The 57,671-nt window shown below is 64.9% G+C and carries 45 protein-coding genes (1 of these 45 running past the window's edge); 24 read left to right on the top strand and 21 right to left on the bottom strand.

The genetic code is table 11. The features are described from left to right. Nucleotides 1-757, top strand: partial view of a hypothetical protein gene (locus K1X74_19625; GenBank protein MBX7168557.1) — the 3' portion only. The gene continues 1,895 nt to the left of window position 1, outside the view; 757 of the gene's 2,652 nt are visible here — the last part of the coding sequence; its start codon lies beyond the left edge, outside the window; its stop codon occupies nt 755-757. A 140-nt stretch (nt 758-897) separates the two neighbouring features. Then, on the top strand, nt 898-3,225 hold the full coding sequence (locus K1X74_19620) for an MMPL family transporter (protein MBX7168556.1): 2,328 nt from the start codon (nt 898-900) through the stop codon (nt 3,223-3,225). Between the two features lie 29 nt (nt 3,226-3,254). Here K1X74_19620 and K1X74_19615 read toward each other — a convergent pair whose 3' ends face one another. Further along, nucleotides 3,255-3,392, bottom strand: a complete 138-nt coding sequence (locus K1X74_19615) for a hypothetical protein (GenBank protein ID MBX7168555.1) — start codon at nt 3,390-3,392, stop codon at nt 3,255-3,257. Here K1X74_19615 and K1X74_19610 point away from each other — a divergent pair. The 3 genes from K1X74_19610 to K1X74_19600 all read left to right on the top strand — a co-directional run bounded on the left by K1X74_19610 (nt 3,358) and on the right by K1X74_19600 (nt 6,166). Next, nucleotides 3,358-4,704, top strand: a complete 1,347-nt coding sequence (locus K1X74_19610; protein ID MBX7168554.1) for a PQQ-binding-like beta-propeller repeat protein — start codon at nt 3,358-3,360, stop codon at nt 4,702-4,704. The genes K1X74_19615 and K1X74_19610 overlap by 35 nt on opposite strands. 529 nt (nt 4,705-5,233) lie before the next feature. Beyond that, nucleotides 5,234-5,764 carry a HEAT repeat domain-containing protein gene (locus tag K1X74_19605; protein MBX7168553.1) on the top strand — a complete coding sequence of 177 codons (531 nt, stop codon included), beginning with the start codon at nt 5,234-5,236 and terminating at the stop codon, nt 5,762-5,764. 9 nt (nt 5,765-5,773) lie between these two features. Next, nucleotides 5,774-6,166 (top strand): metallopeptidase family protein, encoded by a 393-nt coding sequence (locus K1X74_19600; GenBank protein MBX7168552.1) that lies wholly within the window; start codon nt 5,774-5,776, stop codon nt 6,164-6,166. Nucleotide 6,167: 1 nt separating this feature from the next. Here K1X74_19600 and K1X74_19595 read toward each other — a convergent pair whose 3' ends face one another. Continuing rightward, a complete protein-coding gene (locus tag K1X74_19595; GenBank protein ID MBX7168551.1) occupies nt 6,168-7,172 on the bottom strand; it encodes a YhdH/YhfP family quinone oxidoreductase in 1,005 nt (334 codons plus the stop codon). 342 nt (nt 7,173-7,514) lie between these two features. Here K1X74_19595 and trxA point away from each other — a divergent pair, with 342 nt between their 5' ends. Further along, nucleotides 7,515-7,841, top strand: coding sequence for a thioredoxin (trxA, locus tag K1X74_19590; protein ID MBX7168550.1), 327 nt, complete (start codon nt 7,515-7,517; stop codon nt 7,839-7,841). Between the two features lie 260 nt (nt 7,842-8,101). Next, nucleotides 8,102-9,622 (top strand): hypothetical protein, encoded by a 1,521-nt coding sequence (locus K1X74_19585; GenBank protein MBX7168549.1) that lies wholly within the window; start codon nt 8,102-8,104, stop codon nt 9,620-9,622. Nucleotides 9,623-9,664: 42 nt separating this feature from the next. On the opposite strand, the gene K1X74_19580 is transcribed toward K1X74_19585, so the two are convergent. The 9 genes from K1X74_19580 to K1X74_19540 all read right to left on the bottom strand — a co-directional run bounded on the left by K1X74_19580 (nt 9,665) and on the right by K1X74_19540 (nt 21,969). Continuing rightward, nucleotides 9,665-10,477 carry a hypothetical protein gene (locus K1X74_19580; protein ID MBX7168548.1) on the bottom strand — a complete coding sequence of 271 codons (813 nt, stop codon included), beginning with the start codon at nt 10,475-10,477 and terminating at the stop codon, nt 9,665-9,667. A 137-nt stretch (nt 10,478-10,614) separates the two neighbouring features. Beyond that, nucleotides 10,615-11,031: a carboxymuconolactone decarboxylase family protein gene (locus K1X74_19575; GenBank protein MBX7168547.1), complete on the bottom strand. Its 417-nt coding sequence runs from the start codon at nt 11,029-11,031 to the stop codon at nt 10,615-10,617. 4 nt (nt 11,032-11,035) lie between these two features. After that, the gene (locus tag K1X74_19570; protein ID MBX7168546.1) at nt 11,036-12,364 is read right to left on the bottom strand and encodes a PQQ-like beta-propeller repeat protein; all 1,329 of its coding nucleotides are present in this window, start codon (nt 12,362-12,364) and stop codon (nt 11,036-11,038) included. Beyond that, nucleotides 12,357-14,171: a redoxin domain-containing protein gene (locus K1X74_19565; protein ID MBX7168545.1), complete on the bottom strand. Its 1,815-nt coding sequence runs from the start codon at nt 14,169-14,171 to the stop codon at nt 12,357-12,359. Before K1X74_19565 ends, K1X74_19570 begins: the two co-directional genes overlap by 8 nt. Nucleotides 14,172-14,351: 180 nt before the next feature. Further along, entirely contained in the window at nt 14,352-16,463 is a 2,112-nt protein-coding gene (gene glgX, locus K1X74_19560; protein MBX7168544.1) for a glycogen debranching protein GlgX, read from the bottom strand. A gap of 50 nt (nt 16,464-16,513) precedes the next feature. After that, on the bottom strand, nt 16,514-17,254 hold the full coding sequence (locus K1X74_19555; GenBank protein ID MBX7168543.1) for a hypothetical protein: 741 nt from the start codon (nt 17,252-17,254) through the stop codon (nt 16,514-16,516). A 262-nt stretch (nt 17,255-17,516) separates the two neighbouring features. After that, nucleotides 17,517-19,022: a hypothetical protein gene (locus K1X74_19550; protein MBX7168542.1), complete on the bottom strand. Its 1,506-nt coding sequence runs from the start codon at nt 19,020-19,022 to the stop codon at nt 17,517-17,519. 363 nt (nt 19,023-19,385) lie between these two features. After that, nucleotides 19,386-20,426, bottom strand: coding sequence for a hypothetical protein (locus tag K1X74_19545; protein MBX7168541.1), 1,041 nt, complete (start codon nt 20,424-20,426; stop codon nt 19,386-19,388). A 10-nt stretch (nt 20,427-20,436) separates the two neighbouring features. Then, nucleotides 20,437-21,969, bottom strand: coding sequence for an amidohydrolase (locus K1X74_19540; GenBank protein MBX7168540.1), 1,533 nt, complete (start codon nt 21,967-21,969; stop codon nt 20,437-20,439). Nucleotides 21,970-22,522: 553 nt separating this feature from the next. Between K1X74_19540 and K1X74_19535 the strand changes: the two genes are divergently transcribed. Further along, nucleotides 22,523-22,717, top strand: coding sequence for a (2Fe-2S)-binding protein (locus K1X74_19535; protein ID MBX7168539.1), 195 nt, complete (start codon nt 22,523-22,525; stop codon nt 22,715-22,717). 73 nt (nt 22,718-22,790) lie between these two features. Here the strand turns inward: K1X74_19535 and bfr are convergent, their stop codons facing one another. After that, complete coding sequence (gene bfr, locus K1X74_19530) at nt 22,791-23,273, bottom strand: bacterioferritin (GenBank protein ID MBX7168538.1); 483 nt, start codon at nt 23,271-23,273, stop codon at nt 22,791-22,793. A 164-nt stretch (nt 23,274-23,437) separates the two neighbouring features. Continuing rightward, a complete protein-coding gene (locus K1X74_19525; protein MBX7168537.1) occupies nt 23,438-24,220 on the bottom strand; it encodes a glycerophosphodiester phosphodiesterase family protein in 783 nt (260 codons plus the stop codon). Nucleotides 24,221-24,438: 218 nt separating this feature from the next. On the opposite strand from K1X74_19525, the gene K1X74_19520 reads away from it, so the two are divergent. Both K1X74_19520 and cimA read left to right on the top strand, forming a co-directional pair. Continuing rightward, nucleotides 24,439-25,743 carry a PP2C family protein-serine/threonine phosphatase gene (locus tag K1X74_19520; GenBank protein MBX7168536.1) on the top strand — a complete coding sequence of 435 codons (1,305 nt, stop codon included), beginning with the start codon at nt 24,439-24,441 and terminating at the stop codon, nt 25,741-25,743. 347 nt (nt 25,744-26,090) lie between these two features. Further along, entirely contained in the window at nt 26,091-27,707 is a 1,617-nt protein-coding gene (gene cimA, locus K1X74_19515; GenBank protein ID MBX7168535.1) for a citramalate synthase, read from the top strand. A 94-nt stretch (nt 27,708-27,801) separates the two neighbouring features. On the opposite strand, the gene K1X74_19510 is transcribed toward cimA, so the two are convergent. Beyond that, entirely contained in the window at nt 27,802-28,062 is a 261-nt protein-coding gene (locus K1X74_19510) for a DUF1232 domain-containing protein (protein MBX7168534.1), read from the bottom strand. A gap of 185 nt (nt 28,063-28,247) precedes the next feature. On the opposite strand from K1X74_19510, the gene K1X74_19505 reads away from it, so the two are divergent. From K1X74_19505 to K1X74_19495, 3 genes are all read left to right on the top strand, one after another. Then, on the top strand, nt 28,248-31,328 hold the full coding sequence (locus K1X74_19505; GenBank protein ID MBX7168533.1) for a valine--tRNA ligase: 3,081 nt from the start codon (nt 28,248-28,250) through the stop codon (nt 31,326-31,328). 460 nt (nt 31,329-31,788) lie between these two features. After that, a complete protein-coding gene (locus K1X74_19500) occupies nt 31,789-34,053 on the top strand; it encodes a toll/interleukin-1 receptor domain-containing protein (protein MBX7168532.1) in 2,265 nt (754 codons plus the stop codon). Between the two features lie 185 nt (nt 34,054-34,238). Next, complete coding sequence (locus K1X74_19495; protein MBX7168531.1) at nt 34,239-34,646, top strand: bifunctional nuclease family protein; 408 nt, start codon at nt 34,239-34,241, stop codon at nt 34,644-34,646. A 122-nt stretch (nt 34,647-34,768) separates the two neighbouring features. Here the strand turns inward: K1X74_19495 and K1X74_19490 are convergent, their stop codons facing one another. Genes K1X74_19490 through K1X74_19480 form a run of 3 tightly spaced genes read right to left on the bottom strand, consistent with a single transcriptional unit; the run spans nt 34,769 to nt 39,070 of the window. Beyond that, nucleotides 34,769-36,550: an aspartate kinase gene (locus K1X74_19490; GenBank protein ID MBX7168530.1), complete on the bottom strand. Its 1,782-nt coding sequence runs from the start codon at nt 36,548-36,550 to the stop codon at nt 34,769-34,771. Between the two features lie 6 nt (nt 36,551-36,556). Continuing rightward, entirely contained in the window at nt 36,557-37,765 is a 1,209-nt protein-coding gene (locus K1X74_19485; GenBank protein ID MBX7168529.1) for a cofactor-independent phosphoglycerate mutase, read from the bottom strand. A 9-nt stretch (nt 37,766-37,774) separates the two neighbouring features. Next, nucleotides 37,775-39,070 (bottom strand): homoserine dehydrogenase, encoded by a 1,296-nt coding sequence (locus tag K1X74_19480; GenBank protein MBX7168528.1) that lies wholly within the window; start codon nt 39,068-39,070, stop codon nt 37,775-37,777. A gap of 270 nt (nt 39,071-39,340) precedes the next feature. Between K1X74_19480 and K1X74_19475 the strand changes: the two genes are divergently transcribed. The 9 genes from K1X74_19475 (at nt 39,341) to K1X74_19435 (ending at nt 48,421) form a co-directional block, all read left to right on the top strand. Next, the gene (locus K1X74_19475; protein ID MBX7168527.1) at nt 39,341-40,399 is read left to right on the top strand and encodes a M42 family metallopeptidase; all 1,059 of its coding nucleotides are present in this window, start codon (nt 39,341-39,343) and stop codon (nt 40,397-40,399) included. 356 nt (nt 40,400-40,755) lie between these two features. Next, entirely contained in the window at nt 40,756-42,447 is a 1,692-nt protein-coding gene (groL, locus tag K1X74_19470) for a chaperonin GroEL (GenBank protein ID MBX7168526.1), read from the top strand. A gap of 99 nt (nt 42,448-42,546) precedes the next feature. Continuing rightward, nucleotides 42,547-42,855 (top strand): co-chaperone GroES, encoded by a 309-nt coding sequence (groES, locus tag K1X74_19465; GenBank protein ID MBX7168525.1) that lies wholly within the window; start codon nt 42,547-42,549, stop codon nt 42,853-42,855. Between the two features lie 84 nt (nt 42,856-42,939). Further along, complete coding sequence (gene groL / locus K1X74_19460) at nt 42,940-44,559, top strand: chaperonin GroEL (protein MBX7168524.1); 1,620 nt, start codon at nt 42,940-42,942, stop codon at nt 44,557-44,559. Nucleotides 44,560-44,767: 208 nt separating this feature from the next. After that, nucleotides 44,768-45,904: a molecular chaperone DnaJ gene (gene dnaJ, locus K1X74_19455; GenBank protein ID MBX7168523.1), complete on the top strand. Its 1,137-nt coding sequence runs from the start codon at nt 44,768-44,770 to the stop codon at nt 45,902-45,904. A 3-nt stretch (nt 45,905-45,907) separates the two neighbouring features. Beyond that, a complete protein-coding gene (grpE, locus tag K1X74_19450) occupies nt 45,908-46,447 on the top strand; it encodes a nucleotide exchange factor GrpE (protein MBX7168522.1) in 540 nt (179 codons plus the stop codon). Between the two features lie 97 nt (nt 46,448-46,544). Then, nucleotides 46,545-46,865: a zinc ribbon domain-containing protein gene (locus K1X74_19445; protein MBX7168521.1), complete on the top strand. Its 321-nt coding sequence runs from the start codon at nt 46,545-46,547 to the stop codon at nt 46,863-46,865. Nucleotides 46,866-46,873: 8 nt separating this feature from the next. Then, nucleotides 46,874-47,053: a DNA gyrase inhibitor YacG gene (locus K1X74_19440; GenBank protein ID MBX7168520.1), complete on the top strand. Its 180-nt coding sequence runs from the start codon at nt 46,874-46,876 to the stop codon at nt 47,051-47,053. A gap of 132 nt (nt 47,054-47,185) precedes the next feature. Continuing rightward, entirely contained in the window at nt 47,186-48,421 is a 1,236-nt protein-coding gene (locus K1X74_19435) for a hypothetical protein (protein ID MBX7168519.1), read from the top strand. Nucleotides 48,422-48,507: 86 nt separating this feature from the next. On the opposite strand, the gene K1X74_19430 is transcribed toward K1X74_19435, so the two are convergent. From K1X74_19430 to K1X74_19420, 3 genes are all read right to left on the bottom strand, one after another. After that, a complete protein-coding gene (locus K1X74_19430) occupies nt 48,508-48,873 on the bottom strand; it encodes a hypothetical protein (protein ID MBX7168518.1) in 366 nt (121 codons plus the stop codon). Between the two features lie 18 nt (nt 48,874-48,891). Then, the gene (locus K1X74_19425) at nt 48,892-49,239 is read right to left on the bottom strand and encodes a P-II family nitrogen regulator (GenBank protein MBX7168517.1); all 348 of its coding nucleotides are present in this window, start codon (nt 49,237-49,239) and stop codon (nt 48,892-48,894) included. A gap of 86 nt (nt 49,240-49,325) precedes the next feature. Continuing rightward, nucleotides 49,326-52,043, bottom strand: coding sequence for a zinc-dependent metalloprotease (locus K1X74_19420; GenBank protein ID MBX7168516.1), 2,718 nt, complete (start codon nt 52,041-52,043; stop codon nt 49,326-49,328). Between the two features lie 176 nt (nt 52,044-52,219). On the opposite strand from K1X74_19420, the gene K1X74_19415 reads away from it, so the two are divergent. Both K1X74_19415 and K1X74_19410 read left to right on the top strand, forming a co-directional pair. Then, nucleotides 52,220-53,329 carry a phosphotransferase gene (locus K1X74_19415; GenBank protein MBX7168515.1) on the top strand — a complete coding sequence of 370 codons (1,110 nt, stop codon included), beginning with the start codon at nt 52,220-52,222 and terminating at the stop codon, nt 53,327-53,329. Between the two features lie 95 nt (nt 53,330-53,424). Then, nucleotides 53,425-55,962, top strand: coding sequence for a thioredoxin family protein (locus tag K1X74_19410; GenBank protein MBX7168514.1), 2,538 nt, complete (start codon nt 53,425-53,427; stop codon nt 55,960-55,962). 26 nt (nt 55,963-55,988) lie between these two features. Here K1X74_19410 and K1X74_19405 read toward each other — a convergent pair. Then, nucleotides 55,989-57,671: STAS domain-containing protein (locus tag K1X74_19405; GenBank protein ID MBX7168513.1), on the bottom strand; the 1,683-nt coding region annotated here is incomplete at its 5' end.

Genomic DNA, 57,671 nt, shown 5'->3' with positions numbered 1-57,671 from the left:
ACAGTCGGGCACGGCGACTACCTTTCGCCGCGTCAGCATGGCGCCCGTGAACGGTCGCGGCCTGAGCGGCGATTTCGATCGCGACGGCAAGGACTCGATCGGCATTTACGATCCGGCCACGAGCCTCTTCTATCTCGTGGATGATCTGCCGACGAGCGACGTTCAGCCGCCGGTCGTCACGGCCACGTTTCTGTACGGCATCGTCGCGTCTCCCGCCTGGCTGCCGATCATGGGCGATTGGGACGGCCCCGGGGCTGATCCGCTGCTTGCCGCCGAGACACCGCTGGCTTCGATGCCGGGGACACCGACGCTTTCGACCGCGCAGGCGCAGGCTCTGATCGGCAGCGCGGTTGGTACCTGGCTGGCGGCGGGCCTCGATCCGACCGCGGCCGCTCGCCTGTCGGCCGTGGCCGTGTCGGTGCGCAACCTAGGCGGCGGCCAATTGGGCCTCGTCGAGGATGGGGCAATCGTGCTCGACGACGACGGCGCCGGACACGGATGGTTCCTCGATTCGACGCCCGGCGAGGACGAGGAATTCTCCTGGCTCGACGGGGCCAGAGCGGCACTGTCCGACGCAGCAGCCGCAGATCGCTACGACCTGCTGACCGTGCTCAACCACGAGCTGGGGCATATCTTGGGACTGGACGACGAGCCGGCGCAGGGTCCCACGAGCGACCTGATGGCCGAACTGCTCGGCTTGGGCGTGCGGCGGACGCCGGGGTCGGCCGAGGTCGATCGACTGTTTGGCGCGGGTTAGCAGCCGCCGGCCCGGTCGCGGCAAGCTGTCGCACACACCTTCGGCCGCCGGGCGGCAAGCGTTAGACTCTGGTGTCTTCGTGCGCCTCGCGTGCCGCGTGAATGCCGCGCCGAGGGCCGACCTCAGCCCCAGGTCCCGGCGTGCAGCTTCGCGGTCTGGCCGACATCTATCTGCGGTTTCGCTGGTTGCTCGCCCTGCTGGTCGTGGGCGTCACCGCTTGCGCTGTGGTCGGCGTGTCGCGGCTGTCGTTTGACGATTCGCCGCTCAATATCTTCCGCACCGAAAAGGCCGATTTTGCCCTGCTGCAGGACGTGTTCGACGATTTCGGGTCGGACGACCGGGAGTGCGTCGTCGTGGTCGAGTCGCCACGGCTGTTCACGCCCGAGGGAATTGCCGCACTGCGGCGGCTGATCGCCGAATTCAAAGCGCAGCCGGTCGTCGACGCGGTCCGCAGCATGGACGACGTGGTCCTGGTACGGCCCGGCGAACTGCTGCCCACCTCGCTGCTGCCCCGGCCCGACGCGCCGCAGGCCGATTACGAGCGTGCCCGGGGCGAGGCGCTGGCCCACCCGATGCTGGCCGGACAGGTACTGGCCGACGACGGCCAGACCACGCTATTGCTGGTCAGTCTCAAGGGGCAATCGCTGACCGTCCGCGAAGTGCAGCAGGGCATTGCCGCGGTGCGCGGCGCGATCGAACGGGCGCAGATTCCGGCCGAGCTGGCGCAGGTCCGGCTGACTGGGGTGCCGTCGATTCGCTATGAGATCTTTGCTTCCATTCGTCGCGACAGCAAGTTGTTCGTGGCCATCGGCGTGACGATTTCGTTCGCCATGGCGACGGCGCTGTTCCGCAAGCTCTGGCCGGTGATGATCGTCGCTGCGCCGCCCATCCTGGCGTCGTTCTGGACGATGGGGCTGTTGGGCCTGCTCGGCATCCAGGTGAACGTGATCAACACCGTGCTGCCGACGATGGTGATGATCGTCGGGTTCACCGATTCGATGCACTTGATGGTCGACATTCTGCATTCGGTGCGCGGCGGCAGCTCGAACCGCGATGCCGCGCGGCTGGCGATCGAGCACCTGCTGCCGGCGTGCGCCCTGACCTCGTTCACGACGGCCGTGGGATTTGGTTCGTTGGCGATTGCCGGCGCCGAGGTGATCCGCAACTTCGGGCTCGTGTGCGCGGCGGGTTCGGTGATGGCGTTTGGCGCAGTGCTTTCGCTGGTGCCATTGCTGGCCAGTATCGCTCCTGCCGGAGCGCTGTCGCGCGGGCCCGATTATGAAAAGAGCGACCTGATCACCCACGGTGGCCTGATCGTGATTCGCTGGGTCACCGCGCATGCCAAACCGGTCGCCGCGCTGGGCATCGCCCTGACGGCGCTGCTCGGATTGATTTCGACCTGGCTCGTGCCCAGCAACAAGCTGACCGAGAGCATTCCCAAGTGGAGCGAATCGTACCAGGCGCTGGTCCACTGCGATCGCACGTTGGGCGGGACACTGCGGGCATTCGTGCTTGTCCGCTGGAACGACAAGCTCTCGCTTGCCAGTCCAGAAGTGCTGCGGGCCTTCGACGACGTCGATCGGCTCTTGCGCCAGGACCCAGGCGTGCATTATCCGTTGTCGATCCGCAACGTGCTCGAGGCCTTGCCCGGACCCGAAGGCGATCTGGCGGCGCGGGTACCGCTGCTGAAGAGCGTGCCGCAGGACATCCGGCAGCAGTACCTGCGCGAAGACCTGCACGAAGCCCTGATGACCGTGCATCTGCAAGACCTCGGCAGCAGCCGGCACGAGGCGACTTTCCGCCGGCTCGAAGACAAGCTGGCCAAACTGCAGCGCGCCCATCCAGGAGTCGAGTTGCAACTCACGGGAACCGTCGTTGTGGCCAGCCGCAACATCAACCAGATGATTGCCGACCTGACGAACAGCCCGGGCCTGGCGGCCTTGGTGATCTTCGGGCTGATGACGGCATTGTTCCGCTCGTGGCGCTTGGGGTTGGTCAGCATCCTGCCAAACGTGTTTCCGATGTTCGCCACGGCGACGATGCTGGTCGCGGCCCGGCAGCCGTTGCAATTGACGAGCGTGATTACCTTCACGATCTGCCTGGGTATCGCGGTCGACGACACGATCCATTTCGTCAACCGCTTTCAGCGCGAATTGGCCGTCGACGGCGACGTGCGGGCAGCGATCGAACGGGCCTTCATGGCCGTAGGGACAGCCATCGCCATGACGACCATTGTGCTGTTGACCGGGTTCTTGAGCGTGTGCCTGAGCGACATGCCGACTAGCCGATTGTTCGGTACGCTTGGTTGCCTGGCCATTTCCAGCGCCGTGATCGGCGACCTGATCATTCTGCCGGCGCTGTTGACGTGCTTCGCGCGGCGGCCGCAGCACGTTGCGCCGCCCACCCCGGAGGCGGTCGCCGCAGAACCGCCCCAACGCCCTGCCGTGAGCGCTTCGGGCGTTTCTTGACCGGCACTGGGCGAAATCCTACGATCCGCCTAGGAGATTGCCCCTGTTGTCGGCGGCCATTCGTCCACGCCGCTTGCCGTGATCGTTTCTTGCGAGGCTTTGTCGATGCGCTGCAGCTTTTTTTCGTGCTGGATGTCGAGCATCGGGCTGGCGGCCGCGGTGTTCATGAGCGTGTGCACCGGGGTTGCAGCGGCCGACAATTGGCCTCAATTTCGCGGCCCCGGTGCGGCTGGCGTGGCCGCGACCGATACGGCGGTGCCCGACGAATGGACCTCGACCAAGAATGTCGCCTGGCGCACGGCGCTACCGGGCCGGGGTTGGTCGTCGCCAGTGGTCTGGAACGGCCAGGTCTTCTTGACCAGCGTCGTGAATGCCGGAGAAGACGTGCCCGCGCAGCGCGGGCTGTACTTCGGGGGCGAGCAAAAGGAAGCGGCCGAGACGGAGCATACCTGGAAGGTGTTTTGCGTCGATCTGGAAACAGGCAAGCTGCTGTGGGACAAGACGGCGCATGCCGGCGCGCCGCCGGCGCCGCGTCACAAGAAGAACAGCTACGCTTCGGAAACGGCGGCCACCGACGGCAAGCGGTTGTATATCTACTTTGGCCAGGTCGGTCTGTTTTGCTACTCGCTCGACGGCGAACTGCTGTGGGAGCAGAAGCTCGAACCGCTCAAGACGCGCTTGGGCTGGGGAACCGGCGCCTCGCCGATCGTCTACGAAGACCGCGTCTACGTCTGCAACGACAACGAGCAGGAATCGTTCCTGCAATGTCTCGACGCCGCGACGGGGAAGGAAATCTGGAAGACGACCCGCGACGAGAAGAGCAACTGGGCCACGCCGTTCGTCTGGAAGAACAACCAGCGCACCGAAATCGTGACCGCCGGCAGCAAGGCCGTCCGGTCCTACGATTTGCAGGGCGCCGAACTGTGGCAAATCGGCGGTATGTCGAGCATCACCGTGTGCACCCCGTTTGCCGTGGGCGACTTGCTCTACGTCGGCTCAGGCTACGTCATGGACAAGAACAAACCGCTGTGCGCCGTGCGCCCCGGCGGCAGCGGCGACCTCACGCTCGGCGCCGACGAAACTTCGAGCGAAGCGATCGCCTGGTGCCAGAAGCAAGGCGCGCCGTACAACACAACGCCCTTGGTCTACCAAGGTCATGCTTACTCGTGCCTTGATCGCGGCGTGTTGGCCTGTTTCGATGCCAACACTGGCGAAGAAAGGTATCGTGAGCGGTTGCCCAACGGCCGCGCGTTTACGGCCTCGCCGGTCGGAGCCGGGGGCAAGGTTTACTGCCTGAATGAGTTTGGCACCACGTTCGTCGTCGCCGCCGGGCCCGAATTCAAGGTCCTGCACGAGAACGTGCTCGACGAGGAAGTGTTTCTGGCTACGCCCGCCTTGGCCGGGAATCGCCTGCTGGTGCGCGGCGAGACATCGCTGTACGCGATCGAAGAAGGCCGCGAGCTGACGCCGCAGCCGTGAGCGCGCCTCGTGCGCCGCTATATCGTCCGCGGCTCTGGACAGACCGCGACCAGCACGGCCAGCGTGACCAGGATCGAGGTTCCCAGCGTCATCAGCGTCATCACGTCGGTCATGGCTCTTTCCCCCTTGTTCGGCGTTCGTCGGCTTCGCCTGGCAGAGCGTTCGCATCAGGCGAGCTGTACGGATGGGGTAAAATGCAAGCATGATGCCAGTGCTGGCGCCCGCCCGATCGGCACGGACATGGATTTGTCCCAAGTTGTTTTTTGTGAATGACTTGCGGAGATGTTTTGTGGCGAGCTGGGCGCGGCCACCTCGGGGTCAGGGACGGTTCCATGTCGTCAAACGGGCGACGCTCGGTCCCGATTCGGGAGGCACCGCCTCACACGGGCCTCCGGCGTTTGCGGGGGCTCTCCTCCCCGGCCCGGGGTTACGTCGCGTAGACACACCGGCGCACGATGCGGCATGATGCGCGACGTTGCGTGCAACCGGACTCGGACGAACCCCGTCGGACCATCCTGCCAGGTCTTCCATGCAGTGGATCAAGGTGACCATCGTCGTGCTCGGCGTCGCCCTGTTGGGCGGCTGCGGTAGCCGCGAAGCCACGCCCAATACGGCGGCGACGGCGGCGACCGTGGGCGAGGTCGAAGACGCCGGACCGACCCAGGAGCAGATCGAGGCAGCGCGATCGGAGCTGCCGCCGCCCCCGCAGCGGCCGTTGTTGGTGGGCTTGGGCGCGCCGCCGCCCGAACGCGGCGTGAATGAAGCCGCATCCGATGCGTTGGGGCGCATTGGCGAGGCCGCGATTCCGGCGCTGCTCGAGGCGCTGCGCGACCCCGACCCCCTGGTCCGCGCCGAAGCGGTCAGGGCACTCGCACGGATGGGCCCCGAGGCGGAACCGGCGCTCGATGCGTTGATCGCGGCCCTGCAAGACGGCGACAAAGGTGTGCGCCGTGCGGCGGCCGGCGCGATCGGTCAAATCGGGCCTGCGGCCAAGAAGGCGATTCCCGCGCTGGTCCAGGCGTTGCGCGACTATGAACAGGACGCTGGTTCGACGCACTGAATTGCCGTTATGGACACGCGTCTTCGCCGCCGCTTCGACGAGCTACTCGAACAGGTCTTGGATGACCTGCCGAGCGACGTCATGGACCTGCTCGAGACGGTGCCGCTGGTCGTCGACGACTATCCTCCGCGCAAGCTCCTGCGCGAGCTGAGGATTCGTGACGCCAGCGAGCTGTGCGGGCTCTACACGGGAATTCCGCTTGGCGAACAAAGTAGCGATCGGATCGGTTGGGCGCCCGAAACGATTTCCATTTACCGCTACGGCATCATTTGCCTGGCCGAAGAAGACGACGAGCCGAACGACGATGCCCTGCGCGAACAGATTCGAATTACGATTCTGCACGAAGTCGGCCACCACTTCGGGCTCGACGAAGAGCAGCTTCGCGAACTCGGGTACGACTGAGCTATTCGCCCGAGAGGCGCACCAGCACGCGGCCTTGCTGGCCGCCGCCGAGGATCTTGGCGATTTCCGGGGCCAGGCCCTCGAGCGTGACTTCGCCGGCGACCAGGCGCTCGAGATTCGCCGGGCGCCACGGCCCGGCCATCCGTGCCCACAGCTCGGGGCGGCGTTCGATGGGCCAGGTGGCCGAGTCGATGCCCACCAGGTCGATCCCTCGCAGGATGAAGGGATAGACCGAGGTATTCAAATCGGTACCACCCACCAGTCCGCAGCAGGTGACCACTCCGTGCGTCTTCACGCCGCGCAGCACGCTGGCCAACAGGTTGCCGCCGACGGTGTCGACCGCGCCGGCCCAGCGCGCCGACAGCAATGGACGGTTGCTCGTATCGAGCACTTCGTCGCGCCCGACGATCCGAGCGGCGCCCAGCTCGCGTAGATACCCCTCGGACTGTGGCTTGCCCGTTGCGGCCACGACTTGAAAGCCCAGCCGCGCGAGCATCGCCACGGCCAGCGAGCCGACGCCGCCGGTGGCCCCGGTCACCAGCACCTCGCCCGAGCCCGGCTGCACGCCGCGCATCAGCAGCGCCTCGACCGATTGTGCCGCGGTAAAGCCGGCGGTGCCGAAGATCATGCTTTCTCGCAGCGTGAGGTCCGGCGGCAAGGGCACGATCCACCCCGCCGGCACGCGAATCAGCTCGCTGTACCCACCCCAGGCCGGAGCGCCCAGCTCAAAGCCGGTGATGACGATCCGGTCCCCAGGGCGGAATTTGTCGCTGGTGCTCGACTCGATCGTCCCGGCGGCATCGATGCCCGGCACATGGGGAAATCTACGTACCACTCCCGGGTGGCCGGTTGCCCCGAGGGCGTCCTTGTAGTTGAGCGACGACCAGGCGACCCGAACGACGCAATCGCCTGCCGGCAGATCGTTTTCGGTCAGCGTCGACACGGCGGCGTTGGCCTGCTTGTTCTCGTCCTGGGTGACGACCAGCGCGCGAAAGCTTCGCGACATGCGCAGCTACCTTCCTCGTTTCGGGACCAGCATCGGGGGTGCGCCGGCGTTCGGCCCCCCCCTGCAGACAAGCGATCGGCGTACCTTAGCGCCTGGTCCAGGCGAATGCAAATTGGTGCGAGTGTGGCGGGTCCAGTTTGCGCCGTTGCAAAATGCCGACGACGCAAGTCGTTACCCGATAGCAACCTGCCGCGAAGCTCGCGTTGACACCCCCCGCGCCGAACCTATAATTCCGCACAAATCCGCGGGACCTTTCGAGGGCGACAGGCATCTGGGGATTTCGCCCTCGCGTTGCCAGTTTACTGTTTCACATGGGCCCGACAGGCCCAGGAGAAGAGCCCAATGGCTGCCAATGTTTCCGAATTCACCGACTCGAACTTCGAGAGCGAAGTCTTGTCGTCGGATGTGCCCGTGTTGGTCGATTTCTGGGCCCCTTGGTGCGGGCCTTGCCGTCAGATCGCGCCGATGATCGAAGAGCTCGCCAAGGAGAACTCGGGCGTGAAGATCGGCAAGATCAACATCGACGACAGCCCTCGCTTCGCCGAGAAGTATCAGGTCCAGAGCATTCCTACGCTGATGTTGTTCAAGGGTGGTCAGCCCTTCCGCACGCTGGTCGGCGTGCGTCCGAAGTCGCAACTGCAAAGCTTGCTTGACGAAGCAAAGGGTTGAGCCGACGGGCGCGAGTCGTCGAACTCACGCCCGTTGCCGATTAGCTGAAACTCACCGGCGGCCGGCCGGAGCGATGGCTCCGGCGCGGCCGCCGTGCTTTTGTGCGTGCAGTCGTAGCGACGCTAGCCAGGCCAGCGGCCAGCGCAAGTGCTTTTCCAGTTAATCCGGTGCGGCCAAATGCCGATTTAGTGACCTGGGTAAATTCTGCCGGTCGTAGCGATTGTTTCGCTCGCCACCGGCCCCCCGGGACTTGCAACGGCATGGCGGACAAGACCAGCGAATCGCTTCGCGGCGGCGAACGCCTCGGCAGCGGGGAGACCCGCGTCGATGGCCCGCACTTGCCGCGCGATGGTCGCGTGACGGCCGCCGAGCCGTCGCCCGCTTCGTTTGCCGCCGCGCCCGGCGAGCTGGCGCAGGTGCACCCGGCGGCCGCCGATCTGGAAATGCTCGAGCTGCAGGCCCAGCAATTGGCCGCGCATCTGCAGCGCCGCCAGGCCGAGCTCGACCGGCGCGAAGCGCTGGTCCATGCGCAAACCGCGCAGCTCGACCAGGACACGCGCAACGCGCGGCTCTGGTTCGGCGAACGGCAACATGAAATCGACGATCGTCTGGCCGAACTCGAACGGCGCGAACGCGATCTGGCCGACCGGTTGTCGCAGGTCACGGCGGCCGAAAAACACGTCACCAGCATTCAGACCGATGTTCGCCGGGATACGGCGCTCCGCGACGAAGAACTGGCCCGCCGCGAAGCCCGCGTACAGGCCCGGGCCGAAGAGCTCGCCGCGCGCGAAGCCGCGTTGCGCCGGGCCCGCGGACAACTCGACACGGATCGCGACGAGCTCGCGGCGACGCAGCTTCGCGTCCAGCAACAGCTCGATCGCCGGCGCCTGGAAGGCCTGCGCACGGTGCGTTTGGCATTCGAGCAACTCGACGCCCGACGGCACGAGCTGGAACAGCGCGCCGCGGTGCTCGACCAGCAGGCGGCCTCTCCCGCGCCGGTGGCGACCGTGGCGGATTCGCCCGAACGAATGTCGCGGCTGGCGCGGCGCGAGCAGCTGCTGGCCGAGAGTGAAGCTTCGCTCCAGCAAGAACGCGAACTGCTGGCCGCCGAGCGCGAGCGCCTGGCCGGCGTGTTGCGTAGTCATCAAACGGAACAGCAGCAGGCTCTGGCCCGACTCGATGCAGCCAGTAAACAACACCAGGCGGCGCTTCGTCAGCAGCAGGAAGCCTTGACGCAGCGGCAAAGCGAACTAGACGCACGACAGTCGGCGCTCGACCAATTGCGCGCCAACCTCGAGGTCGTGCACCGCGAAACCCTGGAAATGCGGCTCGTCACCGAAGAGCTCTGGGTGCAAATCACGGCCCGCGTGCCGGGCCCCGTGCTGACTCCTGCCATCGGTCGGCTGCGCAGCCAACTGGGCGACCACTTCCAACTGTTGGGCCAGCAGCTCGACGAGCGTCGCGGTCAGATGGAAGCCGCACGCCGCGAATTGGCCGAGGAACTCGCTCGGCTCAAACAACAGCGCGACGAATTGCACCGCTGGGCCCAGCGGCGGCACGAAGAGCTGCAAGAACTTGCCGGGCGGTTGACCGCGCGGCAGGACGAGCTGGCGCGCCGCGAGACGGCCTTCGAACAACTCCAGGCCTCGACGGCCGACGAGCGGTTGCGGCTGCAAGGCGAACTGGCGGCCCTGCAAGCGGAGCTGCGCCGCCGCCTGGCCGATCCAGACAGCGCGCCGGCTCGCGGCACTGCGGGCTCGAAACGACGCAAAGCCGCCTAGCTGCGCGACGCGGCGCTCTGAGGAATTCCGCGCGGGCGGAATCTACTTGTCCGAATCGCCGCTCAAGCTGCCTGAAGTCTTGCGTTTTTCCGCGGCCGCGGCTTGCTCGAGAGCGCCCCGCGTCGCGGCGATCGCGGCGTGAATCTCGGCCGGCGAGAAATACGGCTCGCTGGTGCCGTCGACATGTTCGATGCGCTTCGCGGCGAGCTCTTCCCAGCTCAGGCCGTTGTTCAAATGCCACGCGGCCGCTTGTGCGGCGCGCTGATCGACCTGGCCGGCACTGAAGGCCTGCAGCAATTCGCGCACGCCGGTGCTCGTCGTGAAGTCGTCGAGCGGACGGATTTCGTAGGGGATGTTTGGGCGCGGAACCGGCTTGCCGTGCTCGAGGCAGACGGTCGCTAACCGGGCTTCGCCAACCTTTTCCGGCGGGATGTTGAACTGGCCACCACCACCGCCGCCGAAGCCACCACCACCACCGCCGCCTACGCCTTGCGAACCACCACCACCACCGGCGCCGCCGGCGCCACCGCCGCCGCCGCCGAATTGATTGAGCACCGGCACTCCCGCAAACGCGTCGGGCAGACGGACATTGATGGGCTTGTCCGTGAGGTTCTTGACCAGCAGCCGGGCCTGCTTGTCATTCCTGGGAATGAACTTGACGTCGACCTGGCCCGCCTTGATCGCGGCGAACAATTCGAGCTGCTCGGCGTCGTCGTTCGTGCGTTCCGCCGCCGTGACCGCCGAGAGGGACCAGCCCGCCAGGCCGAGCAAGCTCAGGCCGCAGGCCAGCATTCCGAACCGAAAGCCGCGCAGGCGGAATCCGCGGGCATCGCAAACCAGGGCAGCGCAGTTCATGGACCAGCACCTCTTCACGACCGAATATGCCAGCCTTCCACAGTAATTGCCCCGCCCGCGAAAACCAAGCAAAAACGGGCCGTCGACCGTCCGGAAACCGGCTACGGGGCCGTCCGCGGCGTGCCCGATTCGGCCGGTTATAGGGGGGGAAACACGTCCGGCTCGACCTGGTAGGCATCGGCCAGGGCGTTGGTGCTGTTGAACAGGGCGACGACGGCCATCAGCTCGCCAAGGGACTCGTCGTCGAGCCCCAGCTTCTTGACCGCCGCAGTATGTGAATTGATGCAATAGCGACAGCCGTTCGTGGCCGACACCGCCACGGCGATCATCTCCTTGGTCAGCGGGTCGAGCCGACCTGGAGCCATCACGACTTTCAGCCGGGTCCAGATTTGCTCCAGCAGCGGCGGATAGTTCGCCAGGGTCTTCCAGAAGTTGGGGACAAAGTCGATCTGTTTCGTGGCTTTGATGTCGTCGAAGATCTCTTTCACACGGCCGGTGGCCGCCGCTTCGTCGACCACCCGTACCGTCGCGATCCGCGGGCTGGCGTCGGGCATCGTGTCATTCTCCTGTGCTGGAATTTGGGTTGCGACGAACGCTCACGGCCTCGACCAGATCGATCGCGACCAGTTGCGTGTCGCCCCGGGCGAACATCTGCGTCTCGTAATAGGCCGGATGCGCCCAAGTCGCTTCGACCACCTTGGTGCGCGACAGCTCGGTATAGCCCTGGGGGTTGGCCCGGGCCAGGACCAGCTCGCCCTCGGCATTGAGCGCGAGCAGCCGATCGTCGTCGCCCGTCCAAACGAGCGTGGCCTGCGGGTTGCGGCCGCGCGGCGTGAGCTGATTGCCATCGTCCCAGAGCTTGTTGCCCGTGGCCAGCTCGAAGCACGTCAGTCCGTATTGCTTGTCGAGCAGGTACACGTGCCCGTCGCGCACCAGCGGTTGCGACATCAATCCGCGCAGATTGCGGTTTTCTTCCCAAGCCAACTCGGCCGTGGCCAGGTCGGCCGACGGGCGAATCGCCTTCGAGCCTTCCCAGTAGCCTGCGACGAACACCAGCCCTTCGGCGTAGACGGGCGTCGCGATCGAGACGCCATACGTCACCGCATAGGGAATTTGCCAGGCGATCCGGCCGGTCGCCGGGTCGATCCCCAGCACGTGCTGGGGGCTCCAAGCGACGAGTTGCTGGCGTTGGGCGGCGGCAATCACGATCGGCGTTGCGTAGCCGGCCGGATCGTCGCCGGTGCGCCACACTTCGCGCCCGCTCGCGCGTTCGTACGCCACGTAGCATCCGCCCGGCAGGCCTGGATGGACGACGACCAGGTCGTGCCAGACGACCGGCGAGGCGGCCAATCCCCACTCGGGCAACTTGGCCTGCTGCGACGCCACCAGATCGTGGGCCCAGATCACGCGACCATCGCGGGCATCGAGGCAATGCACGTGGCCGACGGCCCCCAGCGTATAAATCCGCCCATCGTGAAAGGTGGGCGCTGCGCGGGGACCGTTGCCGTAGTCCAGCTTGCCGTACTCGACCGGGTACCGATGTTGCCACAGCAGATGCCCATCATCGGCCGCATAGCAGAGCACGCGTTCGCACTCTGCTGGCTCGGTTTGCCGATCCATCGTGTAGACGCACCCGGCCGTGGCGATGATGCCGGAGTAGCCGCCGCCGATGGCCATTTGCCAGCGTGTCGTGAGGCCTGCTTCCGGCCAACGATCGGCCAGCGGCGGCGCGTGCCACGAGCCGTCGCCGCGCGGTCCGCGCCAGTGCGGCCAGTCCTCGGCCGAGGCCGGCACGGTCGACGAGCAAACGGCCGCCACGAGGGCCCATGAACAAGTCTGCCTTATCGAGCCGCCGCGGCGCATGCGATCGCTGAACCGGCTATTCACCGGTCGAGTCGCCGTCGTCGGTCGTGACTTCGCCACCGGGATGCGCGGGATCGTACGGCACGGCGATATCGAACCAGCCGATCATCATTTCCTCGAACGTCTGGTCGCCCCAGAGCACGTCCGATTGGGGATCGGGGTTGGCCAGGTTGTCGGCCGAGTTGTCGAAGTGTGCAATGCACCGGATGGCCGACCCGGCCGGCATCTTGCGCGGCTGGCTGAGGATGAAGTGGTTCTGCCAGTTGAAGTCGTAGCGGGGCACATCCAGCACGATCTCGCTCGAGCCGTCGGGCAGCTCGGCGATGTAGCGGAACGATTTGCCGCGCAGATGCATGTGCGGGAAATAAGCGAGAATCAGCGCGTCGTCGAGGAACTTGCGACGCGCGGTGACTTCGTAGTTCGGATCGCCCGCCGGAATCCGGAAGTTGTGGTTGATGGCCCGATCGGTCGCCACGCGATGGGTGACGCCCTTGGCGTCGGTGAATTTCAGGCCAATCGAGCTGCGATCGTCCTGCGGCGTGCCGTTGGGGGTGTAGTGCATCTGGAAGATGAGTTTCGACCCGGCGGGGATCAGCTTGGCCATCCCGTCCGGAAACACGAACGGCCGCGTCCCCGGCGCGAAACCGGCGACGAAGTGAAACCCGCGAGCATCCTTGGCGCGCGATTCGGGCGGCCTGGCGAACACGATGATGTGGTGCACGACGCCGCGGTTGCCCGGCACACATTCGGCCGTCTTGAGCCACTTGTCCTCGGTGAAGCCCGGATCGACGGTGAAGTATTGATAGTCGACCACGCCCTCGGCGGGGACGTGGTACGCCTCGTCGCTCATGTAGACCACCTGGTCCGGCTCGAACGGCATCTGCCAGCCGGTTACATACTCGCGCGGCTCGGGCAATTCGGCCCGATCACCTTCGGGCGCACCGGCGGCGACCCAATCGTGAATCTGCTGCAATTGCTCGGGGGTCAGGCGGGCATCGTTCGAGAAGTGGCCGTAGTGCGGATCGGCATGCCAGGGCGGCATGCGGTTGTCGCGCACCACCTCGTCGATCATCTCCGCCCAGCCGACGACCTCGTCGTAGCTCGTCAGCGAGAACGGCGCGATCTGACCCGGCCGGTGACATTCGGCGCACCGCTCCTGCAAGATGCGGGCAATCTGATTGCTGTAGGTCACCGGGGCATCAGCCTGGGGCGTCTTGATCCGGCCGATGATGCAGCCGGGCACCTCGGTCTCGGTCGTAGTGACGGGCTGGCCCGCCAGCAGCGCGTCGAGCGCTGCGGCCAGATCGCGATGGCGAATTTCCGGTCGGGCGTAGCCGCCGCCGGTGGTGAAGCCGTACTGATCGTCGATCCGGCCGTGGTAGCGGACCACGCGCTCGGCGTCGAGCAGGAACACTTCCGGCGTGCGTTGCGCCCCGAATTGATCGGCGACTACGTTGCCCGCGTCCTTCAACACGGGAAACTCGATGCCGTGCGCGCGGGCATACGCGGCCAGCTCGGTGATGCTGTCTTGCCGGTTCGAGTCGATGCCGATGAACTGCACGCCCTGGGCTTGGTACGCTTCGGCGAGTTCCATTAGCCGCGGGCCGTAGAGCTTGGCCAGCGGGCACTCGACGCCGAGAAACACCACGACCACGGCCTTGGCCTCTGGGAAGTCGCCCAGCGCCACCTGCTTGCCGCGAAAATCTTGCAGGCTGAACGCAGCGATCGATTTTCCCACGGCCGACGTCGCGCTCTCGGCCGCGAGCATCGGCAGACACATCGCGACTGCGACCAACAAGCACACCATCCACGCGATCAGCGTGCGCCGCATGATTTCCTCGCTTGGCAGCTTTGCCGCAAGGCCAGAAATGTTCACCCCCCGCGGCCCGATTGTAGCACCCTCGGCGCGGGCCAGGCCAGCAAGGTTTTGAGGGGGCGCGGTCGAGCAAGCCGTGCGCCGGCCCCCCTGGCGCGGCGCGGGACTGGCGCGATGGGCGACGACCGCCTGCGATCAGCCCTTGGGCTCGAGAGCCAGGATCGGCGGAGAGACGTAGGCCCGGAAGCTGCGCGGCTCGAGCACGAAGATGCCCGAGGCCGGCGGCGCGGGGCCGTCGCACGCCGGGAAGATATCTCGCGGCGAGGGAGCGGCCGTATCGACCAGCAGTCGCCAGGGCACGTCCCGCACTGCCAACGGGACGACAAACGGCAGCGGCTCCAGGCCGCTGTGGAAGCAGAGCATGACGTGCCGGGGGACCTGGTTATTGGGTCCGATTTCCGTGGCCGGAATCGCTCCCAGGATGCACGTCAAGCTGTGGCTGCTCCAATCGACGGTCCCACCCGAGGGGCCATACCAGCTCACGTCGGGTAAGCCGCCGGGGGCAGGGGTCTCGCCGCTCAAGAAGCGCGTGCGGCGGACCGTGGGCTGCGAATTGCGGAAGGCGATCAGCGCCTGCGCGAAGCGCACCAGGTCGACATGTTCGTTGACCAACGACCAGTCGAACCAGGAGATCTCGTTGTCCTGGCAGTAGGCGTTGTTGTTGCCTTGTTGTGTACGGCGGCACTCGTCCCCGGCCAGCACCATCGGCACGCCCAGGCTGAACAGCAGCGTGCTGAGCATGTTCTTGACCTGCCGTGCGCGGATTTTCTCGATCTCGACACGGTTGCTGGGACCTTCGACGCCGTAATTGCAGGAATAGTTGTTGTTGTCGCCGTCGCGATTTCCCTCGCCGTTGGCGTCGTTGTGCTTGTGGGCATACGAGACCAGGTCGTTCAGCGGAAAGCCGTCGTGCGAGGTGATGAAATTGATGCTGTGATAGGGCCGACGGCCGCTGGGCTGGTAAAGATCGCTCGAGCCGGCCAGACGCGTCGCGAGCACGCCGAGCGTGTGCCCGTCGCCGCGCCAATAGCGTCGCACGTCGTCGCGGAAATGGCCGTTCCATTCCGCCCAGCGGACGTTCGCAAAGCTGCCGACTTGATAGGCGCCGGCCGCGTCCCAGGCCTCGGCGATGATTTTCGTGTCGGCCAGGAACGAATCTTCGGCGATCACTTCGATGATCGGCGTGTTGGGCAGCAGATCGCCGTTGCGGCTGCGGCTGAGAATCGACGCCAGGTCGAAGCGGAATCCGTCGACGTGATAGTTCAACACCCAGTGGCGCAGGCAATGGAAGATCAGCTCGCGGACGACCGGATGATTGCCGTTGACCGTGTTACCGCAGCCCGAATAGTTGCGGTAGCCGCTGCCGCCGTTTTCGAGCATGTAGTAGACGCGGTTCTCGAGCCCCTTGAACGACAGCGTCGGACCGCGCTCGTTGCCTTCGGCCGTGTGGTTGAACACCACGTCGAGGATCACCTCGATGCCCGCCTCGTGCAGGGCGCGGACCATCTGCTTGAACTCGTTGACCTGCGCCGCCGGCTCGTGGCTCGCCGCGTAGCCGCGGTGCGGCGCGAAGAACGCCATCGGGTCGTAGCCCCAATAGTTGGTCCGCTGGGTCGGGCCGCCAAAAAATTCGTTGGTCGGGAACTCGTGGACCGGCATCAACTCGACGGCCGTCACTCCGAGCGCCTTGAGATAGGGAATCTTCTCGATGACCCCCAAATAGGTGCCCGGATGCTCGACGTCGCGGGCCGAACGGGTGAAGCCGCGCACGTGCAGCTCGTAGATCACCGTGTCGGACAGGTTGCGCTTGAGGTGCCGGTCGCCGTTCCATTCGAAGTGATCGTCGACCACCACGCACTTGGGCGGCCGCACGATGCCGTCTTCCGATTGCTGGAATTCGCCGGCCAGGGCCTTGGTATACGGGTCGATCAGCCGAGCCCGGCCGTCGAACCGCTGGCCGCGCGCCGGGTCCCAAGGGCCGTCGGCCTGCAGGTGGTAGAGCTGGCCGGGACCGATCCCCGGGACGAACAAGCACCAGTTGCTGCCCCAGCGATCGTGCTGACCGTCAAAGTCGATGATTTCACGCGGCTCGCGATCGCCGACGCGATCGTACAGCAGCAGTCGCATCGCCGTGGCCGAGCGGCTGAAGACGACGAACCGGACCCCGGAATCAACCACCATCGCCCCATAGGGCAGGTGGTAGGCGAAGCGTAAATCTGCGTGTGTCGAAGTGGTCAGGATGGCCATGCAGGGAATTCTTGCCGCCGGGTGCTGCGCAGGCGAATCGAGCGGGCCGATTACTCGGTATCTTCGACTCGGAAGGCGGCGTGGCAGTCTTTGCAGCTCGTCTCGATGCGTTCAATCGCCGCTTTGGCCGCAGCTAGATCGGCCGCGTGGGCAGCGGTATTGAGCGCACCGCAGGCCTCGCGCCATTGGCCACACAACTCATACCACCGGCCCACCTGCTGCGGGTCTTTGACCTCATGGGTATCGGCCACCGAGACCTGAGCAATCGCGGCCATCAGGGCCGAAAGCTGTGCAATTTCGGTGGCTTGCCGGTCGAATCGTTGCACGCCGCGCTTCAAGCGCGAATTGAGCGAGGTCACCTGTTTCATCAACTGGCCCTGCGAGGCCAGCTTTTCCCATTTCAACGCGGGCGCGTCTGCGGGGCCTTTGCCGTCGAGCGCGGCTTTGACGGCCTCGGCTCCAGCGGCGGCCTCGGCCTGGCTCTTCGCCGCGGCGAGTTGGCTCGCGGCCGCCGCGATGGCCGGCGCGTGGGCCTTGAGCGGATGATCTTCGTCGTGCAGACCCAGGCATTGCGCCAGGGCCAGCATACTGTGCGCATCGCGTCGCACCTTGGTCTGGGCGTTCTTGTAACTGTCGGCCGAGGCCGTCGCTTTGGAGCAATCGTCCACGAGCTTTTCCAGCGCGGCCGCCAGGTCAGCGGCCGGGGCAAACTTCGACACCGGCGGGGCGGCCGGCGGATCGCCCGCGGCAGAGGTCCCGACGGTCGCCGCCAAGAAAATCACCGAACGCATGACGATAAGCACGCTGCTGCGACGCATACCTCGATCACTCCCAAGACAAACAAGCAGACGAGTTGACAAGCACGATGGCCGGACACGAAAGCCGGCGACGACTCGCCTCCAGAGCGTACCCTCGAATGGGATGAACCGCTACGCCTCGCGTCACGCCGAGCGATCGGGCACATGCGAGAAGCAAGCGAGCGGCGTTCCGCAAAGGCAGCGGGGTACTTCCTGGCTGCTTTCAGTCCCCCCTGGCGGCTGCAAGTGGCTGGTGTCAGTTACCGTTTCGTCGCCGTGCACGGGCGAGCGCCTGACATGCGAGGACCGCACCACCGCCGAGCGCCAGTATCCAAGACGACGGTTCGGGGATGAGATGGAGTTCGGTGATCTGAATCCCCCATTGATTTGTGCCGGCGGCGAACTCCTGGAACGTCCAAAACCGGAGCGGATCGCTGGGATCGATGACCGTCGCGCTGTAATCGCCCCAGCGGTTTCGCGCGCCGCCACGGTTGTAAGTGGACACGCCTTGCTTGAGCAGCAGCGGCTCGCCGAATGTCGTGATGCCTGACGCGTTTGTCCTGCCAACGACTGCGTACGAGCTGGCGAATTGCGCGCTCCCCGCCCCGCTGAACCCGATCACGACGTCGCCGAATTGGTTGACGGCGATCGAGCCGATGAAATACTCCAACTCGTCGTCTGCGATGTAGCCCTGTTGCACAACGAGTTTCGTGGCTTCATCGACTTCGAACCAATGTTGCGCCGCGCGGCCGTCGACATCGACGGTGTGCACTCCCCACAGCGATCCGTTCAAGCGCACCAACTCGCCCGCGTAGCCCTGCGAGGTCTCGATGGGCATGATTCCCAAAGGTTGCAGGGCACCATTCAAATCGGGAATCGTTTGCTCGAAACCGTCGAGAAATTGCCGCGGGCTGAGCGTCGGCGAAGTTATCGGTCCATTGATGAAGAATTCGCCGGCCCGGCCGTCGATGCCCGTCTGCAACAGCGAGACGAACGCCGGCCGCGCGCCGGCGTTGTCGTAGTCGATGACCGCCAGGCTGTCCGACTGGGCAACATTGAACACGTTTTCGAATTTGGTCGCCTGCGCGACAGTCGGTACCGGCGCAATCAGGTCGGCCTTGGGAATGGCCACGACGTCGAGCGACGAGAAACTGTCGGTGCCGATGTTGAACATGTTGGCCGCGACGTACACGGCCTGTTGGCTGAAGCCGAGCTTCGGAAAATCGACCCAGGTTTGGTCATCGGCGTCGGCGTCGAAGCTGAACCCCGACCAACCGTCCAAGGGGTTAGGCGTGTTGGAGACGGCCACGAGGATCGCGCTGGAGCTGCTGCGCCGGGAAGACAGTTCGGTGGCATAAAAGCGGTCGCTAAAGGGGTCGTACACCACGCGTGGGTCGAACACGTCGGTCAGCAGTCCCCCGGTGATGCCCGCATTGCTCCAAAAGCCCGAGGCGGTATTCGAAGCCAGCCGCGCGCCGGTCAACTTGTCGTAGACGTTGTAGCGGCCGTTGATCAGTTCGACGATGTGCGCCTCGCCGACGGTGCCCATCGTGTCCGGCGGAACCGAGAACGAGTTGCCCACCCCGGACGCATATCTTGCTCCGGTGAAATTCAGGCCGATTTCAACCAGGCCCTCGGCTTGGCTGCCCGCTGGCGCAGCACAGGCGACGAGCAGCCAAACGGCGATCAGTCGCGATGCGGGTCGGCGAACATTCGCGTCGACGAGGGGTCGAGGCGCACGAGTTGCGGTGTGCGTGTTCATTGTTCAACGGATCGCGTGGTTGCCTGGGTGCTGTTGCATACGGACTCAACTGGCAACTCGGACGCGCTGCCCGACGAAAACGGGCGCCAGCAGCCGCAGTGTTTCCCCCGAAACGCCCCTGGCCGGATGCTGTGATCCGCGCCAAGGGCAGACGTGCGGCTTCAAGCCAGGTATCGCTCATCGACGGCCACAAGGCTCGGCCGACGGCTTCCATGGCACGACCAGAGTCGTCAGTTCACGAGCGGCACTCGAGGGAGAGGTTGGCGCGGTCGCCACAGAAAACGTGTTGCGCCGGCGAGAGACACACGACGAATATAGTCGCCGCTTGCTCGCGTTGCACGCGCGACTTCGCTCGGCAGCGTTTCAGTAACCACAGGTCGGGCTGTGGACTTCGTAAATCAGGTGCTTGGTCTTGGGCTGGGCCGGGTCGTGGCAGACGTTGCACGCGGGACCGTCGGGCAGTTGCGCGTGACGCTGGGTCGAGTTGCCATGAACCTGGTGGCAACTCAGACAGGTCGTCTCTTCCCGGCCGAGCAGCACCACGTCGCGAACGTTTTCCCACACGTGCCGGTCGCCCGGGTTGAGTTCCGCACGGTCGGCCTGCTGCCAGTCGACAGCGAAATCGCGAAACAGATTGTCGCCCGGTACGAACTGATTGGCATACGGCAGACCGGTCGAGCGCGATTTGCCTCCGCGCAGATGGCACTGGGCGCAAATCGAGGTGACGACCCGCGGCGGGTCCTTGGCCGCCTTCGACAACGTCATCAAGGCCGGGTCGTTGGCATGCTCCTCGGTGGCCGCGCCGTGGCAGACGAAACAGTCGTGCCCCACGGCGGAAAACGCCTGGTTTTCGGTCGCTACGGCGGTCGCATGGCAGCCAGCGCAACCCTGGTTGAAGGCCGCCGCGTCCCAGGTGGCCTGCTCGTTTTGCGTGAGCCGCCAGCGGCCGCCGCGCGTCGAATTGGCGCGGACGCTGAGCAGATCGCAATGGCCGTAGCGCTCGCCGCGGCGCAAGAAGCACATCTGCTGGCCGGCACCCAAGAGCAGCGTCACCTCGCCGATCACCGCCTTGCCGGCCGGGTCGGCGGCCAGCAGCTTGACGGCGGGGTGTTCGGGCTCCACGTCGCGAATCGTCCGACTGTGACGGTCCGTCTGCCACGAGCGGCCCACTTCGCGGCGGTGGCAGAACAGACATTCGCCGCCTTCCATGTACTCGGGCAGCTCTTCGCTGATGTGATCGGCGCCCCAAGCGGCAGGATCGAGCGCGTCGGGCGGCGCCGCGGCGCGCAGTGCCAGGGGCCGACCTGCGACGAGGCAAGCGATCGCCGCAGCGGCCAGCAGGCCCATCGCCGCCAGCGCCGTGCGGCGCACACACGTCACGACGCTGCCCGAGACAGCTTGCACGCCGTACACCTCAAACTCGGGTGTCGTCGCGGACCCAGCCGTACGCGGCGTTTTCGCGCTGCCCGCCGTCGTGCAGATAGGCCATTTGCAGCTTGGTCAGCTCGTCCTTAGGAATCGTCTTGCGCTGCGCATCGACGTCGACCTTGTAGAGCTTGGCCGCGTTGAGGCCGAAGATCTTGGCCTTGTCTTCCTTGGTCAGCTTCGCATAGCCGAACTTCTCGCACAGTTCGTCGCTGATCTGGAAACGCTTGAAGGCGTCGATGACCCATTGGGGCGAGCCCCACCACAGGCAGTCGGTCCCCCAGACGACGTGATCGGCGCCGTAGAGCTTTACGTTCTTGCCGATCAGGTGCTGACAGGCCAAGGGATTGTCGATCGCCAGCGAGCCGAACGACGAGCCGATTTCCGGGTAGACGTTGGTCATCTGCGGATTGCGCTCTTTGATCTTCATCAGCAGATCGTGCCAGGAGAAATCGCCCGTCTCGGGGTTGAAGTTCTTGTCGAACTCGCCGCCGGGTTCGCCGGGGGCATGCTGCAAGGCCGAGTGGTAGATGATGAACGTCAAGTCCGGGTGATCGAGCGCGGCCTTTTCGACGTCGGCCGGGCTGGCCAGGTGGCCGAGCGTCTTCGACTGCGACGAAAACCCCTTATGCACGCTGATCAGCTTGATGCCCAGCTCTTTCGATTTCTCGTAGGCCGGGTAGGTCATCTTCTCGTCGTCGAGCCGGAACCCGTTGCCCGAACGGCCCGGATCGGTGTGACAGTACCACTTCCACGAATCGATGCCGTACAGCTTGACTTCGCGCTCCATCTGCTCGAACAAAGCGGCGAAATCGGGCTCGTTCTTGTCCTTGTTCCAATAATGGTTCGGCGCACAGTTGCCCTGGCAGAGGGCCCGTTGACTGCCGGCCATGTCGTTGATGTCCTTCTTGCGCATCGACATCAACCAGCTCGGCAGCACGCCACCGCCGCGCTTCGGGCCTTCGAGCACGTTGCCCTTGCTGTCGAGGTGTTTCTCGCGGCCAGGCACGCCGGAGATCACCAGCATCGCCGTCTCGCTGTCGAAAAACATCTCCTTGACGAAGTTCGGGAACGCGTAGGCCTCGGGTGTCTCCTGCAGCTTGAAGCCCATGTTCTTCACGAATTCCTGGTTCTTGAACAGTTGCATGTTCCGGAACCCGATCGCGAAGCCGTTGGTGAAGTGGGCCTGCACGTCGATGATGAAATATTCGCTTTTCGGCCACTTGTCCTCGTAGGCGCCGGCCTCGAGCGTTTCGGCCTCGTCGACTTCCCAGTAGTTGCCCCAGACCTTGTTGTTCGCCAGGAAGCAAGTGGCCAGACCCATCGAGCTGGCCATATAGTCGCGGCGGGTCATGCCCAGCCGTTTGGCGTTGTCCTCCGACATCCGCTGCACGAGGTGCTCGACCTGTTTTTGCCGGGTCGACTGGGGCCGTGGAATGAACTCCTCGTTCGAGACGACCTGGGTTGGCATCGGCGAATCGATGCCCTTCTTCCGGTCACGCGTCCACTTGGGAATCCACATCGAAGTTCACTCCTGGAGGGTTAGCCACACTCAAATCCAACTTCCCGCGGTGATTCTACTGCTGCCCCCGAGGCCGTGCAAAAACACCCATGGGTCGTGGTTGATTGCACTGCCGAGGTGAAAAAAACCGCGCCCCAGCCGCGCTGCGCGAGCGCACCATCGCGGCGCAGCAAGTTGTCGCGTGCCGTGTGCGGGGGGACAGGCCGAAGGCCGATCGCGGTGGTTCCCAGCCGTCGACGGCGCACCGGCAAGCACAGCCAGCGAGCGCCTCTTGCAGCGAGACTGGTTTGCGACTTGTGGCGACTCCTGGTTCCCGTGTCCCTGGATCAAAGGTCGAACACAGCCAAGACCGGGTTCCGGTCTCGGGCCCGCCAGGCTCCAGCTCGAAGGGCTACGCCGAAGGAGGGGGTGCCGCGGCTCGGCGGCGTCAAAAAGCCGCGGTTGTTGCATCGAAACCGTCTTGACGCTGCAGAAGAAGAGCTTATTCTAGAGACCAAGAGATTGAGACTCAGTCTCAGCTTCTTGGGTTGTTCCCGCCTGGATCGGCACCGCTATGAGCCCTGCCTACCAACTCGTCGATCAACTGGTATGTCGCTGTCTGCAGCTGAGCGAGGCCGATCTCGCCGAGGCGGTCGAACGCAATGGCTGCGACTCGGTCGACGACGTGATCCGCTGCACCGGCGCAGGCGACGGCTGCCGCGGCTGTCATCGACGGATGCAGGCTTTCTTGCGCAGCGAGACGCGCTAGCTGCTCGTTGGCAGATTGAGCGAGCGGTAGCGCTGCCGAAATCGCACTCGCCCCGCCGCGGCCGATGCCGGGCCTAGTGTCCGCCTTCTTCGCCCAGTTGCTGCGCGAGATAGTTCTCGATGCCCGTCTGCGAAATGACGTGCAACTGGGTTTCCAGCCAATCGACGTGCTCCTCGCTCTCGACGAGGATCTTCTCCATCAACTCGCGGCTGCCGGCATCGTTGAGGCTGATCGCCAGAGTGATCGCGGCGTTGTAGGTGGTCACGCCCTTGGTTTCCAGCGCCAGGTCCTTCTCGAACTGGTCCTTCACGTCGGCGCCGACGCGGATCACGTCGTAGCGGGCAATCTCGGGCACGCCTTCGAGAAACAAGATGCGATCGATCAATTGTTCGGCATGCTTCATCTCGCCCATCGACTCGTGGTAGTGCTTGGCGGCGAGGCGATTGAAGCCCCAATTCTTGCACATCTTGGACTGGCAGAAATACTGGTTGATGGCCGTCAGCTCGATCGTGAGTGCGGCGTTCAGCGCGTCGATCATCTTCTGGTCGCCCTGCATGGCGGTGGTCCTTTCAAGCGTGTGGATCGTCTACGCGCCGAATCTAGCATAGCGCCCGGCGCCGACAAGAGCGGTCCCGCGGGTGTTTTTCGCGGCGCGTCCGCATGCGCGCCGTACTGAGACGGCCTCTCACCGCCGAGGGTCGGACACGCGGCGACTGTGTCTCAATTGCCCGACGCGCCGGCCAGCTCGCGCTGAACTTCGAGAAACACGTCGCCGTGATCGAGGTTCACCATGTCGGCGCCGCCTTCGATGATGCGGCGAAAACCGGCGCGGTCCTTCTCGGTGAACAACACCATCAACTTCGCCCCGCGCCGATGACAAGCATCGAGCATCTCGGGCGTCAACCGGGCGAGGCCCGTCTCGATGATGCCCGCCTGCAGTTCGGTCACGGCGCGTTCGACCTCCTCGGGCGTGGCCGCGTTGACCTTGAGTGCGAGTTGCTGGTCGAGTTCGCGAAACCGCCGCGCGGCCTTGTTGGCGCCAAACCAGAAGAAGCAGTCGCGTTCCAGCCCCACCGTATACACGAGGTCGATCAGTGCCTGGAGGTCGCAATCCTTGACGTCGAAGTAGACTTTGGCCCGACCCTTGATCCAGCGCAGGTATGGTTCGAGCCTGGGCACGCGCTCGTTGGCGAATTTCGGGTCGAACCAGCTCCCGGCGTCGAGCCGGTCGATTTCGGCGCTCGAGAGCGAGCGCAGCAGGCCGTGCCCGTCGGTGGTCCGGTCGACCGACGGGTCGTGCAGGATGTACATCACGCCGTCCTGGCTGGTGCGGACGTCGATTTCGACATAGTCGACGCCCCAATCGATGCACAGTTGCGCCGCCGCGTAGGTATTTTCCGGCGCGTGCTCGTTGGCGCCGCGGTGACAAACCACCTCGACGGCCGATGCGCTCGCGCACAGGGCCAGGGCCAGCGCGGCGCCGATCAAGAGTGGGTGTTTCATCTTGCGCAGTTTCCCCGCAAAAGAATTTGGCGCGAATGAATATCGAAGCGGCCACTATCGCCCGGCGGCGATTGACTGGCAAGCCGGCGACCTGGCGCCCAGCACGCCTGCTCGATCACGCGATCGGATCAATCGCCGCCATGGCCCGCGCTCGCCTCACGGCCTAGAATCGCCAGTACGTCACTTGGTGCCGAATCATTCCGCCGCAGGTTCACTCGATGGATACGCCGCAGCCGATTACCGATCAGCTCGCGCCCGGCATTCCCTGGGAAACCCGGTTGCAGCACATCGTCGAGACGATGCGCGAAATGAGCCTGCAGACCGATCCCCAGCGGATGGTGCGGGCCTACGGCGAGCGGATGAGCACCCTGATGCCGCTACGGGGGATCGTGGCGATCAGCCGCCGCGGGTTGGACAGCCCCTGGTACCGCGTCACGCGGTTCTCCGGCTGGGAAGAGAACATCAATCCCTGGAAGCAGCAGGACCGGTTGCCGCTGTTGTCGACTGGCTTGCTCGGCGAGCTGCTGTATGCCGAGCAGCCCCAGGTGATCGAAGCGCTCCAAATCGACGAGCACGACGCGTCGTACCCTTACCTGGGCGAGGCCGGGTCGATCATGGCGATCCCGCAGTTCGATCAGGGGCGCGCCCTGAACATGGTTGTGTTCTATCATCCCGACCGGGGCGTCTTTCGTCCTGAAATGTTGCCGGACACGGTCTGGGTCAGCAATTTGTTCGGCCGCGCGACGCACAACCTGGTGCTGACCGAAGAGGTGAAGCAGGCCTACCGGGCCGTCGACCACGAGCTAAAAATGGTGGCCGACATCCAGCGTTCGCTGTTGCCGGCCGAGCTGCCCCGGGTACCCCGGCTCGACCTGGCTGCGCATTATCAAACCTCGCGCCGCGCCGGCGGCGACTACTACGACTTCTTCCCGCTCGACAAGGATCGGTGGGGCATCCTGATCGCCGACGTCAGCGGGCACGGCACCCCGGCCGCGGTGATCATGGCCATTACGCATGCGCTGGCCCATGGCCTGCCCGGCCCACAATTGCCGCCGAGCGAATTGCTCAACCGCATCAATCGCCATCTGGCCCAGCGCTACACGGCCGACAGCGGCACCTTCGTCACGGCGTTTTACGGCGTCTTCGATCCGGCGACGCGCGTGCTCGAGTTTGCCAGCGCCGGCCACCCCGCGCCGCGGCTGAAGCGCTGCGTCGACGGATCGATCTACTCGGTCGACGGTCAGGCCGGGCTGCCCTTGGGCATCGAGGTTGACGTGCAATACTCCACGTCGCGGCATCAACTCGTGCCCGGCGATCAACTGGTCTTCTACACCGACGGCATCACCGAGGCCCGTAATCCGGCCGGCGAGTTTTTCGGCCTCGCCGGCCTCGACCGGGTGCTGGGCCGCTGCCGCGACCAGGCCGGCACGATCATCGACGCCGTGCTCGCCGAGCTGGACCAGTTCACCGCGCGCCAGCCGGCCGACGACGACCGGACGCTGCTCGTCGCGCGGGTCGTTTGATCGAGCGTGCGACGCCGCACCCCGGCCGCTGCCCGGAAATACCGCGGTGGCGCCGGTCGAATCGCCGATTTTCCGGAGAAAACGCGGCCAAATTGACTCCTGCCCGGGCGAGTCGTATGCTTGCGTTGAACTTGGTTTTAGCCCAGACGAGCCCCCTACGATGACCGGCCCCGCGGTTTGCCGCATATCGAGCGAGCGAATTACCGGCGTGCTGCCGATTACCGGCGCGGCGATTGTCGCCGCGTAAAGGCTTTGGGGAGTTCTGGCGCAACCGATCGATAGCCACCCGCACCCCGAGGCCACGAGTTGAGCCTCGGGGTTTTTTTGTTGGCGAAGGACGCAAACCGATGCGACGCGTGCAAATCTACGACACGACCCTCCGCGACGGCAGCCAGGGCGAGGGGATCAACTTCTCGCTGCACGACAAACTGCTGTTCACTCAGCGGCTCGACGATTTGGGCTTCGACTATGTCGAAGGCGGCTACCCGCTGTCGAACGAAAAAGACGAGCAGTATTTCCGCCGCGTCCAAGAGCTGGACTTGAAGCACGTCAAGATCTGCGCCTTCGGCATGACGCGGCGCAAGGGCGTCTCCGCGGCCAACGACCCGGGCATGATCGCCCTGCTCGATTCGGGCGCCAAGGTGATCACGCTCGTCGGCAAGACCTGGGACTTTCACGTGACCGAGGTCTTGCGCGTCTCGCTCGAGGAAAATCTCGAGATGATCGCCGACAGCGTCCGGCTGATGCGGGCCGAGGGGCGCGAAGTGATCTACGACGCCGAGCACTTCTTCGACGGCTGGCGGGCCAACCCCGACTATGCCCGGCAAACCCTGCAGGCTGCGGCCGAGGCCGGCGCCCAACTGCTCGTGCTTTGCGACACCAACGGCGGCAGCATGCCCGAGCAGATCGTCGAACGGCTCTCGGCGGCGCGGGCCGCCACGCCGGTGCCCGTCGGCATTCATTGCCACAACGATTGCGAGCTGGCCGTGGCCAATTCGTTGGCCGCGGTCGATGCCGGCGCCGTGCAGGTGCAGGGCACGATCAACGGCTTCGGCGAGCGGTGCGGCAACGCCGATCTGATCACGGTCGTGGCCAACCTGGCGCTCAAGAAGCAGGGCTACGAGGTGCTCTCCGGCGGCGGTGTCGAGCACCTGACCGGGTTGTCGCGGTTTGTGTACGAGCTGGTGAACATGAACTATCGCGGCAACCAGCCGTTCGTGGGCGCCAGCGCCTTTGCCCACAAGGGTGGCATGCACGTGCATGCCGTCAATCGCGTGGCCAGCACCTACGAGCACATCCCGCCCGAACGCGTGGGCAACGAGCGGCGCGTGCTGGTGAGCGAGCTGTCGGGCCGGTCGAACATCATCGCCCTGACCACGAAATACAACATCCAGAGCGACCCGAAGCTGATGGAGGAGATCCTCCGCCAGGTCGTGGCCCTGGAAAACGCCGGTTACCAGTTCGAGGCGGCCGACGGATCGTTCGACTTGCTGGTGCGGCGCTGCGTGGGCACCTACCAGCGCTGGTTCGAGCGACTCAACTACCATGTCTCGGTCGAGACCGACAGCACGGGCCAGGTGACGACCGAGGCCACGGTCAAACTACGCGTCGGCGAAGAAGTGCGCCACGAGGTGGCCGAAGGCGACGGGCCGGTGAACGCGCTGGACAATGCCCTGCGCAAGGCCCTCGCGGCCACGTTCCCGCAATTGGCCGATATGCACCTGGTCGACTACCGGGTACGGGTGATCAACAGCGAGGCGGCCACAGCCGCGGGCGTCCGGGTGCAGATCGAAAGCCGCGACGCCCACGACGTCTGGGGCACCGTCGGCGTGAGCGAAAACATCATCGAAGCGAGCTGGATGGCGCTGGTCGACAGCATCGAGTACAAGCTGTTCAAAGACGAGTCGAAGCCGGCTTCCAGCAAGACCGCGGATGTTCCTGCTGCAGACCTGGTCTCGCGATGAACGTCGATCCAGAACATCGTTCGCCGTTTCAACGAACGCTCAAGCGCCATGTGGCCGCGGGACCGATTGGGTCAACCGACCGCTCGGTGAGACATTACGTTACATCTGCGCCAAACAGCGCCTCGGCCTTCGCCGCGGCTTGTTCCCGGATCGCTGGGCTGATGTAGGCGTTCAGCGCCAGGATAGTCGCCAGCAGGGCGGCCACGTCGTCGGTGTAGCCCACGCCTGCCAGGACGTCGGGCAGCAGGTCCAAAGGCAGGATCAAGTAGGCGAGCGCCGCCCCGGCCTGCAGCTTCGCCGAAAGCGGAGTTTCCGGGCTCCGGGCGGTATAGTAAAGTTCCAACGCGGGCCGCACGGCCGATGTTCCGGCCCTCCGAAAGGCCCGGTTGAGCGCCGGCCAAAAGTCGCGTTCGACGAACTCAGCCACGGGTTGTGGTCTCTCTAAGCGATAGGTCTGCGTCCCCCCCACTCGATCTATTGTTCGCAGCCCACCCTTACAGTCCAGCCGCATCGCCAGCAGCCAGTAGCAAAAAGACGCCCATGTCCTCCCCCACCCAAGAGCTACCGAAGCAGTACGACCCAGGGCCCGTCCAGCGACGCTGGATTCGGGTCTGGGAGGACCGCGGCTACGGCCACGCCGAGCCCGATCTGGCCGGCGATCCGCAGCGCAGCCGGGCATTTTGCGTGGTGATCCCCCCGCCGAACGTGACCGGGGCCCTGCACCTGGGTCATGCGCTGAACAACACGCTGCAAGACATCCTGGTCCGCCGGCGGCGGATGCAGGGCTACCACGCCCTGTGGATGCCAGGCACCGACCATGCCGGCATCGCCACGCAGGCGGTCGTCGAACGGCGGCTGCTGACCGAGGAGAACAAGACCCGGCACGACCTGGGGCGCGAGGCCCTCGTCGCGCGGATCTGGAAATGGAAACACGACTACGAGGCCCGGATTCTCGAGCAGCTCAAGCAGATGGGCTGTAGCTGCGACTGGGAACGCACGCGGTTCACGCTCGACGAGACGTGTGCCCGGGCCGTGCGGCACACGTTTTTTCGCATGTTCAGTCGGCGCTTGATCTACCGCGGCCAGCGGATGGTCAACTGGGACACCTTCCTGCAGACGGCCGTCAGCGACGACGAGGTGTTTCACGAGACGGTCAAGGGACACTTCTGGCAGTTGCGCTATCCGGTGGTCGACCCGCAGCCGGGCGAGCCGACGCACGTGACCATCGCCACGACGCGCCCCGAGACGATGCTGGGCGACACGGCCGTGGCGGTGCATCCCGACCCGGCGGGGGCCCTCGACCAGGCCGAGGCCGAGCTGCGCGAGAAGCATGCCGCCGCGCCGGCCAAGCAGCAGCCCGAAATCGAGCGCGAAATCGAGGCCCTGCGCCAGCGCCGCACGGAGATGCTGCCGCTGCTGGTGCGGCTGCGCGACATGGCGCGCGCCGGTCGCAAGGTGCGGTTGCCGCTGATGAACCGCGAGATTCCGCTCGTGGCCGACGTCTGGGCCAAGCCCGAGCTGGGCACCGGTGCGGTCAAGATCACCCCGGCGCACGATCCGAACGACTACGAAGTCGGTCTGCGCCAGAAGCTGCCGATGCTCAACATCCTCACGCTCGACGGGCGGATGAACGATCGCTGCGGGGCGTACTCCGGCCTGACGATCAAGCAGGCCCGGGAAAAGGTGGTCGCCGATCTCCAGGCCCAGGGGCTGTTGGGCGACGTCGAGGATCGCGAGATCGACCTGGCGCATTCCGACCGTTCGAAGACGCCGATCGAGCCGCTGCTGACCGACCAGTGGTTCGTGAAGATGGAACAGTTGGCGCAAAGCGCAATGGACGCCGTGAGCGACGGGCGCGTGCAGATCACGCCGGCGCGGTACGCCAAGGGGTACCTCGACTGGCTGAGCGAAAAGCGCGACTGGCCCGTCAGCCGGCAGTTGTGGTGGGGCCACCGGATCCCGATCTGGTATGCCCCCGCGGCGACCGAGGCCGATCTCCAACGGGCCTTCGCTGGGCGCGACGACGTGAGCTGGTACTACGACGCCGACTATGGCCACTGGCTGATCTGCTCGCGCGACGACGACCTGGCCGAAGACGCGATTCCCGGCCAGCAGATCAAGCAAGACCCCGACGTGCTCGACACTTGGTTCAGCTCGGCCCTGTGGCCGCACTCGACGTTGGGCTGGCCCGAGTCGACGCCCGAGCTGGCCTATTTCTACCCGACGAGCGTGCTGGTCACGAGCCGCGACATCATCACGCTGTGGGTCGCGCGGATGGTACTCACCGGCCTGTTGAACGTGGGCGACGTGCCGTTCCGGCGGGTCTACATCCACCCGAAGATTCTCGACGGGTATGGCGAGACGATGTCGAAATCGAAGGGCAACGGCGTCGACCCGCTCGACGTCATCGAAAAGTTCGGCGCCGACGCGCTGCGCTTCGGGCTGGCCTATCTGGCCACCGAGACGCAGGACGTGCGGATGCCGGTCGAGTTCGAGTGCCCCCATTGCCAGGCCGGGATCGAGCAGACGAAGAAAACCCGGGTGCTCGCGCGGGTCGAATGTCCCAAGTGCGGCCGGCCGTTTTCGACGCAATGGGCCACGAAGCCCGAAGACGTCGACCTGCCGCGCGCGGCGGTGATCAGCGAGCGGTTCGAGCTGGCCAGGAATTTCTGCAACAAGCTCTGGAACGCCTCGCGGTTCGCGCTGTTGAATCTCGAAGGTTACGCGGCGGCCGAGGTGCGCGACGCCGAATTGGCCGTCGAGGACCGCTGGATTCTCAGCCGGCTGGCGACGGTCACGCAGCGCGTCGACGAGGCGATCGAGCAGTTCCGTTTTGCCGACGCGGCCCGCGAGCTGTACGACTTCGCCTGGGACGAGTTCTGCAGCTATTACGTCGAGATGATCAAGGCCCGGCTGCAGGCCCCGGCGAGTCGTGCGGTGGCGCAGCGCGTGCTGGCCCACACGCTCGATACGCTGCTCCGGCTGCTGCACCCGTTGGTGCCGTTCATCACCGAGGAAATCTGGTCGCTGCTGGGCGAGGCGGCGCCGCGGCGCGGCTTGTCGGCCAGCGCCGAACCGGCGGCCGCGTCAATCATGGTCGCCCCTTGGCCCGCGGCCGACCTGCGCCGGCGGGACGAGGCAATCGAGGTCCAGTTTGCACGCTTCACCCAGGCGCTCACCGGCCTGCGCGACGTACGGGCCCGGCAGAACATCGCGCCGAAGAAGCCGATCGAGTTCGTCGCCCGGACCGACGCGGCGACGACGGCGCTGCTCGAACCGATGGCGGCCTACTTCGCGGCGTTGGCCGGGGCCACGGCCCGCGCCTGGGGCCCCGACGCGACGATTCCCTCGCCCAGCGCGCATTTCGCGATCGCCGGGGGCGAGATCCACGTCGACCTGGCCGAGTTCATCGACATCCCGGCCGAGATTGCCCGCAACGAAAAAGAGCTGGAAAAGCTCCAGGGGCTGCTGGCCAACAAGGAAAAGAAACTGTCCAACGAAGCGTTCGTGAGCCGCGCGCCGGCCGAGGTCGTGGCCCAGGAACGGGCTTCGCTCGAAGAGACCCGGCAGCGCATCGCGGCGATGCAGGCCACGCTGGCCGATCTCCGCCGGCGGGCGTGACGTACCGCGGTCTTGCACGCGACATGCCGACGATGCACGACTTGCCTTCAGCCAGAGTTGCGAATCTCTCGCCAATCTAGTCGGCGAGTTACGCCCCATGCTTGGGTAGAGCGAGAATCACTGGCCTCTGAGCCCATCGGCGTGGGGTGTTGATGGCTGGCAGTCTGGGAGCTATAGCCAGCCTTTTTGGGGCACGAATTCAATCGCACTAAAGCTCATGGAACAGAGCTTGCACGTCAAGGTATCCCCAAAATCGGGGCGCCGCGTGCATTTGAGGCATTGGAGGCAGAGGTAATGATGGGAAACGGCTGGTCCCTAATAGTGTCCATGCCAGCAGGGCCAATGACGGTCGGCCACTTGAAGCGTGCTAATTACAGCAGTCTAATACTGCGCACATCCCACCTATTTACATTCCCCGCCACGCTCGCTTCGATCCCACCTGTTTACCATGGAGTTGCCGATGCGACATCTCTTCATGGCCCATGCCAGCGAGGACTTTGGGTTGGTTCGGACGATCGCGGACGAACTTGAGCGGAAGGGGATTCGATGCTGGTACTATGAACGCGACGCCATCGAGGGCCGCTCGTACCTCCCGCAGATTCGCGATGCGATTCGTGATAGTGTTGCCATGGTTGTCATTGTTTCAAAGGATTCTTTGCTGTCTCATGACGTCACCAAGGAAATCGAAATCGGCTACCGGTCAAGGAAGCAGCAAATCCCTGTTGCGGTTCAGGTGGAGTACGACCAAGTTGCCTCAAGTGCGCCTATGTGGGATACGGCTTTTGGAACGACTGTCTATATTCGTAACGAACAAGATTCTACAACCTTGGTCGACAAGTTGGTTGCTGCACTTTCCGGCCAAGCACGTGCGGATGCAAGGCTGTCGCCGCCTGTCTCCCGGGCCTTGACGCCGAAACCGCGTCGTCGGCCACTCTCGCTAGGCTCAACCCCCCCGTGGGCTTCGGATGGCACGCAGGTGGACGTGTCGCTCTTTGATGACATGGTCTTTCGCACGCCCTCTGTCGACCAATACCTAGTGTCGGATCAACTGCTATTCGTCAGTGGCGCTAAAGGAATTGGGAAGACGCTTCTCTTGCGATACAAGCGACATCGCTTGACTGAATTGCATCTTCGTCCAGGAGTTCAGGGGGCCCACGCGGATGTGTTGTTCATTCCTTCCGATCGTCCTTACGTGGACATGATGAATGATCTTCCATCGACGACAAAAAACTACATTGAATTTTTCTCGTCGGTGCGGGATAGCAAGCGTCTTTGGGCCTTTTCTATTCGGTTTTCAATTATTTCGCACAAACGGTCGGCTGCAGCCGAATTGCTGCGACACTTGCCATCTGATTTTCCTTCAGCACTAAGAATCTGGTTGGAGTCGAAATCGGTTGAGCCATCCGTGGTGTTCAAGCAGCTCGTTATTATGCCAGTCACTCGGGTAAATAAGATATTAGATGTTCTTGAGGGGCCTCTGGATTTTGTGCTTCGCAATATCAATTGCGGGGTATTTGTGTTTATCGACAAGGTTGATCAGGGGGTTTCGGCATTGCCGCGCGAAGCTTGGTCAGCAGTACAGGGTGGGCTTCTGGAGGCTGCTTGGGACTGTAGTAGCACCAATGCTCATGTGAAGGTGTTTGGTACGATTCGGGCAGAGGCGTTTGCGAATTATAGTTCGCCGATCAAGGCGAATATTGCGGGTGCGGTGCTTTCCTTGCGGTATTCGTCGGAGGATCTTCGGAGTCTGATTGATGCGTTGGCAGGGGTCTATGAGGGAGTTGGGTTTGAGTCCTTTGTCGATCGAAAGACTGTTCAGAACACTCGTGCGGGGATTGTCGAGAATAGCTTTAGCTACTTGCTCCGTCATACGGTGGGGCGGCCGCGCGATCTCGTGCGGTTGTGCTCTGCTCTTTCGGAGGAGGGTGCGCACGTTACGGAAGGGAGGTATCGTGCGGTTGTGAACGATACGGCAGCGTCACAAGTTGTTGAGACGTTGTTCACGGAGATGTCGCCGTTTCTGGACTGTCTGCGAGAGGGCCGCGATCGAGCTCGGTTCTTTCGGATGCTGCCCTATAACGTATTGACGCGGCAAGAAATGGTGCAGATTGTCGCTGAATTTGGCGGCACACCAGTCAGTGGCTTGGGTGAAGTGGAGTTGGTTGGCGATAATCCGTTCATGGAGTTGTGGTATTGTGGTCTGATTGGAACGGTCGATGAAGATGCGGTGCAGGGTGTGCAGGTGCAAAGATTTAAGCAACCGGACGAATCTTTTCATTTTGGAGTTCGGTCGTTGCCGGTGTCGCCATACTATTTGCTGCATCCTTCCCTGCAGTCAAATGTGAAATATATGCGTGCGGCCGATGGTTATAGGGTGTTCAAGTATGTTGTGGTTGGAAATGGGTATCCGTGGTGTCGTTACAGTCCGTTGCTGGTGAATCTGCAGCGCGAGCTGTTTGGGGTCAGGTTGGTTGAGCCGGAATTGTGTGACGCGATCGAGGCGGCGTTGCCCTGCATTCACGCAGCTTGGACTGAGGATCGCGACATTGTGGAGCACATGTCCGACGCTGAGTGGAAACAGTTTGGTCAGTTAGTTGCCAGTGATGCTGTATCAAAACATGACTCGCTCGTCATGGCGCTAAAAGACGTCTGGGCGAATTGGGGCGAGGATGGGAAGGTGAAGGTGACTACGTATGGACTGCATCGTCTCCGAACTCAACGGTGAACTCCGGGCCAGTGCGGGAGGGAGTGCAATTTGTGCTCCGGACGCTGGGCGAAGTCCGCTTCGGCGTGACCAGATCCGGCAGTAAGTTGCTGCCAGTCGGCAGTTCTAGCGGCTAGGTGGCCGACGCCTATAATCGAGGGTGGCGTCCGCCGCTTGCCTGCCCTTGCTGCCCGAGGACTGGGTCTATGCCCGTGCAAATGGAACTTTCGCGGATCATCATCAGCGAGATCAACAACGAGCAGATGATCTTCCTGAAAGAGGTCGACGGGGACCGCACGTTCCCGATCTTGATCGGCATTTTCGAGGCCACGAGCATCGACCGCCGCGTCAAAGGGCAAAGCTCGCCGCGGCCGCTGACGCACGACCTGCTCGTCAACGTGGCCGACCAGCTCGGGGCCGAGTTTCAGGACGTGATCATCAGCGAGTTGAAGCAGCAGACTTATTTTGCCCGGCTACGGCTGCGGCACGACGGCGAGTTGATTGAAGTCGACGCACGGCCGAGCGATGCGATCGCCGTGGCCGTGAGTTGCAAGCCACACCTGCCGATCTACGTCAACGAAGAAGTGCTCAACGACGTGTTGGGCAACTCGTAGCTGCCGGGTGACTCGCGTAGCGCCAGGGTGGGTCGGCGCAGGCCCGGCAGCCATCGGCCCGTTCTAGACCGAGATCGCGCGTCGCGACGTCGGCGTCGGTGACCCTGGGCCGCGGCGAACCGCTAGTGCTGCACGTCGGCAAACTCGCGCTGCAGACAGGCGAGCGCCGCGGCGCCGTTGTTCCCCTCGACGACCACGTTGACCTGCACCTCGCTGGTGCCGATCAGGTCGATGTTGATCCCCGCGTTGGCCAACGCGGTGAACATCCGGATGGCGACGCCCACGTGGCTCCGCATCCCAATGCCCGAGACGGCCAGCTTGGCCACGCTCGGGCAGGAAGTGATTTGGCCGCAGCCAAGCTGCTTGGCGACCTGGCGGGCCAGTTCGATACTTTTCGTAACGTCCTCGCGTGGGACCGTGAAGCTGATGCTGGCCAGCTCCTGGCCCGAGAAGCTTTGCACGATCAGGTCGACGAGAATTCCGCCGGCGGCCACGGCTTCGAACAACGCTGCAGCGATGCCCGGCCGATCGGGCACGCCGTGCACGGTGACGAGTCCTTGTGCGTCGTCCAGCGCGATGCCGTCGATGGTCAGGTCTTCCATGCCTTGCAGCCGGGTCAGGCGCGTGACGACGTCGGCCGCCGTGGCCTTGGCCCGGACAGCCGCGGCGGTTCGGGCACCGTCGGCGGGCGGCTCCTGCTCGAGATGAAACGCACGGTGCACGGCCCGTAGCGCTTCGAACGCCTGGTCGCGAGCCACGAGCGCGGAGATTTTGATCTCGCTCGTGGTGACCATCAGGATGTTCACGCCGGCATCCGCCAGGGCGCGAAACATTCGTTGGGCGACGCCGGTCTGCCGGGCCATGCCGAGGCCCACGGCCGAGACCTTGGCGACGTTCGAGTCGTGGCTGACGCCATGCGCGCCGATTTCGGCGGCAGCTTGCGCGACCGCTTCGAGCGTCGGCCGGAGTTCCTTTTCGACGACGGTGAACGAGATGTCGGCGCGGCCTTCGCCACCGACGTTCTGCACGATCATATCGACCGCGATGTTCTTGGCCGCGATCTTCGAGAAGATCGCCAGGCTCACGCCGGGGCGGTCGGGCACGCCGGTGATCGTGATCCGGTCTTCGTCACGCACCAGGGCCGCACCGCTCACCGGCCGGTCCACCGATTCGGGCTCGGCGACGATCATCGTACCCGGCCGGTCGCTGAAGCTGCTGCGCACGTGGATCGGGGTGCTGAACTTCTTGCCGAACTCGATCGACCGGCTGTGCATGACGCCCGCGCCCAGGCTCGCCAACTCGAGCATCTCGTCGTAGCTCACCTGGTGCATCATTCGGGCTTCGGGCAGGATCCGCGGGTCGGTCGAATAGACGCCGTCGACGTCGGTGTAAATCTCGCAGGCGTCGGCCTCGAGCACCGCGGCCAAGGCGACGGCCGTCGTGTCGCTGCCGCCGCGGCCGAGCGTCGTGATATCGAAGTCTTCGTCGATGCCTTGAAAGCCGGCCGCGATGACGATGTTCCCCTCGTCCAGCAGTTTGCGCATGCGGTCGGTCGAGATCGACTTGATCCGGGCCTTGGTGTGCGTGCTGTCGGTGCGAATGCCGATCTGGGCGCCGGTCAAACTTACGGCCTTGTGGCCCAGGCTGTTGATGGCCATGGCCATCAGCGCCACGCTCACCTGCTCGCCGGTGGAGAGGAGCATGTCGAGCTCGCGCGCCGGCGGAGTTTCGGTGATCTGTCCTGCCAGGTCGAGCAGGTGATCCGTCTGGTCGCCCATGGCGCTGACGACCATCACGACCTGGTTGCCCTGCTGCGCCGCGCGGACGGCCTTGCGCGCCGCGGCCAAAATCTTGCCGGCGTCGGCCACGCTCGAACCGCCAAACTTCTGCACGATCAATCCCATCTCGCCTCACCTGTTTCCGTCGAGAAAATAACGCATCAATTGCCAGCCCTCGGCAAAGCTCCGCTCGGACCGGCCCGCCGACGGCTCGTCGTAGGTCGCAAGCGGATCGGCCGTGACGCCCGTTCCGCAAATCGCCCAGGGCACGTAGCCGTGACTGTGCGTCTTCGTGCGCAGGGGGGTGGGGTGGTCGGGGCTGACGAGAATGCGGTACTCCCCTTGGGCCGCCAGCGCTGCGTGCAAGGGGCCCACGATGTGGCGGTCGATTTCTTCCAGGGCTTTGACCTTGGCGGCCGCGTTGCCTTCGTGCGACGCCTCGTCCGTGGCCTCGACGTGGACGCAGATCAAATCGCACTTGGGCAATGCCTCGATGGCGTAGCGCCCCTTGGCGGCGTAGTCGGTGTCGAGGTAGCCCGTTGCGCCCGGCACTTCGATACGTTCCCAGCCCAAAAGCACTGCCAGCCCGCGCAGCAGGTCGACCGCCGTAATCATCGCGCCGCGGCGGCCGTAAAGATCGGCAAACGGCGCCAGCGCGGGCGCCCCGCCCTGCCCCCAGAGCCAGATGTTGGTCGCGGGCGGCTTGCCGGCGGCGATGCGGGCCCGGTTGACCGGGTGGTCGCGAAACAACTCGACGCTGTCGCTCATCAGCTTGTTCAGCAGGTCGCTGCCGGGCCCGCGTGGGTAGTCGTTGAGCACCGTCTTGTCGGTCAGGTCGTGCGGCGGCGTGGTACGCGTGTCGAGATGGAACGGAGCCGGCTCGCCGGCGCCGCGGTAGATCAGCAGATTGCGATAGCTAACGCCGGGTCGGAACTCGAACCGCGGGCCACCCAGTCGCTCTTGCGCCGTGGTTAACAGCTCGGTGGCCTCGGCCGTCGAGATGTGGCCAGCCGTGAAGCTCTTCATCACCTGGTTTTCGACGGTCACCAGGTTGCAGCGGATGGCCCAGTCGTCGCGGCCGAGGTCGATCCCCTGCGCGGCGGCTTCGAGCGGCGCGCGGCCCGTGTAATGCTTCATTGGGTCGTAGCCGAACAGGCTCAGCGTGGCCACGTCCGAGCCGGCCGGCAATGAGGCGGGCACGTTGTTCGATCGGCCGACGATGCCCGCGCGGGCCACGGCGTCCATGTTCGGCACCTGGGCCGCTTCGAGCGGGGTCTTGCCGCCGAGCGACGCTTGCGGTTCATCGGCACAGCCGTCGGGAATGACGATCGCGTACTTCATGGTCCTACCTCAAGAGCCGCGCACGCGCATCCGCACGCTGCGCGAGCGGACGCAAGGCAACTGATCGATCTCGGCCACGGCGTGCAGCGAGGCCCCTTCGGTCGTTTGATGCGTCATGATCACCAACGGCACCACGTCCTGACGCTGGGCCTCGTGCTGGATGACCGAGGCGATCGAAATGCCGTGCCGGCCGAGCACGCCGGTGATGTCGGCCATCACGCCGGGGCGATCGTCGACGTCGAACCGCAGGTAGAACCTGCCTGTCACCTTGGCGTGTTCGCGGGGGGCGACCCGGGCATCGCGGCGCGACCAGAGCTCGAGCGTGCGAAAAGTAATTGCCGTGCGGCCCACGACGGTGTCGATCAGATCGGCGACGACGGCCGAAGCAGTCGGCATCTGACCGGCGCCCCGGCCGTGGAAAAACACCGGCCCCACGGCGTCGCCGACCACGCGGATGGCGTTGTAGGCCTCGCGCACTTCGGCCAACGGGGTCCCCAGCTTGACCAGCGTCGGCGAGACGTGCAGCTCGAGGCTGTCGCCCACCAGTTGCGCCACGGCCAGCAGCTTGATGCGATAGCCCAATTCGCGGGCGTAGTGCATGTCGGACAGCTCGAGCGTGTCGATGCCGCGGCGCGAGATTTCGCGCCAATGGCTCCGCGCGCCGAATGCCAGGTGCGCAAGAATCGCCAGCTTTTGCGCGGCGTCGCTGCCGTCGACGTCCATCGTCGGGTCGGCCTCGGCATAGCCCAGCCGCTGCGCTTCGGCCACGGCGTCGCTGTAGCTCCACCCGCGCTCTTCCATCTGCGTCAGGATGTAGTTGCTCGTGCCGTTGAGGATCGCGTTCAGCGATTCGATTTGATTGGCGCTCAGGCAGGTGCTGATACTGGCGACGATCGGGATGCCGCCGGCCACGGACGCCTCGAACGCGATCGAGCGGCCCAACTCGCGGGCCCGATCGAACAACTCGGGCCCGTGCTCGGCCAGCAGGGCCTTGTTGGCCGTGACGACGTCCTTCCCGCTTTCCAACAGCGCGAGCATGATCGACCGGGCCGGTTCGAGACCGCCGACCAGGTGCGCGACTACCTTGATCTCGGGGTCGTCCGTCACGGCGCGAAGGTCGTCGGTCAGCACGCCGGCAGGCAATTCGTAGGTCCGCGGCTTGCTCAAGTCGTGGACCACGGCCTTTTCCAGCCACAGCGCACGTCCTGCGTGCCGGGCGACGCGGTCGCCGTGATCGATCAACAGCCGCGCGACGCCCGTACCCACCGTGCCCATGCCGACGATGGCGACCTTGGTTTTTTCCATCGGGGCAGCCGAGTTGCTCGCGCGAAATCGTGGGGCGTGGAAGAACGGCGCCAGACGCGGTCGGCGGGGCAAAAACACCAGGGCCGACCGGCGCCGCGAAGTGCCGAATTTGGCCATCGTAGGAGGCCCGCCCCGGGGGCGTCAACCGCCGCACCCCGCGGCCGCGCCCCGCCATGGCTGGGGCGTTTTCGGCTTGCACACTTCGCCCTGGCGACCTAGTTTGCGGCCAAATCTTTCCAGCTCTTACGATACCCAGACACAGCATTCACCATGGACCAGGCTGCCCGCGAGTTTCTCGAGACCTTGCTTGCCACGCCGAGCCCCTCGGGCTACGAGCGACCGATTCAGGATGTCGTCCGCAGGTATGTCGGGCAGTTCGCCGACCGGGTCACGACCGACCTGCACGGCAACGTGATCGCCGTCAAGAATCCCGACGCCCCGCTGCGGGTCATGCTCGCCGGCCACTGCGATCAGATCGGCCTGTTGGTCCAGTACATCGACGGCGAGGGATTTCTCTACGTGCAGCCCATCGGCGGCTGGGATCCGATGCAATTGATTGGGCAGCGGCTCACCGTTTGGACCGCCGCGGGACCGGTGCATGGCGTGATTGCCCGCAAGGCGATTCACCTGCTGACCGACGAAGAGCGGAAGGTGGTGCCCAAGCTCAAGGACCTGTGGCTCGATATCGGCGCCCGCGACAAGGCCGAGGCCGAAAAGCTGGTCCGGGTGGGCGATCCGATCACGCTGGAAATGTCGTTTCGCGAGCTGCGCAACGGCCTGGCGGTTTCGCCGGCGATGGACGACAAGACCGGCCTGTGGGTCGTCGTCGAGGCCTTGCGCCGCGCCGCGGCGCGTTCGCTGCCGTGCGCACTGTATGCCGTCTCGACGGTCCAGGAAGAAGTGGGGCTCCGCGGCGCCAAGACCAGCAGCTTTGGCATCGACCCGCAGGTCGGGATCGCCGTCGACGTGACGCATGCCACGGACTGTCCGACGATCGACAAGAAGCAAGAAGGCGACGTCGCACTAGGCAAAGGGCCCGTCGTCACCCGGGGGCCCAATATGAACCCGGTCGTGGTCGATCAACTGGTGGCCGCGGCCACGGCCGCCAATATCCCGATCCAGTTGCAGGCGTGCAGCCGGGCGACAGGGACCGACGCCAACGTGATGCAAGTAAACCGGGCCGGGATGGCCACGGGCCTGGTGAGCATCCCGAACCGCTACATGCACAGCGCGGTCGAAATGATCTCGCTGGACGACATCGATCGGGCGGCCGACCTGCTGGCCGAATTCGCCTGCCGGGTCGACCCAGCCGCATCGTTTGTGCCCTAGTCGAGGCGGTCTTCGGGGCCAGAAACGCGGGCTTCCTCCTGCCATATTGGCATTCTCGCTGTTTTTCCCGCGCGGAGCGCTCAGCGGTATCTCAGCGATTTCTAAGTCGCAAGTGCTTTGATGCGAGCCGGTTGTGCAGTGCCTTTCAGCCCTGGCACACCGGTTGCGTTCTGTGCGTGGCGACCAGGGTGTCGGGCTGCCAATCGGGCAGCCGATGCCTACGGTCCTGCCCGACTTGCAGAACTGCAATCGCCGCGGCGGCAGAGGCTCGAGCCCGTCGCCCGGCGTCCAAGCTCCACCGATTCAATCTTCATTCACATCCACGCCTTCAGGAGTATCTCGCCGTGGCAAAGTTGATGGTCTTTGACGATGAGGCCCGCAAGCCGCTGCTGGCCGGCGTGACGAAGCTTGCCCGGGCCGTGCGCAGCACGCTGGGTCCGCGGGGCCGGAACGCCGTGTTGGACAAGGGTTGGGGGTCGCCGAAGGTGACCAAGGACGGGGTGACCGTGGCCGAGGACATCGACCTGGTCGATCCGAACGAGAACCTCGGGGCGCAATTGGTCAAGGAGGCCGCGAGCAAGACCAACGACGTGGCCGGCGACGGCACGACGACCGCCACCGTGTTGGCCGAGTCGATCTATCGCGAAGGCCTGAAGATGATTGCCGCCGGGGCCGACCCGATGGCCCTCTCGCGCGGCATCGCCAAGGCGGTCGAGGTCGTCGTCGAGACGATCGGCAAGCTGGCCACGCCGGTGGGTGAAAAAGACAAAAAGGCGATCATGCAGGTCGCCACGATCGCCGGCAACAACGATCCGTCGATCGGCGAAGTGCTGGCCGAGGCGTTCTTGAAGGTCGGCAAAGACGGAGTGATCACCGTCGAAGAGGGCAAGCAGACCGAGACGTTCGTCGAGGTCGTCGAAGGGATGCAGTTCGACCGCGGCTTCCTCTCGCCGCACTTTGTGACCAACCAGGACGAGCAGAAGGTCGAGCTCGAGAACCCGTATATCTTGATCTACGAAGAGAAAATTTCCTCGGCCAAGGCACTGGTGCCGTTGCTCGAGGCGATCAGCAAGGCCGGCAAGCCGCTGCTGATCATCGCCGAAGACGTCGAGGGCGAGGCTCTGGCCACGCTGGTGGTCAACAAGATGCGCGGCATCATCAGCGTTTGCGCCGTGAAGGCCCCCGGCTACGGCGATCGTCGCAAGGCGATGCTGGGCGATATCGCTGTGCTGACCGGCGGCACGTCCATCTTCAAGGACCTGGGCGTGCAGCTCGAATCGGCCAAGCTGACCGACCTGGGCCGCTGCAAGCGGGTCGTCATCACCTCGGAAGAGACGACCGTCGTCAGCGGCGCCGGCAAGAAGGCCGAAATCGAGGGCCGCGTCGAGCAGATTCGCCGCGAGATCACGGTGACCGATAGCGACTACGACCGCGAGAAGCTGCAAGAGCGGCTGGCCAAGCTGGCTGGCGGTGTGGCGCAGATCAACGTCGGGGCCGCGACCGAAACCGAAATGAAGGAGCGCAAGGCGCTGATCGAAGACGCCAAGAGCGCGACGCAGGCCGCGTTGGCCGAGGGCATCGTGCCCGGCGGCGGCGTGGCCCTGATTCGTTGCGAAAAGGCCCTGGAAAAGGTCGAAGCCATCGGCGACGAGACGTTCGGCGTGCGGATCATTCGCAACGTGCTCGATTACCCGTTGCGCTACATCGCCGAGAACGCAGGCGTCGACGGCGCCGTAGTCGTGAATCGCGTCAAGCATCTCAAGAACAAGAACGAGGGCTACGACGCCGACAAGGACGCTTACTGCGACCTCGTCGCTGCGGGCATCATCGACCCGGCCAAGGTCGTGCGGACCGCGCTGCAAAATGCCGCGAGCGTGGCCGCGCTGCTGCTGACGACCGAGTGCCTCGTGACGGACATTCCCAAGGAAGAGGACGAAGCCGGCAACGGCCATCACCACGACGACCATGGCATGGGCGGAATGGGTGGCATGGGAGGCATGGGCGGCATGGGGATGGGCGGCATGGGTGGCATGGGCGGCATGATGTAAGCCGATGTACCGGCAACGCGACCAGCTCGCTCGCGAGCAGGTGACAACTCAACCGAACTGCAAATTTCGCATCAATCGCAAATCACTCGAACAGGAAAGATTGACTCTATGAAGGACATCAAGCTGCGTCCCCTGGATGACCGCGTCGTCGTCGAACCGAAGGAAGCGGAAGAAATGACCGCCGGCGGGATCGTGCTGCCCGACAGCGCGAAAGAGAAGCCGCAGCGTGGGACGGTCATTTCGGTCGGCCCCGGCAAGCTGCTCGACAGCGGACAGCGCGGGGCGCTCTCCGTGGCGGTGGGCGACGAAGTGATCTATGGCAAGTACTCGGGCACCGAGATCGAGGTGGCCGGTCGCGAGGTGAAGATCCTTCGCGAGACCGACATCCTGGCCAAGGTCGTGAGCTGATGACGTCAGCGCGAGTAGCTGGTTACGTCAGCGCGAGTAATAGCGCAACCGCAACACGAAATCAATCACGAAGGAGCCGACAGCGTGGCTAAGCAATTGCTATTTGAAGATTCCGCGCGGCACAAGATGCTGCGCGGCGTGGAGAAGCTCGCCGACGCGGTCGCGGTGACCATGGGCCCCACCGGGCGGAACGTGGTGATCGACAAGTCGTTCGGCGGCCCCACCGTGACGAAGGACGGCGTGACCGTCAGCAAGGAAATCGAACTGGAAGACCCGTTCGAAAACATGGGTGCCAAGCTGGTGAACGAGGTCGCCTCGAAGACCTCGGACATCGCCGGCGACGGTACCACGACCGCGACCGTGCTGGCCCGGGCGATCTTCAAGGAAGGTTGCCGCAACGTGGCCGCGGGAAGCAACCCGATGGCCGTCCGCCGCGGGATCGAAAAAGCGGTCGAAGCGGCGATCGAGCACCTCAAGAGCCTGGCCAAGCCGGTCTCGAGCAAGGAAGAGATCGCCCAGGTCGGCGCCATCAGCGCCAACAACGACATGGAGATCGGCAAGCTCCTGGCCAACGCCATGGAGAAGGTCGGCAAGGACGGCGTGATCACCGTCGAAGAAGGCAAAGGCACCGAGACCACGCTCGAGTTGGTCGAGGGGATGCAGTTCGACAAGGGCTACATCTCGCCGTACTTCATCAACCGTCCGGCCGAGATGGAATGCTTGCTGGACGACTGCCTGATCCTGATTCATGAGAAAAAGATCAGCAACCTGCGCGAGCTGGTGCCGCTGCTCGAAGCCACGAGCCAAAGCGGCAAGCCGCTGTTGATCATCGCCGAAGACGTCGAAGGCGATGCGCTGGCGGCGCTGGTCGTGAACAAGCTCCGCGGCGTGCTCAACGTGTGCGCGGTCAAGGCCCCGGGCTTCGGCGATCGCCGCAAGGCGATGTTAGGCGACATCGCGGTGCTCACCGGCGGCACGCTGATCAGCGAAGATCTGGGCATCAAGCTCGAGAGCGTGACGATCGGTCAGCTGGGCCGGGCGAAGCAGATCAAGGTCGACAAGAACGACACGACGATCGTGCAAGGCGCCGGCAAGACGGCCGAGATTCAGGCCCGAATCGGCCAGATCCGCAACCAGATCGAGGCCACGGAAAGCGAGTACGACCGCGAGAAGTTCCAGGAACGGCTGGCCAAGCTGACCGGCGGTGTGGCGATCGTCTCGGTCGGAGCCGGCACCGAAGCCGACATGAAGCAGAAGAAGGCCCGCGTCGAAGACGCGCTACACGCGACCCGTGCGGCGGTCGAAGAGGGCATTCTGCCGGGCGGCGGCGTGGCCCTGCTGCGTTGCGAGCCGGCCGTGGAAAAGATCCGCTCGTCGGCCAAGGGCGACGAGAAGATCGGCGTCGACATCATCCTGCACTCGCTCAGCGCCCCGATCCGCCAGATCGCCGACAACTGCGGCATCGACGGCTCGGTCGTCGCCGACGAAGTGCGGCAGAAGAGCGGCAGCGAGGGCTACGACGCCAACGCGGCCAAGTATTGCGACCTGATCAAGGCCGGCGTGATCGATCCGCTCAAGGTCGTGCGCAGTGCGTTGGCCAATGCGGCCAGCATCGCGGCCTTGCTGCTGACCACCGAGGCCCTGGTCACGAAGCTGGACGACAAGGAAAAGGATCGCAAGCCGATCGAAGGCGTGATCCGCTAGTTCCCGCGCGTCTGTTCCGGATGACGGCATGCAACAGGGCCACCGCTCCCCTTGGGGAACCGGTGGCCCTTTTTTCAAACCAGACTCCCTGCAATCTGCACCCAACTGGCTGCAACCCGCGCCGAACTGGCGAAGACGCCGCCGGGCGATTGACCTATAAATTGCACAGGCGGTCTCAGCCGGCGTGTCCTGATGAGCCATGGTAACGATGGCCGAAAAACGCGATTACTACGAATTGCTCGGCGTGGCCCGCGACGCGTCGGATAAGCAGATCGCCGATGCTTATCGCAAGCTGGCGATCAAGTTTCATCCCGACAAGAACCCGGGCGACCAGGAAGCCGTCAAGCGGTTCAAGGAATGCGCCGAGGCGTTCGAGGTCTTGAGCGACCCCGATAAACGTGCGCGCTACGACCGCTACGGCCATGCAGGCCTCGAGGGAGGCGGCTCGCAGTTTCGCGATGCCGGCGACATCTTCGAGGCGTTCGGAGATATCTTCGGCGATTTCGGCGATCTGTTCGGACGCGGCGGCCGCCGCCGCCCGCGACGCGGGGGCGACGTACGCTGCGACGTGACGCTCGAGCTGGTCGAGGCGGCCCGCGGCGTGACCAAGACTGTGCAGTTCGAGCGTCACGAGAGCTGCACGACCTGCCGCGGTTCGGGGGCCAAGCCCGGCACCCAGCCCGAGGCGTGCACCTACTGCGGTGGCCGCGGACAGGTGATTCAATCATCCGGATTCATCCGGCTGCAAACCACGTGTCCGGCGTGCCGCGGGCAGGGGACGGTTGTGCGGACGCCGTGCGGGAATTGCTCGGGTGCCGGCGTCGTGCCGCAACCCGTGTCGCGCGAGGTGCGCATTCCGGCGGGCGTCGACAGCGACACCCGGCTGCGGCTCGAAGGCGAGGGCGAAGCGGCGCCCGGCGGCGGCGCCCGGGGCGATTGCTACGTGTTCATCACGGTGCGCGAGCACCCATTGTTTCAGCGCGAGGGCCAGCACCTGATCACCCGGGTGCCGATCACCTATGCCCAGGCCGCGTTGGGAGCGACGGTGCAGGTGCCGACCCTCGACGGGCCTGAAGAACTGGTGATCCCGCACGGTACGGCGTCGCACGAGGTGTTCAAGAAACGCGGTCGCGGCTTGCCCGACCCGCGGCGGCGCGGCGTGGGCGACTTGCTGATCGAGGTCTACATCGACGTCCCGAAACAGCTTTCGCCGCGGCAGGAAGAGTTACTGCGCGAGCTCGCCGAATTGGAACACACGCACGTCAGCACGCATCGCAAGACGTTTTTCGAAAAGCTGCGCGACCTGTTCATTCCCGATGACAGCGCGAAGGCGACGGAGGAATAGCACGTGGCCGAACCGAATGCCGACCGTCCGACCGACGATGAGGCCGCCCGCCAGTCTGTGCTGGCGGCCGATGCCCAGGCGGAGATCGAACAACTCAAGCAAGAACTGGCCACGGCCCAGGACCGCGTGCTGCGCGCCACGGCCGAAATGGAAAACATGCGCCGGCGGCTGCAGCGCGAGCTGGAGGACGAGCGCCGCTACGCTAACTTGTACCTGCTGCGCGACCTGTTGCCGGTCATCGACAACCTCGATCGCGCGATTGCCGCCGCGGAGAAGAACCCCGACGCGACCGGCTTGCTGGAAGGCGTGCGGATGATCTCCCAGTTGCTGCGCCAGGCGTTAGTGCAGCATCACTGCGCGGAGATCGTGGCCTTGCACCAGCCGTTCGACCCGAACCTGCACCAGGCCATCCTGCAGCAGCCGACCACCGACCACGCACCCAACACGGTGATCCAGGTCGTCGTGCCGGGCTATCAACTGCACGACCGCGTCGTGCGGCCGGCGCAGGTGATCGTGGCGCAGGCGCTCGAACCGCGCGCGTGAATGGCCGTTCGCAGCGACAGGAAAACTTGGCGCAACGTACCCCCACCCCGTTCAGGCCCTTCGCGGGGCGATGTTTTCGCGAGAGTTGATCCGAGCCATGCCCACCTACGACTACGAGTGCGACGCCTGCGGACACCGGTTCGAGTTGTTTCAATCGATCAAGGACGAGCCGCAGAAGAAATGCCCCGCCTGCAAGAAGAACAAACTGCGCCGCCTGTTCGGCACGGGTGCGGCAATCGTGTTCAAGGGTTCGGGGTTCTACCAGACCGACTATCGTAGCGAGTCGTACAAGAAGGGTGCCGCGGCCGATAAGCCCGCCGGCGAATCGAAAAGCGATTCGAAAAGCGATTCGGGCAGCGGCAGCGGGTCAGGCAAGACGCCCAAGGAAACGAAAAAGAAGCCCACCAAGAACGACTGAAGCCCGCCATGCCGCACCTGGTCCGTTGCCCGATCTGCCAGCAGAAGTTCGACGCCGACGGAGCATTGTGCATGCCGTTTTGCAGCGAACGTTGCCGGCAGATCGATTTGCGGCGCTGGCTGGGCGAACAATATGGGCTGCAGATCGAGCGCGAAGACGCGGGGGAAGACGCCCCGATCGAAGATTGATCGCCCGCGGCAAAATATGGCCGCGGCGCGCCGCTCTCGCGGTCTTTCGCGGCAGTTTCTATACTACGCCGGCGCCGTAGAGGATTAGCCCCAGCCACGGCCGGCCAGGGCGGTCCAGGGAGGACCTACGTCATGTCGGAGCCGCAAACCTCGCTGCGCGAAGTGGCCTGGCGCGAGTTGTTTCCCGGCCTGTTGTTGTTGCGCTGTTTTCGCCTGGCGACCGATCCGCGCAAATTGCTGCTCGCGGCGGCCGGCATCGTGCTGACCAGCATCGGCTGGCAGTCGCTCGAGCGCATGGCCGGCCGCGAAACGCCGATTACGGCACCGCCATCGCCGACGCGCGGCCTGTCGACGCTCCCGGAAAACGCCTCGGGAAGCGATCTGCTCGAGGCCGCATGGCAGGCGAACCCGATCCTGGGGCCCTGGGAACAACTCAGCGCCCCTTATCGTCGGCTCTTCGAACTCGAAGTGACCCCGTACGACGCGGCCGTGCTCGTGGCAGGTATCGTCTGGGCGACGCTGGTTTGGGGCTGGCTCGGCGGCGCGATCACGCGCATGGCCGCCGTTCAACTGGCCCGCGAAGAGCGCTGCACGCTGGGCCGGGCGCTGCGGTTTTCGCGGGGCCGAATTTTGTGGTACGTCGCCGCGCCGCTGTTGCCGCTGGCCGGCGTCGCGCTGGCGGTGATCTTCGGCGGCCTGCTGCCGGGACTCTTGGCGCGCGCCGGTGAGGCTGGCGTATTGCTGCTGGGTCTCGTGTGGTGGGCGCTGCTCTTGATGGTCGGATTGTCGCTGACGATCTTGCTGCTGGGCCTGTTGTTCGGGTGGCCGCTGCTGTGGGCGTCGATCAGCGTCGAAGGGACCGACGCCTTCGACGCGATCAGCCGGTCGTATTCCTACACGCTGCAGCGGCCCTTGCATTACCTGGTCTATGCCGCCGTGGCGGCGGTGCTGGGTGCGTTCGGTTCGCTGATCGTCGCGGCGTTCGCCACGCTGGTCATCCACCTCACGGCCTGGACCGTAGCCTGGGGAAGCGGTAGCGGGCTGATCGACGAGTTGCTGCGCGCTGCGCCCAGCCGCTTGGGATTCCCCTCGTCGCCTGCCGGAACTGGGTTGGCCGATTCCGCCCTGTTGGGGCGCGCCGGGCTCAACCTGATCGGACTGGCCAACGACGTGGTGCGGATCGTGTCCATGGGTTTTGCCTATAGCTTCTTCTGGACAGCCTTTACCGCGATCTACCTGTTGCTGCGCCAGGCGACCGACGCCAATGAACTCGACGAGGTGTATCTCGAGGATTCGCCCGACGAAGGCCAATTGCCGAAGCTGCGCACCGACGAGGCCGGCGTGCCGACGCTCGACGACGTTGAATAGCGTGAAATGACGGGCGAGCGATATAGCGGGCGCTGCATCGCAAGCACGCTGAACGGCTGTCGCTTGAGCGCGCGTGTCGACCGGGTTCATGCCTGGCGATCGAAGGCCGCTGCGATCGCATCGACCCCGCGCTCGTGAAACTGTCCGCGCGTGAGCACCTGGTCGCACCCGGCGGCGCGGGCCTCGGCCAGGCGATCGGCGTGCACGTGCGGTGCATAGGCCAAGATTGCGCCGGGCGGCTGCGGTTGGCTCCGCAGCCAGGCGGCAAGTTCCGCCGGATCGATCGCCGCGGTATTCAGATCGAGCACGACGACGGCGGCCGGTGCGGCGGCGAATTTCTCGCGCAGGGCCGCCGGCGACAACGCCAGTTCGATCGCGATGCCGCGGGCCTTGGCCTGCGCCACGATGTGCGAGGAGAACATCAGATCGCCGGTCACGAACAGGGCCCGCATGACGGTTTCGGCAGGTCGTCAGACCGCTCCCTTGCCGCGCTGGCCGTCGTCGATCTGGATCGTGTCGTCGGCCGGCAGCACGAAGATCTTGCCGTCGCCGATTTCGCCGTCGTGCCCGGTGCGGGCCACTTGTACGAGCGTGTCCACAGTGCGATCGAGAAAGTCGTCGTTGACGACGATCTCCAGCGCCACCTTGCGCAGGAGGTTCGTGGCATACTCGTGGCCGCGATACAAGGCCGTGTGCCCGCGCTGGCGGGCATAGCCCTGGGCGTCGCCGACAGTCATCCGCGTGACGCCGATGCGCGCGAGCGCTTCGCGCACGGCCGTAAGCTTGGTTGGCTGAATGACGGCCAGAATGAGTTTCATCGCGCACGGCACCTCGAACGAAAGCTGCCTCGTTCAAGATACCGCGGCGCGCTGCCGGCGGCAAAGCCGGCAGCGCGTGCGGGCGATCAGGGTTGGCCCAATTCCAGGCGGGCGTCGAGCACCTTGGCGATGCGCGTCGACGATTCGCGGAGGTGGGCTCGGGTGTAGGTGTCGAGCTTGACGTCGGCGGCGAGCTGCGCGTCGATCCTGGCCTTCAGGTCTTCGAGCGTGATATAGGCCACCGTGGCGCAGTCGGCCGGCGCCCCCGAGTTGCCCATCGCCAGCGACGACAGCATGCTCAGGTAATAACGCTGCAGGTTACGGCGCAGGCTGCTGACGGCCGGCTTGCGGTTGGTGTACTGGCCGGCCGCGTCGATCTTGCCCAACTCGGCGTACACGGCCGTCGTCAGCCGCTCGATCAGCTCGGCGGTGCTCATCGCGTCCTGGTCGGCGTCGACCTTCAACTCGCTGTCGTAGAGCCGCTGCAGGGTGAGCGACGAGAGCAGTTGGTCGAGGATCCGCGTCTGCCACATCAGGATGACTTCATGCGCGGGATAGTCGACCCGCGGCGGGTCGAAGGTTCCCCAATGAACCCAGCGCGACGCGGCGAGGTGGTTGTACAACTCGGGCGGAAACTGAAACGGTTTGGCGCTGAAGACCTGTTCCTCGAGCAGCGCCAGCGCGGCGCGTTGTTTGTCGGCGGGCACGATCACAAACGGGGCCTTGGCATTGGCGTCGCCCTTGTGATCGCGGTTGACGCTCACGCCACCGACGAATCGCGAGGCGAAGAACATGGCGCGGCCGTGGTTGCCCAGCAGGATGCCGAACGCCCGACGGACTTTCTGATAACCGTCGCCCTCCGCGCTGACGCGGTCGACCAGGCCCGGCCACAGATCGGCGATGATCTTGGCCCGTTGCGAAGCGTATTCGATCGGGTCGGCGCCCAGGTCGAAGCGGTTCGAATAGGGGTCGCTGTCGATGCCGCGGGTGTCTTCGTCGGTCGCAAAGGCCAGGCCCGGCTCGCCGCAGCGGCTGGCGATCTTCTTGAGCTCGGCCAGTTCACCCTCGGGCGACCCGCCGCTGACGTTCTTGTAGCCGTATTCGATCGCCCACAGGTCGTAAGGGCCCAGCGTCGTCGAGAAGTAGTCGCCCTGCGGCGTGCCCTTGGGGGCGATATTCGTCGGGTTATAGTCCATGACCGAGGCGGTCAGGCCATGCTGCGACGTCTTCGTCGGGTCGTTGGCCTCGGCCAGTGTGAGCCAGCTGCTGGCCTTGAAGTTGTGACGCAGGCCCAGCGTGTGGCCGACCTCGTGCATGGTCACTTCCTTGAGGCCTTGCAGGATCATTTTCTCGACCTGGCCATCAGTCGCCGGCGAGGCCTCGGCGGCAATCGTTAGGGCCGCCGAGCCGAAGGCCAGCTCGCGCGTCAGGCCGCCGTGCAGTTCACAGCGGCAACCGTGGGCATGGCGCAAGAACTGCGGCATGCGGCGCAACTCTTCCTCGTAGCTCTTGACGTCCAGCGCGCCGCCGGTGAGCGCGGCAATCGAGGCCGGAGTGAACGTCTCGTACTCTTGCTTCCACGACTCGACGAAGTCGGCATCGAAGATGATGTCGGCATCGAGAATCTGGCCCGTCAGCGGGTTCACGCGGCTGGGCCCCATCGCGAAGCCGGCGCTGGCCGTAATCCAACGAAACGTATTGAAGTTGATGTCTTCGGGATCCCATTCGTCCCGGTCAGACTGCTGTCGCACCTCGATGGCGTTGACATAACCGGCCTTTTCAAAGGCCTTGTTCCATTCTTCGATGCCCTCGCGGATCGGCTTGCGATAAGCGTAGGGGACCGTCTTTTCGAGATAAAAGATGATCGGCTTCTTCGGCGGCGACAACTCGGCCGACGCGTCGGCCTTCTCCAGTTGCCAGCGGTTGATATACCGCACGAAGCGATCGAGATCGCCCTGCTTCGAATAGTCCTTCGTCACCGTGAGAAAATAGCCCACCCGGTCGTCGGCCAGCCGCGGCTTGTAGTTCGTCTGCGGCAAGGCGCTGATCGAATAGTGGATGTTGATCGTCACGCCGCGGCTATCGGGCACCGAATCGAGCTCGATCATGCCGCCCGAGGCATAGGTCGCGGCGATCTCCAATTCGAGATTGTTCGGGAAACCCTTGACCTTCGAGACGGTCGAACGGTTGGACGCAAAGCCGAAACCCGGCAGGATCGACGCGATTTGCGGCAGGTCGCTCAAGAACACCTGCGACAGATCGACAACATAGGCGCCCGAGGGGCTCATCGTGGCGATCGGCAGCGCGAACAACACGCTGTCGGTATAGGCCAGCGCGACGGCGTCGGCCTCGGGACTGCCCGGGTTGGCCTTGAATCGCACATTGCGGCGGACGACCTGGATGTTGTCATCCACCTTGCGGAACTGCCACACCCAGTCGTCGCCAAAACCCCAGGTCATGCCGCCCAACAGCGGACCTTCGCCGATGCCCTTGGCGATGGCGATGAGTACGATGAAGTCGCGGTTCAGATCGCCGGGGGCCAGTTCGGCAAACAGCCGGCCTTTCTCCTGGTGGATCTTGATCAGGCCCTCGGTCGTCTTGGGCTCTTTGATCACCTCGTTGAAGGGCGGAAACGCCGGCGCTGCCGTGGCAACCGTATCGGCGGCGCGGGCGTTTGCGGCCGGAGCTTCGGCACTAGCCGAGGGGGTGTCGTTCGCCGGGGAGTCCGCAGCGTGCGACAGCCCTACCGTCAGCGCCAGGCAACCAAAGAGGATCGGTCCGAACAAGGTGCGGCAAGCGCGCATGGGTGTATCCGTCTTGATGGTTCATAAGCCAACCCGGCGGCCGGCGAATCGCTACATCGCAGGCTGGGTGGCGTAAGGGGCGGGGTTCCACGAGGGTGACAGGTGCACCGGCCTGTCGTAGGCATCGTGCTCTGCCTAGATTTTGGAACTCTCAAATATACCCCATTTCCCCCGTTATGCGACGTCGACCGGAATTTGATGAGATCGCGGCCGTCCTGCCTGCCTATCCCGACCATCTTGCCGACGCTGAGGTTGTTACGGCTGTGGTCGGCGGCGGGTTCAGCGGGGCTCGACTTTGGCGGCTGCACACCGCCGCTGGGGACTACGGTGTTCGGCAGTGGCCAATCTCGGGCCCCGATGCCCGGCGCCTGGCCTGGATCCACCGCGTGATTCGCTTTGCCGCCGAGCACGGATGCAGCGGGCTGGCCGTCGCGCAACAGACTCGGCAAGGAGAGACTTTCGTTGAGCATGCCGGGCAGATTTGGGAAATCGCACCGTGGCTGCCGGGGAGCCCGGCCGTGGGGCCGCCGTGTTCGAGCGAGCAGGTCGCCGCGGCGCTCGAGGCGCTGGCCGAGTTTCACCTTGCCGTGGGTGAATTGCCGCCGCCAGAAGCCGGCATCGGGCCCGCCAGGGTGATCGCCGAGCGGTTGGACCGTGTCGAGACCCTGCTGCGTGGCGATTGGCAAGCGATCGCGTCGGCCGTGCGCAACGGCCGTCTGGCTTCCATCGACGCGACGGCGACGGCGGCGATGGGGCCCATCGAGAAACTCCTGCCGCCGTTGGCGATCGAGCTTTCCTCGCGACGCACCGTGCAGGTGCCTTGGTGTCCCTGTCTTCGCGATATCTGGCGGCAGAACGTGTTGTTCGCAGGCGGTCAGGTCAGCGGAATCATTGACTACGGGGCGCTGCGGACGGACAGCCCGGCGACCGATATCGTGCGATTGCTCGGAAGTCTGGCCGCCAACGACGACGCGCTGTGGCAAACCGGGTTGGCGGCGTACGAGTCGCGCCGGCCGCTTGCTCACGGCGAGCGGTCTTCGCTAGCGGCGCTCGATCACAGCACGGTCGTGCTGTCGTGCGTGAACTGGCTCGAGTGGCTGTACCGTGACCGAAAGGCCTTCGCCGACATCGAAGCAGTGGCCCGGCAGTTTCTGGCTGCTGTCAGCAGGCTTTTCAACTTGAACGACAGGGTCGACCGGGGCGATGGTCTGGGGCCGGGGCGGACTTCAACCCCAGACGGCGCCGAAGGTAAGACTAAACGCCTGTGGTTACCGGGCGAACCTTAAGTGTGGCGCTGGCGTATCGAGGCCTGTCGGCCGAACGACTGCAAATTGACCGCCTCCGCCGGCCAGCGGTAAAATCCTGCCCAACAATGACCTACTTGATTTCTCCTCGTCGCTGCATTGTCCTGGCGTGGCTCTTCGTGGCCCTGCTGGGGGCGATCGGGCTCGGGGCCGCCATGGCCCACGCGCAGCCGGCCGGCGCCGGTCTGCTCGACGACGGTCCGCTAGCGGGCAGCGCCGCGCAGCCGGAAGCCCAGATCGCCGTGGCGGCCGAGTTCACCGCCCCTTCGGCCGATGCTCCCGCGCAACTGCAGATTCGCTGCACGATTCAGCCCGGCTGGCACATCTATTCGCTGACACAGCCTCCGGGTGGTCCGCTCAAGAGCAAGATCAAGCTGGCCGTGTCGCCGCAGTACAAGCTGGCCGGCGAGTTCGTCGCGGTTCCTCCGCCCCACATCGGTGCCGAGCCGATTGCCTTCCCCGGCATCTCGATCGAGAGCCACGAGGGCGACGTGCTCTGGTATGTGCCTTTGGAATTCACCGAGGGCGTCGATCCGACCGCGGTTGAGATTAAGGGCATCGTCAACGTCCAAGCGTGCGATGCGAACGGGTGCATGCCCCCCACCGATTACCCGTTCGTAGCGCGGCTGGGCAAGGCGGCCGCCATCGCCGCGGCAGCCCCGGCGGCGCAACCTGGCGCGGCGCCCGCTCCGGCGGAACCCAGTGCCGCAGGCAGCGCCGGATTTCGTGAATCAGGCAGCGCGACCGCGCTTGAAGGCTACGTCGAACGCGCCGAGTCCGGTGGCGGCTTGCGGCTGGTGATCACGGCAATGCCCGATCCGGGCTATCACATTTACGCCTGGGCCGATCGCGATCCCGAGCAGATTTCGAAGCCTACGTTGATCGTCACCGAGCAGCCGGCCGATTGGACGGTGAGCCAACCGCTGGCCGACCGCGAGCCGATTACGCACCCGCTTGACGGTGTACCCGGCGCCACCGAGAGCTATTACGACCGGCCGGTGACCTGGACGATCGAACTGCGCCCGACTGACGAGCCCAAGGGCCCGGTCAACATCTCGGGCCTGATCGGCTATCAGTCGTGCACCGAGAGCGGCTGTGACAAACCCCGCGGCGCGACGTTTCAGGCCATGCTCGACCTGGGCGGTTCGATGGCTCGCGTGCCGCTGGTCTTTGCGCCGGGCAAATACAAAGAAGCGGCCGAAGCCGCCGTGAGCGGGCCCGGCTCGTCGCTCAATCTCGAACATTTGCAGGTGCAAACGAGCGCCGCCAGCGATGCTTCGCTGGGCGTCAGGCTCGTGGGCGGCTTCCTCGGCGGTCTGCTCTTGAACTTCATGCCGTGCGTGCTGCCGGTCATCGGCCTGAAGATCCTGTCGTTCGTACAGCAGAGCGGCGAGAGCCGGTTGCGAGTGTTTTCGCTCAATCTCTGGTATTCGGCCGGCCTGATCGCCGTGTTTCTCGTGTTGGCCTGGCTGGCCGTGAGTTTGAAATATGGCTGGGGACAGCTCTTCACCAAGCCCGAATTCAACATCGCGCTGGCCGCGGTGGTGTTTACGATGGGCCTGAGCTTCCTGGGCATCTGGGAAGTGCCGATTCCCGGTTTTGCCACGGGCGGCTCGGCCCAAAAACTGGCCAACAAGGAAGGCCCCGCCGGCGCGTTCGCCAAAGGCGTGGTGACCACGCTGCTGGCGACGCCTTGCACGGGTCCGTTCATGGGCACGGCCGTCGCCTGGGCCGTCAAGCAACCGGCCCCCAGTACGTTTGCGGTCTTCACGGCCGTGGGACTTGGGATGGCGAGCCCCTACCTGATGATCGGGGCCTTTCCGCGCCTGATTCGCTGGCTGCCCAAGCCCGGCGCCTGGATGGACCTGTTCAAGCAGTTCATGGGTTTCTTGCTGCTGGGTACCGTGGTGTGGTTGTTGATGAGCGTGCCGGGCCACCTGGTGATTCCTTCGGTGGCGTTTCTGTTCGGCCTGTGGATGGCCTGCTGGTGGTACGGTCGGGTGCCGCTCCATGCCGAGTTTGGCGAACGTGTGATTGCCTGGGCCGGGGCCATTGCCCTCTCGGTGATTTTCTACGCGGTGTCGTTTAGCTGGCTCGACGACGTGATGGAGAGCCGCTTCAACCTGCTCGTCGCCCGAGCCGTCGATCAAGCGCGGATGAACGACGCCAATCCGCAATTCGCGACGGCGCCCGAGGCGCCGGCCGCGCACCAGGGCGAGGAGCTGCCTTGGCAGCCCTTCTCGATGAAGCGGCTCGAGGCCCTGACCGCGGCCAATCAAACCGTGATGGTCGACTTCACCGCCGATTGGTGTACGACCTGTAAATTTCTCGAAAAAACGGTGCTTAACCAGCGCGAGACGAAGGACCTGGTCCTGGCCAACGAGGTCGTGACGCTCGTGGCCGACATGACGCACGATGCGCCCGAGGAAACCAAGCTGCTCGAGGCCGTCGCCGGCACGCGGCAGGTGCCCGTGCTCGCCATCTTTCCCGCCGGCCGGCCCAACGAGCCGATCGTGTTCGCCGAGCCGTATAGCAAGTCCACGTTGCTCGACGCGCTGCGCAAAGCCGGGCCCTCGCGCGTAACCGACGAAGTGCGCCAGGCGCGGGCCCAGTAGGCTGAGCTCGCGGGTTGGTGCGTCAGTCAGTGCGCGCTGGCCGCCGACGCATCCGGCAGTCCGGGCCTATTCACGTCGGTCGCATCGTCAGCCGCGGCGTATTTGGCGACCAGCGAGTCCCAATCGATGATCAGCTTGCCGCCGGTAGCTTCGTGCCGGCGGCTCCAGTTCCTCAGCAAGTCGAGACACGCGTGGTCGATGTAATCGAGCCCCGCCAGGTCGATGTGCAGCTCGTCGCCGGGACCGACGCGCTCCAACTCGGCGGCCAAGAGCGGCAGCCTGACGAATGTCGCGGCGCCCTCGAGTCGCAGCCGCGACACGCCGCCGCCGGCGCGGGTTTCGAGTCGCGCTTTGAGCCGGGTGAAGACCCAGAGCAGCTTCAGCGCCGAGACGACCACGCCCACGATTACGCCGGTCAGCAGGTCGACACCGACGATTGTGCCGACGGTGATCAAGTAGACGACCACCTCGCCGCGCCCGAACTCGGCCAGTCGACCGATGATCGCCAGGTTGATGAGTTTAAGACCGGTGTAGACCAGGATCGCTGCCAGGCAGGACGTGGGGATCATGCGCAAGAAAGTGCCCAGGGCGACGACGAACACCAAGAGCCATACACCGTGTAGCCAGGCGCTCCAGCGCGTTTGCCCACCGGCCTGCACGTTCGCAGCGCTGCGGACGATGACGCCGGTCATGGGCAGCGCGCCGAGCAGACCGCAAATCGCGTTGCCGACGCCTTGTGCGAACAGCTCGCGTTCATAACGCGTGCGCGGACCGGCGTGCATCTGATCGACGGCCGTAGCACACAGCAGCGTCTCGGCCGTGGCGATGACGGCGACGAACATGGCGGCTTGCAACAGCGCGCGGAGGGGCACGTCGCTGAGCGCCGTGAGCGACGGAAAGTGCACGCCCTCGCTGAGCCGATCGGGAACCTCGACGTACAACACCGGCAAGCTGAAAACGCCCGCCGCCGCGGTCGCGACGATCACGGCCGCGAGTGGTGCCGGCACCCGCCGGAGCGGCTGCCAGGGCAAGAACTGCCAGGCGACCAGCACCAGAATGGTGAGCACGCCGATCTTTGCCGCCCAGTCGTGATTCTTCAGCGTGTCGAGTATCGTGCGGAGCGCTGCGGACGCGATCGCTTGCGATTGCAGGGCATGTTCCACCACGCCCCGGTCCAAATCGACCAAGGCGGCGCGCATCTGGACCAAGGCCTCTTCGCCGGCACGGCAGGCCTGTTGATCGCGCTGCCGGCCGGTGCGGGCGCGGCACTCGCCGACCACTACGTCGAGCTCCGCGAGCACGGCTTGTTGCCGGGGCACCAGCGCGCGAATCCATTCGGCCTCGGTGCGTCGCTCGTCGGGCGCCGCCTGGCGTTTGACGCTCTCGGCGACCAACTCGCGAATCTCTTCCTGCAGTTCGTGCAAACGGCCCACCTGGCGAAGCTGCGCCGTGCGCGACTGGCGCGACGCGGCCGACTCGGGCGCGGGGAGCGGCAGGCCCTTTTGCAGCGCGCTGGGCAGGGTGAACAGGTTTTCCCAGCCGCTTTCGCGCGGGCGGTCGTCGACCATCACGTGGAACTGGCTGGCGAAGATCAGGATGCCGATGCCGGAAAGCATGCCGTGAATCACGGCCGGCGACACGGCACGAAACCACTGGCCCAAGCGCAGCGCCGCCGCCAGCACCTGCAAGGCGCCAGCCACCGCGACCAC

It is taken from the genome of Pirellulales bacterium, from assembly GCA_019694435.1.
GTDB lineage: Bacteria > Planctomycetota > Planctomycetia > Pirellulales > JAEUIK01 > JAIBBZ01.
Note: the sequence above shows the minus strand (reverse complement) of the source record. Positions and strands in the feature narration are given on the sequence as shown.

Excerpts from the sequence above, each read along its gene's own strand:
- glgX (MBX7168544.1), bottom strand. The coding sequence starts at position 16,463 with ATGGCCATCCTGACCACTTCGACACACGCAGATTTACGCTTCGCCTAC.
- K1X74_19520 (MBX7168536.1), top strand. The coding sequence starts at position 24,439 with ATGGATACGCCGCAGCCGATTACCGATCAGCTCGCGCCCGGCATTCCC.
- K1X74_19600 (MBX7168552.1), top strand. The coding sequence starts at position 5,774 with ATGGACACGCGTCTTCGCCGCCGCTTCGACGAGCTACTCGAACAGGTC.
- K1X74_19505 (MBX7168533.1), top strand. The coding sequence starts at position 28,248 with ATGTCCTCCCCCACCCAAGAGCTACCGAAGCAGTACGACCCAGGGCCC.
- K1X74_19615 (MBX7168555.1), bottom strand. The coding sequence starts at position 3,392 with ATGAACACCGCGGCCGCCAGCCCGATGCTCGACATCCAGCACGAAAAA.
- K1X74_19580 (MBX7168548.1), bottom strand. The coding sequence starts at position 10,477 with ATGAACTGCGCTGCCCTGGTTTGCGATGCCCGCGGATTCCGCCTGCGC.
- cimA (MBX7168535.1), top strand. The coding sequence starts at position 26,091 with ATGCGACGCGTGCAAATCTACGACACGACCCTCCGCGACGGCAGCCAG.
- K1X74_19480 (MBX7168528.1), bottom strand. The coding sequence starts at position 39,070 with ATGGAAAAAACCAAGGTCGCCATCGTCGGCATGGGCACGGTGGGTACG.
- K1X74_19585 (MBX7168549.1), top strand. The coding sequence starts at position 8,102 with ATGGCGGACAAGACCAGCGAATCGCTTCGCGGCGGCGAACGCCTCGGC.
- K1X74_19610 (MBX7168554.1), top strand. The coding sequence starts at position 3,358 with ATGTCGAGCATCGGGCTGGCGGCCGCGGTGTTCATGAGCGTGTGCACC.
- K1X74_19595 (MBX7168551.1), bottom strand. The coding sequence starts at position 7,172 with ATGTCGCGAAGCTTTCGCGCGCTGGTCGTCACCCAGGACGAGAACAAG.
- K1X74_19435 (MBX7168519.1), top strand. The coding sequence starts at position 47,186 with ATGTCGGAGCCGCAAACCTCGCTGCGCGAAGTGGCCTGGCGCGAGTTG.
- K1X74_19500 (MBX7168532.1), top strand. The coding sequence starts at position 31,789 with ATGCGACATCTCTTCATGGCCCATGCCAGCGAGGACTTTGGGTTGGTT.
- K1X74_19475 (MBX7168527.1), top strand. The coding sequence starts at position 39,341 with ATGGACCAGGCTGCCCGCGAGTTTCTCGAGACCTTGCTTGCCACGCCG.
- K1X74_19445 (MBX7168521.1), top strand. The coding sequence starts at position 46,545 with ATGCCCACCTACGACTACGAGTGCGACGCCTGCGGACACCGGTTCGAG.
- K1X74_19425 (MBX7168517.1), bottom strand. The coding sequence starts at position 49,239 with ATGAAACTCATTCTGGCCGTCATTCAGCCAACCAAGCTTACGGCCGTG.
- K1X74_19565 (MBX7168545.1), bottom strand. The coding sequence starts at position 14,171 with ATGCGGCGCACGCTGATCGCGTGGATGGTGTGCTTGTTGGTCGCAGTC.
- K1X74_19605 (MBX7168553.1), top strand. The coding sequence starts at position 5,234 with ATGCAGTGGATCAAGGTGACCATCGTCGTGCTCGGCGTCGCCCTGTTG.
- K1X74_19420 (MBX7168516.1), bottom strand. The coding sequence starts at position 52,043 with ATGCGCGCTTGCCGCACCTTGTTCGGACCGATCCTCTTTGGTTGCCTG.
- K1X74_19555 (MBX7168543.1), bottom strand. The coding sequence starts at position 17,254 with ATGCGTTCGGTGATTTTCTTGGCGGCGACCGTCGGGACCTCTGCCGCG.
- bfr (MBX7168538.1), bottom strand. The coding sequence starts at position 23,273 with ATGCAGGGCGACCAGAAGATGATCGACGCGCTGAACGCCGCACTCACG.
- K1X74_19440 (MBX7168520.1), top strand. The coding sequence starts at position 46,874 with ATGCCGCACCTGGTCCGTTGCCCGATCTGCCAGCAGAAGTTCGACGCC.
- K1X74_19525 (MBX7168537.1), bottom strand. The coding sequence starts at position 24,220 with ATGAAACACCCACTCTTGATCGGCGCCGCGCTGGCCCTGGCCCTGTGC.
- dnaJ (MBX7168523.1), top strand. The coding sequence starts at position 44,768 with ATGGCCGAAAAACGCGATTACTACGAATTGCTCGGCGTGGCCCGCGAC.
- K1X74_19430 (MBX7168518.1), bottom strand. The coding sequence starts at position 48,873 with ATGCGGGCCCTGTTCGTGACCGGCGATCTGATGTTCTCCTCGCACATC.
- K1X74_19540 (MBX7168540.1), bottom strand. The coding sequence starts at position 21,969 with ATGTGGATTCCCAAGTGGACGCGTGACCGGAAGAAGGGCATCGATTCG.
- K1X74_19495 (MBX7168531.1), top strand. The coding sequence starts at position 34,239 with ATGCCCGTGCAAATGGAACTTTCGCGGATCATCATCAGCGAGATCAAC.
- K1X74_19575 (MBX7168547.1), bottom strand. The coding sequence starts at position 11,031 with ATGCCCGACGCCAGCCCGCGGATCGCGACGGTACGGGTGGTCGACGAA.
- trxA (MBX7168550.1), top strand. The coding sequence starts at position 7,515 with ATGGCTGCCAATGTTTCCGAATTCACCGACTCGAACTTCGAGAGCGAA.
- groL (MBX7168526.1), top strand. The coding sequence starts at position 40,756 with ATGGTCTTTGACGATGAGGCCCGCAAGCCGCTGCTGGCCGGCGTGACG.
- K1X74_19485 (MBX7168529.1), bottom strand. The coding sequence starts at position 37,765 with ATGAAGTACGCGATCGTCATTCCCGACGGCTGTGCCGATGAACCGCAA.
- K1X74_19550 (MBX7168542.1), bottom strand. The coding sequence starts at position 19,022 with ATGAACACGCACACCGCAACTCGTGCGCCTCGACCCCTCGTCGACGCG.
- K1X74_19535 (MBX7168539.1), top strand. The coding sequence starts at position 22,523 with ATGAGCCCTGCCTACCAACTCGTCGATCAACTGGTATGTCGCTGTCTG.
- K1X74_19415 (MBX7168515.1), top strand. The coding sequence starts at position 52,220 with ATGCGACGTCGACCGGAATTTGATGAGATCGCGGCCGTCCTGCCTGCC.
- K1X74_19490 (MBX7168530.1), bottom strand. The coding sequence starts at position 36,550 with ATGGGATTGATCGTGCAGAAGTTTGGCGGTTCGAGCGTGGCCGACGCC.